Source organism: Rubellimicrobium roseum, assembly GCF_006152145.1.
Classification (GTDB): Bacteria; Pseudomonadota; Alphaproteobacteria; order Rhodobacterales; family Rhodobacteraceae; genus Rubellimicrobium; species Rubellimicrobium roseum.
Genome location: NZ_VDFV01000001.1, coordinates 446293 through 502882, shown reverse-complemented (window position 1 = coordinate 502882; position 56590 = coordinate 446293). Strand labels below are relative to the sequence as shown.

Below are 56590 nucleotides of genomic sequence, written 5' to 3'. Positions count from 1 at the left end.
GCCGGCATTCCCTTCGATCTCCTGACCGAAGCCGACCTCAGCGATCCCGCGAACCTCGCCAAGTACGATGCGCTGGTGTTCCCCGGCTTCAGCCACGTCAAGGCGAGCCAGGCCGACGCGATCGCGGCCAGCCTCGCGGCGGCGCAGAACGCCTACGGGCTGGGCCTGATCGTCGCCGGCAACTTCCTGACCAACAGCGAGACGGGAGCCGCGCTGGCCGGCGACTCCTATGCGCGCATGAAATCCCTCCTGGGAGTCACCCTCGAGGACTTCGGGCAGACGCAGGGCATCCGGCTGCTCGCGAACGGCGAGACCCATCCGATTCTGGACGGCTACGCGCAGGGGCAGGTCGTCGGCCAGTACACCAACGCCTCCTACCTCGACTTCAGGGATCTGACAGGGGCGGGCCGGACGCTGTTCGACCAGGTGCTTACCGACGCGACCGGCGGCCAGATCACGCGGGACGCCGTGATCGCCAACGAACTCAGGGGGCGCAACGTCCATTTCGCCACCGACGCCATCCTCGGCAACAACAACATCCTGGGCGAGGCCATCGACTGGGCAGCGGGCCGGACCACGCCCGACGTGTCGCTGGCGATGACGCGCGGATCGTCGATCTTCTATGCGCGCAACGACATGGACCAGTCGCAGGAAACCTTCGACGTCAGCGTCCTAGAGCCCGGCATCTACGACGCGATGCTGCCGATCATCGAGAAGTGGTACCAGGACTGGGGCTTCGTGGGGTCCTACTACATCAACGTCGGGGCCAACCCGCCGGACCAGACCACCGACTGGGCGGTGTCGAAGCCCTACTACGACCGCATCCTGGCGCTCGAGAGCGAGATCGGTTCCCATTCCTACACCCACCCGGAGGACACGAACCTTCTCCTGCCCGACACGCCCGAGATCCTGGCGCTGGTCCAGCGGGTGGATCCGCGCAACCCGGACGCCGTCGATCCCTGGACCCTGACGCCGGCCGAGCAGGACCTGCTCTTCAAGTCCTACCGCTTCCAGTTCGAGACCTCGAAGCTCATCATCGAGGCCAGGCTCGGCCTCGACGTGGTCGGCGCGGCGGTGCCCGGCGCGCCCGAGAGCATCGACACCACGCGCGAGATCATCAAGTACTACGACTACCTGTCGGGGGGCTATTCCGGCATCGGCGCCGGCTATCCGGGCGCCTTCGGCTTCGTGACGCCGGGCGAGACCAGCCAGGTCTACCTCGCCCCGAACATGAGCTTCGACTTCTCGCTGATCGGGTTCAAACGGATGACGCCCGAGCAGGCGACCGAATACTGGCTCAAGGAATACGAGAGCATCACCAAGAACGGAACGGCGCCGATCATCTCCTTTCCCTGGCACGACTATGGTCCGACGAACTGGGAAGACGGCAACCCGGACATCACCTACACGCTCGCGATGTTCGAGACCCTGATCGGCCGGGCGGCCGCGGACGGGGCCGAGTTCGTCACCGGGGCGGACCTGGCGGCCCGCATCCGGAGCTTCGCGTCGAGCACCCTCGTCACCTCGCGATCCGGCGACGTGGTCACCGCCACGGTCGGCAGCGCCAGTTCCGGGCACTTCGCGCTCGACATGGGAAAGGAAGGCAGGATCGCGAGCGTCGAAGGCTGGTACGCCTACGACGACGATTCCGTGTTCCTTCCCAGGTCGGGCGGCACGTTCAAGGTCAGCCTCGGCCCGACCCCCGCGGATGTCACCCACATCAACCACATCGGCCAGCGCAACGAACTGATCTCAGTAACGGGCGATGGAACCGCGCTCGGCTTCACCCTTGTCGGCCGCAGCGACGTCCACATCGACATGAAGGGCGAGACCGATCAGCGGGTGTCGGTCACGGGGGCCGACACGGCCCGCATCGCGACCGACGGCGACCTGATCGTCGGCTTCAACGCCGTCGGCACCAAGAACGTGGCCGTGAACGTCCTGGCGAGCACCGGCGTTCTCAACGGCACGGCGGGAAACGACATCCTGCTCGGCGGCTCGGGCAGCGACCAGATGAACGGCCTGGGAGGAAACGACCTCCTCGTCGGGAACGGCGGCAATGACGCGCTGGACGGGGGTGCGGGCGACGACCGCCTGGACGGCAACGCGGGTAGCGACCGTCTGACCGGCGCGGGCGGCGCCGACCGGCTGACGGGGGGCGCAGGCGTCGACGAGCTCATCGGCGGCCTCGGGGACGACGTCTACGTGCTGAGCGGTTCGGACTCGGCCGACGACACGATCACCGAGATCGCCGGCCAGGGCATCGACACCGTCGAGGTCGATGCGGACTACACGCTCGGCACTTACCTCGACAACCTGGTCCTTACCGGGGCGGCCAACCTCCGGGGGATCGGGAACGGATTCGCCAACCGGATCAGCGGCAACGACGGCGACAACGTGCTGGACGGCCTTGTAGGCGCCGACATCATGAATGGCGGCCTCGGGAACGACATCTACCACGTCGACAACATCGGCGACCGCGCCGACGAGGCCCTGAACGCGGGGGTGGACGAGATCCGCACCTCGCGGGCGGCCCTCAACATCAGCACCAACGGCATGATCAATGTCGAGAACCTGACCTACCTGGGCACGGCCGGCTTTTCAGGGACTGGAAACGCCCTGGACAACGCCCTCACGGGCGGGGCTGGCGCCGACACCTTGACGGGTGGGGCCGGCAACGACCTCTTGGCCGGCCAGGATGGGGCCGACTCGCTGGACGGCGGAACCGGCGACGACCGGATGGAGGGCGGCAGCGGTGACGACACCTATATCGTCGCCCAAGCCGGGGATCAGGTGGTCGAAGACGCGGCCGGCGGAACCGACACCGTGCGCAGCGCGATCAGCGTCGAGCTGGCCGCCAACGTGGAGAACCTGGTCCTGACCGGCGGGGCATCCCTGACCGGCACCGGCAATGCGCTCGACAACGCGATCACCGGCAATGGTGGCGCCAACACCCTGGACGGCGGCAGCGGCGCAGACGTTCTCGCCGGCCTTGGCGGCAACGACACCTACGTGGTGGATAATGCGGCCGACACCGTCGTCGAGGTGGCCGGGGCCGGAGTCGACACCGTGCGCACCTTGCTGGCGGCCTTCAGCCTCGCAGGTGTGGCGAATGTCGACCACCTGACCTTCATCGGCTCGGGCAACTTCACCGGAACGGGCAACGCCTTGATCAATACCCTGACCGGAGGCGGCGGCAACGACTTGCTGGATGGCGGTTTAGGGAGGGACCGGCTGATCGGGGGCGCCGGGGATGACACCTATGTCATCGAGATCGCCACCGAAGCGATCATCGAGGCCGTGGGCGCGGGACGCGACACCGTCGTCAGCTCGGCCAGCTACAGCCTCGCCGCCAACCTAGAGGACCTGATCCTCGTCGGGGCCGTGAACGGCACAGGCAACAGCTTGGTCAACGTCCTCACCGGCTCGGACCTGAGCAACACCATCCGCGGCAGCGGCGGGAACGACACCCTTTCCGGCGGCGGCGGCGACGATAATCTGGACGGCCAGACGGGCAACGACCGCGTCGCTGGCGAGGCGGGCAACGACATCCTCAATGCGGCCTCGGGGAACGACGTCTTCGTCTTCGCCGACGGGTTCGGCAATGACGTGGTGAACTCGTTCGACTTCAACCCGACCGGCGGCCAGGACCTCCTCGACCTCACTGCCTTCGACCTTTCGGCCGCGACCTTCGGCTCGCAGGTGCAGATCGCCGATCTTGGCGCGGACATCCTCGTCACCATCGGCGGCGACCCCGGCCAGACCATCCGGCTGGTCGGCGCCCAGCTCGCCGGCAACATCACCGCGCAGGACTTCCTCCTGTGACGCGGGGCTTCGGAAACCGAGGCAGGGAAAACGGGGCGCGGCCTAGCCCGTGGCCTGCGCCTCCCGGAACGAGACCAGGCGTCGCGCGTGCTCGTCCCACAGGACCAGCTTCACGCCCCGGAAGCTCTCCATCAGGGTGATGCGCCCGATGTCGCGAAGCTCCGGGTGGTCCTCCAGGACCTGCGGCAGGCGGTAGAACGGCACCCTGCTCGACAGGTGATGGACGTGGTGGATGCCGATGTTGCCGGTGAACCAGTGCAGCACCGCGGGCAGATCGTAGTGCGAGCTGCCGTGCAGGGCGGCGTGCTGGAAGTTCCAGTCCGGGGGCCTGGACCAGTGCGTCTCGTCGAACTGGTGCTGGACGTAGAAGAGCCAGACCCCGGCCGTCGCGGCCATCAGCGTGATCGGCACCTGCACCAGCAGGAAAGGAACCACGCCCATCCACCACATCAGGGCCGCCGTCGGCACGGCGAAGGCGAAGCTCGTGGCCAGCGTGGAGGCCCAGGGCTGCACGCCGGCCCGCATCAGGCCGATGGGCAGCCGATGCTGGCAGATGAAGAGATAGGCGGGCCCAAGCCCGAACATCACCAGCGGATGGCGGTACATGCGATAGCGGACCCGGCCTCCCCATGTAAGGGCGCGGTACTCGGCAACGGTCAGGGTGAGGATGTCCCCGATTCCGCGCTTGTCGAGATTGCCCGCCGAAGCGTGATGAATGGCATGGGTGCGTCGCCAGTAGTCGTAGGGCGTGAGCGTGAGGACCCCGAGCGCCCGCCCGATCCAGTCGTTCGCCCGACGTCCGGGGAACAGGGCGCCATGGCCGCAGTCGTGCTGGAGGACGAACAGGCGCACCAGGAACCCCGCCGCGGGCACCGTCAGCGCGAGGCCCCACCAGTGGCCGTTCAGGACGGCCAGGGCGGTCAGCGCCCATAGCGCGACGAAGGGCACCACCGTGACCACGATCTCGAAGATGCTGCGCCAGGCGCTCGCCCGGTGATAGCGGGCCAGCGTCTTGGGCCAGCTGTGGCTGTCGGCGGTCGGGCGGGACGATTCAGGGCTCATCGGCGGGTTCCAGGCGGGATCGGGGGAGCGAAGGCACGTCCCCGGTCGTCGCGGGGCCGCGCCATTGGGCCACATGGGGCCCGAAGCGGACAGGACCACTCCTGTGCGCCTCGAAAGGCGGACTTCGCGAAGACGAGGTCGGCTTGGAGCGAGGCCGGTTCCGGGGGGCCGCATGCCGAGCGGCCCCCTGGATGTTGTCTGCACGGAAGGTGCCGCGCGCGGCCGCTGTTCCTTGCGGAAAAAAGGCCGCTCGCCACGAGGGGAGCGGCCCGTTGCGGTCCGTGTCCGGACCGGCGTTCTGGCTTAGGCCAGTTGAAGGTTCGTCGCCGATTCACGGCCGTCGCGGCCGGATTCGATGTCGAAGGTGACCTTCTGGTCATCCCGCAGGCCCGTCAGGCCCGCCCGCTCGACGGCGGAGATGTGGACGAACACGTCCTTCTTGCCGCCATCGGGGGCGATGAAGCCGAAGCCCTTGGTGGCGTTGAACCATTTTACGGTGCCGGTGGCCATCGTGATGTCTCCTGTCAGATCGCTGCCCGCAGCGTGCGGCAGCCCGGCTCGGTCAGTGTCGCAACGAAGAAACTGAAGCCGGTGAGGGAGACAGCGGATCGAGGGATAGCAACGTTCGCAAGGGACACATGGGGGCGGAGCGGCTTGAATGCAAGCGGAATCGGGGATGACGGAATGTCGTGGCCCCTCGCTTCAGTGTCCTAGTAATTCCGTGGCCAGCGTGGGACTTGCGCGGATTTCCGGCAAAGGCCCTCGTTGGGGCGCCGCAGCGTCCACATGTCTGTGGGCGTCGCCGGGCCTCCTCTTTGCGGGCGCCACGATGGCGGGTCCTCGACGGATCATGCGACGAGATGCCACGCCGGGAGCAATCGCCCGAGCCGGAAGCGGCAAGGCCGACCAGCCTCGGCTGAGGCGGGGACGCACGGACGGCGAGCCCCATCGGCCGTGTCAACTTCAGGCCAAGGTCAGCCGGGCGGTTCGACCCGCACGCCGAGGTCGAGACGTCGCTTGACCTGATTACTCCTTCCAGCCTGGGAACGATCGGACCGGGAGTTCGGCCGCGAGCGAAAGGTCGCCAAGGCCCATTCATCCGCCAATGGTCGTGAGCGGACGGTTTCGGAAATGCCCTGCGCGGTGCCGATCAATCGGATGCGATCATAACCCTCCGGCCCGAACGGCCGGAGTCCGGGTTCCCGAAGGATCGCGCGCCAGGAGCATCTGGCATGGGCCTGTCAAACCCGACCAGTGGGCCGGCGCCCGCGGTGATCGCCTTCCGAGTCCTAAGATGGGGCAGACACTGAACCGGAGGCGCTGGGGTCTCCCTTGGAGGCCGATGCAGCGCCCGACGTATCACTGGGCAGCCCCTTGCCGGTCACCACCTCCTATCCTATCTCCATCCCAGTGGATGGTGAGGAGATGGCAAAGTGACGGACAATGTTCGCGAGCTGCGGCCGCGCCTGCCCGAAAGCGAGAAGATCACGATCAACCTGGGCTATGTCGACCTGGGCCAGATCGACCTGCTTGTGCGGGAGGGCTTCTACTCCAACCGCACCGACTTCATCCGCACGGCCATCCGCAACCAGCTTGACCGGCACACCGACGCCGTGCGCCAATCGGTGGCCCGTCACCAGCTCGACCTCGGCCTGCGGCATTACACCCGCGCCGACCTCGAGAAGGTCAGGGCCGCCGGCGAGACCCTGCACATCCAGGTGCTCGGCCTGGCCGTCATCGCGGCCGACGTGCCTCCCGAACTGGCGCAAGAAACCATCGCCTCCATCCATGTGCTGGGGGCCCTTTCCGCGCCGCCCGCGATCAAGGCGGCGCTGGCCGACCGCATCCGCTGAAGTCGGGGGCCCGGCAATCGGGTCCGTGACCTTTTCCCCCTTCACCGAAGGGAATGTCCCCGCTCGGCCCACGGCCCGAGCCCGAAGGAGCCTGCCTCATGCCCCGCCTGTCCCGGATCGACATGACCGAAGCCACCCGCCTGACCCGCGAGGGGCGCCTCCAAGAGGCCATGGCCCTCCTGCAGGGCGCCAGCCCGGCACTTGCCACGCCGCCCCGACATGGGAAGGGGCCGACGGCTCGGTCATCCGTGCCCCCGATCGACATGGAGCCGCCGTCGGCGGGGTCCGGCGGGGCCTGGACCGCGCCCTTCGCTTCGGCGTCCTCGCGCGATCCTGAATCCGCCCGCACCTCGGGTGACGTGCCGAACATCCTGCGCGGCCTCCGGGACCGGCTGGCGGGCCTGGGCGACCTCCGTGCCGGGGCGGAAGGGCCGTTCGGTTCCTTCGGAACCGCTCAGCCCCCCAGCCAGCCGGACGGCGCCCGCTTCGAGGAGCACGTCTACGCCAATGCGGCCGGCAGCCGGCCCTACAAGCTCTATGTTCCTTCCACCCTCGACGACAGCCCGAGGCCGCTGGTCGTCATGCTGCATGGCTGCACCCAGTCGCCCGACGATTTTGCCGCCGGGACGCGGATGAACGAGTTGGCCGAGGAGTTCGGCCTCCTTGTCGCCTATCCGGCGCAGACGCAGGCGGCGAATATGTCCCGGTGCTGGAACTGGTTCAATGCCGCCGACCAGCAGCGCGACCGGGGCGAACCCTCGCTGATCGCCGGTATCACCCGGACCATCATGGAGCGTCACCCCGTCGACCCCGCGCGCGTCTACGTCGCCGGCCTGTCCGCCGGGGGCGCCAAGGCGGCTATCATGGCCGCCACCTATCCCGACCTTTATGCCGCCGTGGGCGTCCACTCTGGCCTGGCTTGTGGTGCCGCCCGCGACATGGGCTCGGCCTTCGCGGCGATGAGGCAGGGCGGCGCGACCCCGGACCCGCTGGCCCGCCCGGATGGAGAGCGCGCGCCGACCATCGTGTTCCACGGCGACCGGGACAGGACCGTCCATCCGGTCAACGGCGATCAGGTCGCGGCCCAGGCCACGGCGGGGACGCGGCACCGGATCGAGGTCAGCCGCGGGCGCTCCTCCGGCGGGATGGATTTCACCCGCACCATCCACCACGACGAGGCCGGTCTCGGCAGGCTGGAGCAGTGGGTCCTGCACGGCGCCGGCCATGCCTGGTCGGGCGGCAGTCCGGCCGGCTCCTACACGGACCCGCGCGGCCCCGACGCAAGCCGCGAGATGCTGCGCTTCTTCCTGACGCACGAGTCGGCGCGGCCGTCCCGCCGCTGACCTTCAGGGTCCAGCGAAGGCCCCGCGCCTCGACCGGCCCTGTCGGGCATCTTGGACAGGCTCGCCGGACAAGAAGGCCGAGGCCACCTGCTCCCTGACGCCTCACGGAAGCCATCAGCTCCGTCCGATCGGGCTCGGCGCGCCGCGCGTGCGGGCGTCCCTGCTCCGTTCGGCGTCGCCGATTCGGTCGGCCCGCGCGGGTGGCGCAGGGCCTCACCCGAACGAGATCTGGGCCGCCAGGGTCCGCAGCCGGGCCACGACCTGCGGCACCGTCTCTCCTTCGTGCGGCGCGGGGCGGCCGATGAACGGGCATGTCAGGACGGCGAAGGCCTCGCCCCGGGCTGTCAGGACCGGCACGGAGATGTCCTGCACGCCCAGGAGCTGGCCGCTCTCCCCGATGCGGCAGCCCTGCGCGCGCGTGGCGGCCAGCCTGTCCTCCAGCGCCGCGACCTCCGTCCCGATCCCGGTGGCGCCCCAGAGCGCCAGCGTCTCGGCGCGGCGGGCGGGGTCCTGGAAGGCCAGCAGGGTCTGGCCCGACCCCGTCTCGATCAGGCCGAGCCGGGCCCCGACCCGGACCCGGAACTCCCAGACCTCGACGGGGCTGGCCTGGGCGATGACAAGCGCCGCGCCCTGGTCCGGGACGGCCAGATGACACGATTGCAGCGCCTCGCGCGCGAAGGCATCCATCAGCGGCTGCGCCTGCGCCACGAGCCGGCGCAGCGGCGGATGCCCCATGGCCAGCACGAAGAGCTTCATGGTCAGCGCATAGCGGTCGCCTCCGGCTGTCCGGGCGACGAAGTTCCGGGCCACCAGCCGCTCCAGCATCCGGTAGATCTCCGACGGGCTTCGCCCCATGGCCTTGACGATCTCGGCCCGCGTCAGCCCCTCGGACTGCCCGGCCAGCAGCTCGAGGATGTCGAGGCCCTTGTCCAGGGCAGGCGCCCGGTAGCGGTCCGGCGCGGCATCGGGGGATCTCTCCATGGTCATCCGAAGGCTCCGCTGCGTCCTGGAACGGGCGTGTCCGGCCAAGGGCCGACCTGCCCTGGGCCCGTCACGCCGCTTGACGGACTTTCACATATGGATAGGGTATTCAAAAATGAACAAGACGCCAAGGGAGGGGTGGGCTTGCGCCTGGAAGGGAAAAGGGTCCTTGTGACCGCGGCCGGACAGGGCATTGGCCGCGCCGGCGCGCTCGCCTGCGCCGCCGAGGGGGCCCATGTCATCGCGACGGACCGTGACCCGACCCTGCTGGACGGCCTGCCCGGCCTGGAGACGCGCGGGCTGGACGTGACCGACGTCCAAGCCATCCACGCGCTGTCCGAGGAGGTCGGCCCGCTCGACGGCCTATTCAACTGCGCGGGCGTGGTTCACACGGACACCGCCCTCACGGTCGAGGACGCCGACTGGGACTTCGCCTTCCAGCTCAACGTCACCGCCACCATGCGGATGATCCGGGCCTTCCTGCCCGGGATGCTCGCGCGGGCCGAGGCCGGGGGAACGGCCTCGATCGTCAACATGGCCTCCATGGCCTCCTCGGTGAAAGGCTTCGCCAACCGGGCGAGCTACGGCGCCAGCAAGGCCGCCGTGATCGGCCTGACCAAGGCCGTCGCCGCCGACTTCGTGACGCGGGGCCTGCGCTGCAACGCGCTCTGCCCCGGCACGGTGGACACGCCTTCGCTGCGGGGCCGCATCGCTGCCGCCGCCGATCCCGCGCAGGCCGAGCGGGACTTCGTCGCCCGCCAGCCCATGGGGCGGCTGGCGACGGTCGACGACATCGCGCCGATGGTGGTCTACCTCCTGTCGCCCGAAAGCCGCTTCGTGACCGGGCAGGCCGTCCTCGTCGACGGCGGGGTCACGATCTAGACTGTGTCCCGACGACACGGAGGGCTCGGACGCCCTTCGGCCTTTCCCGACCCACCCCTTCGGAGTTGCGGCATGACTGACCTGGTCCGGATGACGTCCATCGAGAAATCCTTTCCCGGCGTCCATGCCCTCCGGTCCGCCCGCTTCGACCTGCGGGCCGGCGAGGTCCACGCCCTGATGGGCGAGAACGGCGCAGGCAAGTCCACGCTCATGAAGATCCTCTCGGGCCTCTACCAGCCCGACGGCGGCACCATCGAGATCGACGGCCGGGCGCAGGCCATCCTCTCGCCCCGCGCGGCGCAGCAGCTCGGCATCGGCATCATCCATCAGGAGCTGAGCCTGATGAACGACCTCACGGTCGCGCAGAACATCTTCATCGGGCGCGAGCCGCGCAAGCGCTTCGGGCGGCTGGACGAGGCCGCGCTGAACCGCATGACAGCCGAGATCTTCGCCCGTATGAACCTGTCGCTCGATCCCGCCACGCTGGTGGGCGACCTGACCATCGCCCGGCAGCAGATGGTCGAGATCGCCAAGGCCCTGTCGTTCCGCTCGCGCGTGCTCATCATGGACGAGCCCACCGCCGCCTTGAACACCGCCGAGATCGAGGAACTCTTCCTCATCATCGGCCAGCTCCGGGCCGAGGGCGTGGGGGTCGTCTACATCAGCCACAAGATGGACGAGATCAAGCGCATCTCGGACCGGGTGACGGTGATGCGCGACGGCGCCTTCGTGGGCACCGTGGGGGCCGCCGAGACGCCCATCGGAACGATCATCGCCATGATGGTCGGACGCGAGCTGTCCAGCGAAGGGGTAAGCATCCCGGACCTGGATGGGGCCGAGGTCGCGCTGGAGGTCCGGGGCCTGCGCCGCGGGCGCGAGATCCGGGACGTCAGCTTCTCGGTCCGCAAGGGCGAGATCCTGGGCTTCGCCGGGCTGATGGGCGCCGGCCGCACCGAGGTCGCGCGGGCCGTCTTCGGCGCCGATCCCTTCGAGGCCGGCGAGATCCGGGTGCATGGCCGGCCGGTCCGCATCCGCAGCCCGGTCGACGCCGTCGCGGCGGGCATCGGCTACCTGTCCGAGGACCGCAAGCGCTTCGGCCTCGCCCTGGGCATGGACGTGCGCGCCAACGTCGGCATGGCGAGCCTCGACCGGTTCGCCGGCCGGACGGGCACGCTGGACGAGGCCGCCCTGGAACAGACAGCGCGGGGCTACATCCAGCAGCTCGGCATCCGCACGCCCTCGGACCGGCAGGAGGTGCGTCTCCTGTCGGGGGGCAACCAGCAGAAGGTTGTCATCGCCAAGTGGCTCCTGCGCGACTGCGACATCCTCATCTTCGACGAGCCCACCCGCGGCATCGACGTGGGCGCCAAGAGCGAGATCTACCGCCTCCTCAACAGCCTCGCCCAGCAGGGGCGGGCGGTGATCGTGATCTCCTCCGAACTGCCCGAGATCCTGCGCCTGAGCCACCGCATCGCCGTGATGTGCGAAGGCCGCCTGACCGGTATCCTGCCCGGAGGCGCCGGGACCACCCAGGAGGACATCATGCGCCTGGCCACCCAGCGCGACGCCGTCATGGCGCCCGCCCACGCCGGATAGGGAGACACGAATGAGCAGCCTCGACACCGCCTCGTCCGCATCGCCCGCCGCACGGGCCCTGCGCTCGCGCGCGCACCAGAAGCTCTGGGCCTTCGCGAGCCTCATCGTCCTCGTGGTCGGCTTCTCGCTGGCCTCGCCCAACTTCCTCCAGATGACCAACATCATCGCCATCCTGCAGGCGACCTCGGTGAACGGGGTCCTGGCCATCGCGGCGACGCTGGTCATCATCACCGGGGGGATCGACCTGTCGGTGGGGACGCTGATGACCTTCACCGCCGTGATCGCGGGTGTGGTCCTGACCTATGCGGGGCTGCCCTTGCCCTTCGGCGTCGTGGCGGCGCTGGCCACCGGCGCCTTCTGCGGCTTCTGCTCGGGCACCGCGATCGCCAAGCTCAAGATCCCGCCCTTCATCGCGACGCTGGGCATGATGCTGATCCTCAAGGGCCTGTCGCTGGTGATCTCGGGCACCAAGCCCATCTACTTCAACGACACGCCCAGCTTTCCCGTCATCGCCAACGGCTCGCTCATCGGCGCGCTGGTTCCGGGCCTGCCCATCCCCAACGGCGTGCTGATCCTCTTCGTGGTGGCCGCCGCCGCCAGCTACATCCTGGGCCGCACGGTGCTGGGGCGCTACTGCTTCGCCCTGGGCTCCAACGAGGAAAGCGTGCGCCTGTCGGGGGTCAACACCGATCGCTGGAAGATCGCGATCTACGCGCTTTCGGGCGGCATCGTGGGCATCGCGGGGCTCCTGATCGCCTCGCGCCTGAACTCGGCCCAGCCGGCGCTGGGGCAGGGCTACGAACTGGAGGCCATCGCGGCCGTCGTGATCGGCGGCACCTCGCTCGCGGGCGGGCGCGGGACCATCCTGGGCACCCTGATCGGCGCGCTGATCATGGCGGTGCTGACCAACGGCCTGCGCATCCTGTCGGTCGCGCAGGAATGGCAGACGGTCGTGACCGGGGCCATCATCATCCTGGCCGTCTATGCCGACATGGCGCGCAAGCGCCGTGCCTGAAGAAGAGGCCGCCAAGGCCCGCAGGACCCTGACCACGTGAACACCAGAGGAGGAATCATGTTCACCAGACGCACGACCCTGGGCGCGCTCGGCGCCCTAGCCCTGACCACCACCGGCTCGGTCGCCTTCGCACAGGACGCGATGTCCGTCGCGCTTATCTCCAAGGGCTTCCAGCACCAGTTCTGGCAGGCCGTGAAGGCCGGGGCCGACCAGGCCGCCCAGGAACTGGGCGTCGAGGTCACCTTCGAGGGCCCCGACAACGAGACCATGGTCGACCGCCAGATCGACATGCTCTCGGCGGCGCTGGCCCGCAATCCCGACGCCATCGGCTTCGCCGCGCTCGACAGCCAGGCGGCGATCCCGCTGCTGCGGCAGGCGCAGGATGCCAGCATCCCGATCATCGCCTTCGACTCGGGCGTGGACAGCGACATCCCCGTGTCGACCGCCGCGACCGACAACCTGGCCGCCGCCGCCCTGGCGGCCGACAAGATGGCCGAGCTGATCGGCGGCGAGGGCCAGGTCGCCGTCGTGGCGCACGACCAGACCAGCCGCACCGGCATCGACCGCGTGGACGGCTTCGTGAACCGGATGGCCGAGGCCCATCCGAACATCGAGATCGTCACCGTCCAGTACGGCGGCGGCGACCAGCTCCAGTCGACCGAGCTGACCAAGTCGATCCTCGCGGGCAACCCCGAGCTCGACGGCATCTTCGGCGCGAACGAAGGCTCGGCCATCGGGGTGGTCAACGGCGTCCGCGAGATGAACGCCCAGAACATCACCGTCATCGGCTTCGACTCGGGCACCCAGCAGAAAGAGGCGATCCGCAGCGGCCTGATGGCGGGCGCGATCACGCAGAACCCGGTCGGCATCGGCTACGAGACGGTCCGCGCGGCCGTGGCCGCCGCCAAGGGCGAGACGGTGGAGCCGGTCATCGATACCGGCTTCTACTGGTACGACGCGACCAACATGGAAGAGCCCGAGATCGCCGCGGTGCTCTACGACTGACGAGCCCGGCCGGGGCGCCCTGATGCGTCCCGGCCGCCCGCGCTCAGGCCGGCGGCCCGCCAAGCTGGTCGAGATACCGCCGGATCTGCACCGCCTCGGCGGCGGTCCGGGCCAGCGCGATCGCGCGGCCGTAGGCCTCGCGCGCCTCGGCTCCGCGCCCGAGCCGCTGGAGCAGGTGGCCCCGGACCCCATGAAAGTAGAAGTACCCGCCCAAAGCGGGGGCCAGCGGCTCGACGTGCGCCAGCGCGGGCCCAGGCCCCTCCACCCGCGACAGGGCGACCGCCCGGTTCAGCTCGACCACCGGCGACGGCACCAGATGCGCGAGCTTCTCGTAGAGCGCGGCCACCTGCGGCCAATCGGTCGCCTCGACGCTGGGCGCGCGGGCGTGGAGCGCGGCGATGGCCGCCTCGACCTGGAACCGCCCCGGCCGGCGCAGCCGCAACGCCCGCGCCACGAGCACCAGTCCCTCGCCGATCCGTTCGCGGTCCCACAGGCCACGGTCCTGCTCCTCCAGGAGCACGGGCCCGCCCTCCGCGTCGAACCGGGCCCCGGCGCGGGCGTGCTGGAGCAGCAGCAGCGCCAGCAGACCCATGACCTCGGGCTCCTCCGGGAACATCCGCAGAAGCAGCCGCGCCAGCCGGATCGCCTCGTCGCAGAGCGCCCCCTTGGCCACCGCCGCCTCCTGCGGGGCGGTGTAGCCTTCGTTGAACAGGAGATAGACCATGGCCAGAACCGCCCCCAGCCGTTCTTCGCGCGCGAGCGGCCCCGGCGCCTCGAAGGGCAGGCCCGCCTGCGTCACCGCCCGCTTGGCGCGGGTCAGGCGCTGCTCCATCGCCGCCTCGCTCACCAGGAAGGCGCGGGCGATCTGCGGCACGCCCAGCCCCGAAACCACGCGCAGCGCCAGCGCCACCTGCTGCGCCGGGGGCAGCTCGCGGTGGCAGCAGACGAAGAGAAGCCGCAGGAGGTCGTCGGCATAGTCGGCCTCCTCGCGCCGGGCCTGGATCTCGTCCTCGACCTCGGGGCCTTCGACCGCCAGCTCCTCGGGCAGACCAGTCTCGCGCGTCCGCCTGCGCAGGCCGTCGACCCCCGCGTTCCGGCCGACGGTCACCAGCCAGCCCGTCGGGTTGCGGGGGGGCCCCCGCTCGGGCCAATTCTTCAATGCCCGCAGGCAGGCGGTCTGGACGGCCTCCTCGGCCAGGTCCAGGTCGCGGAAATGGCCCAGGAGCACCCCCAGCGCCGCCGGCCGGGCGGTGGCCAGGACGGGGCCGATCCACTGCGGGTCGAGGGTCATCAGGGGGCCTCCGGGCAAAAGGGGGCGCCGGGCCGAACCCGGCGTCCAAGGGCGGGTCAGGCGTTCCGCGCCTCGAGTTCCTCGCGCAGCCGGTCCTCGCGCGCGCGCAGCTCGGGCGTCATGGCCTCGCCGAAATCCTCCATCTCGAAGAACGGGCGGATCTCGATGTCCGAGGGGCCCATCTGCGGGTTGGGGCAGCGCCTGGCCCATTCGACCGCCTCCTCCATCGAGGCGACGTTCCAGATCCAGAAGCCCGCCACCAGTTCCTTGGTCTCGGCGAAGGGGCCGTCGATCACCGTGCGGTTCGCCCCGTCGAAATGGATGCGGACTCCGCGCGAGCTGGGCTGCAGCCCGTCCCCCGAAACCATCACCCCGGCCTTCACCAGCTCCTCGTTGTAGTCCGTCATGGCCGCGATCAGCTCCTCCGAGGGCATCTCGCCCGCCTCGCTGTGCTTGTCGGCCTTCACCATCACCATCACGCGCATGTCGTCTCTCCTCTGCTGATGCCTTCCTGACGGACAGGGACCCGGAGATCCGACACCTGGGTCAAGATTTTTTTCGCCGGTCCCGGCGACGCAGGAGCCGGGCGGGTTGTCCCTGGCCACAGGCCCGCGCCGGACCAGGCGAACGGCCGCTCCCGCAGTTCCGGGGGTGCTGCGCGACATGAGGGACCACCGCGCGGTGGTGTCACGTTTCGTTAACCCGGCTCCCGCAGCATGAAGGGGAAAGGAGCCGACCCATGCCGCAGAACGCCCTCTCCGACCGTCCATCGCCCCAGCCCCGACCGCGCGCCGGCCGGCCCTCATCCGACCCGATCCGCCCTTCCGCCCCGCAACAGAAGCCCTATCTCGGTCTTGCGCGGACCCGGGGAGGACCTTGCGCTGTCCGGGCGCAGCGTTCAGACAGCCATGGTCGTCCGCGATGCGGCGTCCCGTTCCAGCGTAGCCGAGTGTGAGCCCCGCCCCATGACCGATCCGGTTCGCCCCTCCACCCCCCTTCTCGACCGCGTGCGCGAGCCCCGCGACCTCAAGCGGCTTACGGAGGCCCAACTGCACCAGCTCGCCCAGGAGCTCCGGGCCGAGACGATCTCGGCCGTTTCCGTGACGGGCGGGCATCTCGGCGCGGGGCTGGGGGTGGTGGAGCTCACCGTCGCGCTCCACGCGGTCTTCGACACGCCGCGCGACCGGCTCGTCTGGGACGTGGGCCACCAAGCCTATCCTCACAAGATCCTGACCGGACGGCGCGACCGCATCCGCACCCTGCGCCAGAAGGATGGCCTGTCGGGCTTCACCAAGCGGTCCGAAAGCCCCTACGACCCCTTCGGGGCGGCGCATTCCTCCACCTCCATCTCGGCCGCGCTGGGCTATGCCGTGGCGCGCGACCTCGGCGGCGACCCGCCCGACGGCTGCGGGATCGGCGACTGCATCGCGGTGATCGGCGACGGCTCGATCAGCGCCGGGCAGGCCTACGAGGCGCTCAACAACGCGGGCCACCTGGGCCGGCGGCTCTTCGTCATCCTCAACGACAACGAGATGTCGATCGCGCCCCCCGTGGGCGCCATGTCGGCCTACCTGTCGCGCCTCTATTCCGGGGCCCCGTTCCAGGACCTCAAGGCCGCCGCCAAGGCCGCCGCCGGCCTGCTGCCCCCGCCGCTGCGCGAAGGCGCGCGCCGCGCCAAGGACGCGCTGAAGCATCTCGCCGTCGGCCACGGCACGCTCTTCGACGAGCTGGGCTTCTCCTATGTGGGCCCCATCGACGGGCACGACATGGACAGCCTCCTCGCGGTGCTGCGCACGGTCAAGGCGCGCGCCACGGGGCCCGTGCTGATCCACGCGATCACGCAGAAGGGCAAGGGCTACGCCCCCGCCGAGGCCGCGCGCGACAGGGGCCACGCCACCAACCGCTTCGACGTGGTGACGGGCGCGCAGGCCAAGGCGCCCAGCAATGCGCCCTCCTACACCGGCGTCTTCGCCGACGCGCTGGTGCGGCTGGCCGAGACCGACCGCCGCATCGTCGCGGTCACGGCCGCCATGCCGGACGGCACGGGGCTGTCGAAGTTCATGGACCGCTTCAGCGACCGTTGCTTCGACGTCGGCATCGCCGAGCAGCACGCCGTGACCTTCGCCGCCGGTCTCGCGGCGGGGGGCCTCCGGCCCTTCTGCGCGATCTACTCGACGTTCCTCCAGCGCGGCTACGACCAGGTCGTGCACGACGTGGCCATCCAGCGGCTTCCCGTCCGCTTCGCCATCGACCGGGCCGGGCTCGTGGGCGCGGACGGGGCGACCCATGCCGGCGCCTTCGACGTGACGTTCCTCGCAAACCTCCCGGGCTTCGTCGTCATGGCCGCCGCCGACGAGGCGGAGCTCGCCCGCATGGTCGCGACCGCTGCCGCGCATGACGGCGGCCCCATCGCCTTCCGCTTCCCGCGCGGCGAGGGCGTAGGGGTGGAGATCGATTGGGCCGCGTCGCCGCTGCCCATCGGCCAGGGCCGGGTCGTGCGCGAAGGCGCGGGCGTCGCGCTCCTGTCCTTTGGCACGCGGCTCCACGAGGCCCTGCGCGCCGCCGAGGCGCTGGAGGCGCGCGGCATCCGTCCCACGGTGGCCGACGCCCGCTTCGCCAAGCCGCTTGACCGCGACCTGATCCTGCGGCTGGCGCGCGAGCACGAGGTGCTCGTCACCTTGGAGGAGGGCGCCATCGGCGGCTTCGGCAGCCATGTCGCGCAGCTCCTGGCCGAGGAGGGCATCTTCGACCGGGGCCTGAAGTTCCGCTCGATGACGCTGCCGGACAGCTTCATCGACCAGGCCAGCCCGCGCGAGATGTACGCCATGGCCGGCCTTGAGGCTCAGGACATCGAGGCCAAGGTGCTGGAGGCGCTAGGCCTGAAGGTCCTGGGCCGCACGGTCCGGGGCTGACGGCTCCGGCGCGCCGGGCTCAGCGGCAGAGCGTCAGCCGCTCGGCCCGGCGCAGGGTGTTGTGGATGTCCACCGCCGCGACCTCGGCCTGCGCCATGGCGACCGCGATCTGGTTGAGCCCCGTCACCGCGTCCCCCGCCGCGTAGACGCCCGGATGCGAGCTCCGCTGATGGGCGTCGGTCACGAAGCGGCGATCCTCGGTCAGCTCCACCCCCAGCATCCCCGCGAGGTCCGTGCGGGGCTCGACCCCGAGCCCGGTGTAGGCGGTGTGGAAGCGCAGCTCCCGCCCGTCCTCCAGATAGACTTGCACCTGCTCGCGCGCGCAGTCGAGCCGGCGCAGCGGCGTCTCGACCACCCGAATGCCCGCGTCGCGCAGCCGCGCCCGGTCGTCCGCAGGCAGGTCCAGCGCCGCGCCCATCGTCACCAGCGTCAGGTTGTCGGTGTAGCCGCGCAGGAACAGCGCCTCGCCGGCCGCGGCGGCGCCATGACCCAGGACCGCCACGCGCTTGCCCCGCACCTCATAGCCGTCGCAGATCGGGCATTGCCGGATCGCGCCGCGCTGCACATGGCCAATGGCGTCCTCGACGGGGGGCAGGTTATCGCGCACGCCCGTGGCGAGGAGGAGGAATGGCGCGACCAGCGGACCGCCCCCCGTCTCGACCCGCAGCCGCCCGTCCTCCTCGCGCCCCAACGCCGTGACCGTGCCGCGCTCCACCCCGCCGCCGAACTCCGCCAACTGCGCCCGCATCCGCTCCAGAAGCTCGATGCCGTTGATCCCGCCTGGAAAAGCGGGGTGGTTGTGCGATCGCGGGATCCACGAGGCCCGACTCTCGCCCCCGTCCACCAGTGCGAAGCGCCGCCCGAACCGCGCGAGGAAGATCGCGGCGGTGAGCCCCGCCGGCCCGCCGCCGACGATGACACAATCGAGAGGTGCTTCGGCCATGCGCAGTGGATCTCCGTTCCGTTTCGTCAATCGGGCGCTTCGGTGAACCATGCGCGTGCCGCAGGGTTCCCCGTTCCGATCCCCCCGGAACGGGCGGCCGCGCGCCGCGTTCGATGAGGGCCGCCACGACGAGGGACGACCCTTGCCCGACACGCTCTCCACCCCGGCCCCGCCGGACCTCGACCGGGCGAGCCTCGACGCCCTGGGCCTCGGGCTCTACCGCATCGACGGCGAGGGGCGCTGCACCTTCATAAACCGGGCCGGGCTCGACCTCCTGGGCTATCGCGAGGACGAGGTGCTCGGGCGGAACATGCACGACCTCATCCACCACAGCCACCCGGACGGCTGTCCCTATCCGCGCTCGGCCTGCCCGCTGGTCGCCGCCAACCGCGCCGGCCGGCCGGTGCGGCTGTCCAACGAGACGCTCTGGCGCCGGGACGGCGGCTTCTTCATGGCCGAATACTCGGCCTGGCCGCTGCCCGGGGAAGGAAGCGTCGTCACCTTTGCCGATCTCGCCCGTCAGGGAGGCGCACAGGACCGCCTGGCGCTGCAGGTCACGGTGAGCCGGATGCTCGCGGGGACGGCCGACCTCGAGGAGGTGCTGCCGCGCCTCCTGGCCGCCGTGGGCGGGGCCTTCGACGCCCGCGCCGCCGTCTTCTGGAGCCTGAGCCACCGCGAGCGGCGCCTGAACCCCGAGGCGCTCTGGGCCGCCCCCGGCCTCGACGCAGCCCCGCTGGCCGCGCAGCCGCTCGGGCGCGGGGCCGGCCTGCCGGGGCGGGCCTGGGAGGAGGACGAGATCCTCTGCGCCGCTCCCGAGGAGGACGGCCGGCGCGCCGCAGCCGAGGCGGCGGGACTCCGCTTCGCGCTCGCCATCCCGCTGCGATCAGGCCGACGCCTCCTCGGCGTGATCGAGGTCTTCCTTCCCGAACCGATCCCGGTCGACGACGACCTCTTGGACAGCGCCGCCGCCCTGGGCCAGCAGGTCGGCCAGTATCTCCGCCGCCGGCGCGCCGAGGAGGCGCTGCGCTCGCGCGAGGAGGAGTTCCGCGCCCTGGCCGAGAACCTGCCCCAGCTCACCTGGATGGCCGACCCCGACGGGGCGATCACCTGGTTCAACCGACGCTGGTACGATTACACCGGCACGACGCCCGAGCTGGTCCAAGGCTGGGGCTGGCGCGACCTCCTGCATGCCGACCACCGCGCCCGCGTTGAGGAGTCCCATCGCCAAGCCATCGCGACGGGCGAGGTCTGGGAGGACACCTTCCCCCTGCGCGGGGCGGATGGCCGCTTCCGATGGTTCCTGTCGCGCGCCGTCCCCATTCCCGACGACGAGGGGCGCCTCCTGCGCTGGTTCGGCACCAGCACCGACATCACCGAGCAGCGCCGGGCCGAGTTCCGCGCCCTCGCCGCCGAGCGGCGGCTGCGCTTCGCGCTCCAGGTCGCGCGGATCGGCTCCTGGTCCTGGGACTTCGAGACCGAGACGATGGAAGCCGACGAGGGCGTGCAGGCCATCTTCGGCCTGGCCGGAGGCGAGGACGGCGTGCCGGCGCGCGACTTCTTCGACCGCATCCATCCCGACGACCGCGCGCGGGTCGAGGCAGCCTTCGCCGCGGCCCGCGCGTCGCAGGGCGAGTTCGACCTGGAGTTCCGCGTCGTGACCGGCGCGGACGAGGTGCGCTGGGCCGTGGCGCGCGGCGGGGTGGAGCGTCGCCCCTTCGGCCGCAGCCTTTATGCGCTGGGCATCACCTGGGACCTGACCGAGCGCAAGCGCCACGAGGAGGACCTCGCCCGCGCCAAGGAGGCCGCCGAGGACGCGAACCGCGCCAAGAGCCAGTTCATCGCCAACATGAGCCACGAGCTGCGCACGCCGCTTTCGGCCATCATCGGCTATGCCGAGCTCCTGGACGAGGAGGCCGGCGACCTCGGGGCCGAGGCCGAGCCCATCCGCGAGGACCTGGCCCGGATCGAGTCGAGCGCCCGGCACCTGCTGACGCTCATCAACGGCGTGCTGGACCTGTCCAAGATCGAAGCCGGCAAGATGGAGGTGGACATCGAGACCTTCGACCCGGCCGCCGTCGCCCGAGAGGTCGGCGACACCGTCGAAAGCCTCATGGCCAGAAAGGCGAACCGCTTCACGGCTCGCGTCGCGCCCGACCTCGGCCTGATGCACTCGGACCCGGTGAAGCTCCGGCAGTGCCTCTTCAACCTCCTGTCCAACGCCGCCAAGTTCACCGAAGGCGGCGAGGTCACCCTGGACGCCCGGCGCGAAGGCGACCGGATCGTGTTTCGCGTGGCCGACACCGGCATCGGCATGACGCCCGAACAGCAGGCCCGCCTCTTCCAGCGCTTCGCGCAGGCCGACGTGTCCACCACTCGCCGCTTCGGCGGCACGGGGCTCGGGCTCGCGCTGACCCGCGCCTTCGCCGGGATGCTGGGGGGCACCGTCGCCGTCGAGAGCGCGGAAGGGCAGGGGACCACCTTCTCCCTGACCCTTCCCGCGGATGCGCGGGCTCCGGAGGCCGAGGCCGTGCCGGCCCCCGCCACCAGGACGGAGGACGCGCCCATCCTTGTCATCGACGACGACCCGCACATGCGCGATCTCCTGGGCCGGTTCCTGGGCCGCGACGGTCTCCCGGTCGCCGTGGCCGCCGATGGCGAAGCGGGGCTCTCGCTGGCCCGCGACCTCCGGCCCTCGGCCATCCTCCTCGACGTGATGATGCCGCGCATGGACGGCTGGGCGGTGCTGGCGGCGCTCAAGGCCGACCCCGTCACGGCCGAGATCCCCGTCATCATGATCTCCATGTTCCGCGAGACGGGACTCGCCTATTCGCTGGGCGCGGCCGACTACCTGACGAAGCCCATCGACTGGACGCGCCTCAAGGCCGCGCTGGACCGTCATCGCCGCCAGCCCGGGCCGGGCCTCGCGCTGATCGTGGAAGGCGAGCCCGCCACGCGCGAGGAGCTGCGCGACCTCCTGGCCGCCCAGGGCTGGAAAGTGGCCGAGGCCGCCGACGCCAACTCCGCCCGTGCCCATATGGCCGAGAGCGCGCCCGACCTCCTCCTCGTCAACATGGAGATGCCCGAGGTCGGAGGCTTCGCGCTCCTGCGGGCCCTGCGGCGGGACGAGGCGCTGCGAGGGGTGCCGGTGATCGCCCTGACGGAAGGTGGCCTGCCGCCCGAGGAACGCGCCCGCCTGCGCGACCAGGTCCGGCAGGTGATCCAGACGGGCGAGGACAGCGTGGACGAGCTCTGCGACGAGCTTCGCCGCATCGCAGCCGAGCGGACAGGCCGGCTGCCGGAACAGGCAATGGGGGACGAGACGAATGGCGAAGCTGCTCCTGGTTGAGGACACGCCCGAGATCTGGGACTTCCTGTCCCGAAGGCTCCAGCGGCGCGGGCACGAGGTGGCGCTCGCGCACGATGGCGAAGCCGGGCTCGCCCGCGCGCGCGGGGACCGGCCCGAGGTGATCCTTCTCGACATGAACCTGCCGGTCATGGACGGCTGGACCGTGGCCCGCACGCTCAAGGACGACCCGCAGACGGCCGCGATCCCGATCATCGCGCTGACCGCCCATGCGCTTGCGGGGGACCGCGACAAGGCCATCGCGGCGGGCTGCGACGACTACCATCCCAAGCCCGTCGACTTCTCGCGCCTTCTCGGCCAGATCGACGCCGCGCTGGGGACCGCGCCATGAGGGTGGGCGAGATCATGGCCCGCCATGTCGAGTTCGTGGCCCCCGACGCCCCCGTGACCGAGGCGGCCGAGCTCATGGGCGAACTCGACGTGGGCGCGCTGCCGGTGGGCTCCCCCGAGGACCTCGACGGCGTCGTGACCGACCGCGACATCCTCTACCGCGTGGTGGCGCGCGGGCTCCATCCGGGTCAGGTCGCGGTGCGCGACGTGGCCACCCGCCCCGTGATCGGCTGCGGCGAGGACGACAGCCTGCAGACCGCCATGGACCTCATGGCCGCCCACACGATCCGCCGCCTCGCCGTGCGCGACGCGGGCGGGCGCGTGGTGGGCTGGATCACCCTGGCCGACCTCGCGCGCCGCCTTCTCGTGGACAGCGTCCCGGTGCAGGAGGCGTTGCGCGGCCTGACTGAGGCGCCCGCTCAGGCCCGATAGCGCCGCTCCAGGCTGGCCGCCAGCTCGGGCGAAAGCCCGAGCCGCGCCGCAAGGAAGTCGAGGAAGGCCCTGTTCGCCCGGCCCCGCCGGTTGATCGCCAGGAGCGCCGCCGCATAGGCGTGCGAGCCCAGCCCCGCCTCCGCCGCCCGCAGCAGCAGCGGCCCGAGCGGCGGCTCCTCTCCCTCCAGCAGCGCCCCCAGCCGTCGCGCCTCGGGCTCGCCTGCCCCCGCCAAGGCGAGCGCCTGCGGAAGCTGCCGCGCCTCGCGCGCGTCCACCGCCCCGTCCGCCCGTGCGGCGGCGGCCATCAGCCCCAGGAGCAGCTCCGTCTCCTCCTCCGCCAGCGCCCGGAAGTTCAGCGTGTGCGGCACCAGCGTCTGCCGGCGGTTGGCGAGCCAGCCGTCCAGGACCTTGGTCGTCACCGCAAGGCGCAGGTCCGTCCCGGCGTCCCAGGCGGGCCGCGCGGGCCGGGCCCCGGTCGCCTCCTGCGCCCCTGACTCCAGCGCCGCGGCCTGTCCGTCCCGGTCGCGCACGCGCCCCCGTAGCCAGTCGATCACGCCCATGCCCCCGCCCCTCCGGTCCCGCGCCGCCCGAGGGAACCGGCCCGCCCCCCGGGCGGTTCCGGGGGCCCGGACCCGACCCAGGACAGTGGACCCCGTGACCCTCGATCAAGCGCTCGCCTTCGGCCTGATGGCCGTGACCATCGGCCTGTTCATCTGGGGGCGTCTGCCCTACGACCTCGTGGCGGTGCTGGCCCTGGTCGCGGGCGTCCTCCTCGGCATCATCCCCGCTGACGAGGCATTCTCGGGCTTCGGCGACGACGTGGTCATCATCGTGGCCACCGCGCTTCTCGTCTCGGCCGCCGTGGCGCGTTCGGGCGCGGTCGAGACGGCGATGCGCCCGCTCCTGCGCCGCATGAGGGGGCCGCAGGCCCAGGTCCCGGTCATGGCCGGGGCGGTCACGCTCCTCAGCATGGTCACCAAGAACGTGGGCGCGCTTGCCATGCTGATGCCGGTGGCGACGCAGGTCTCGCGCCGGACAGGCACGCCCCTGTCCTTCCTTCTCATGCCCATGGCCTTTGGCTCGCTCATCGGTGGCATCGTGACGATGGTGGGCACCTCGCCCAACATCCTCGTCTCCAAGGTGCGCGAGGACATCACGGGCGAGCCCTTCGGGATGTTCGACTACACGCCCGTGGGCCTCGTCATCGCCGCGACCGGCCTCGTCTTCCTGTCCTTCGCCTATCGCGTCCTGCCCGATACGCGCCGCACGGGCGGCGGCGGCATGGACGCCGCCTTCACGCTCGAGGACTACGCCACCGAGGCGCGCGTGCCCGAGGGCTCGCCCTTCGTCGGCCGCACGGTGGCCGAGCTCGAGGCGCTGGGCGAGGGCGGCGTTAAGGTCACCACCGTGATCCGCGAGCGCTTCCGCCGCCACGTCCCCCGCCCCGACTGGGAGATCCGGGCCGAGGACGTGCTCCTGCTCACCGGCGAGCCCGAGGACCTCGAACGCGTCACCGCCCGCGCCCGCCTGCGCCTCGCCGGCGAGGAGGTGGCCGAGGACGAAGGGGCCGAGGACAGCGTCGTGGCCGAGGGGGTCGTGACGGCCGACTCGCCGCTCGTGGGCCAGACTCCGGCCGAGGCGCGGCTCCGCCGTCATCACGGCCTCGGCCTTCTGGCCGTGAGCCGCCGAAACCAGCGCCTCACCCGCCGCCTGCGCCGGCTGCGGCTGGAGGTGGGCGACGTCCTGATCCTCAAGGCGTCCCGCGACCGGCTGGCCGAGTCGTTGGGCGAACTGCGCATCCTGCCGCTGTCCGAGCGCGACGTGGCCCTGGGCCGGCGCAAGCGGAGTTGGCTGCCCATCGGCATCCTCGCCGCCGCCATGGTCCTCGTGGCCCTGCACCTCGTGCCCGTGGCCGTCGCCTTCGCAGGGGCGGCGGCGCTCGTGCTGCTTCTGCGCATCATGACGATGGAGGAGGCCTACGAGTCGATCGAGTGGTCGGTGATCGTGCTCCTGGCCGCCCTGATCCCGGTCAGCGGCGCGATCGAGGCCACGGGGGGCACCGACCTCCTCGCGGCGGGGCTCGAACGGGTCGCGGGGGCGGTGCCGCCGCTCGTCGCCTTGGGCCTGATGATCGTGCTGGCCATGGCGGTCACCCCCTTCCTCAACAACGCGGCGACCGTGCTGGTGATGGCCCCCATCGCCGCAAGCCTTGCCCAGCGGCTGGGCCTCAACCCCGACCCGTTCCTGATGGCGGTGGCGGTGGGGGCGGCCTGCGACTTCCTCACCCCCATCGGCCACCAGTGCAACACGCTGGTCATGGGCCCGGGCGGCTACCGCTTCGGCGATTACTGGAAACTCGGCCTGCCGCTCTCGATCCTGGTCGTGGTCGTGGGCACCCCCCTCATCGCCGCCATCTGGGGCCTGGGCACGCCCTAGTCCCTAGGCGCCCCCTTCAGCGCCGGATGGATCGCGAGGGACTTCGGAGGGATCTGCCCATGGCGCGCGACGTTGGCCGCGAGGGGCTCGACCCGCCGCCTAGGCCGGACCGTGGCGGCGGTCATCTCGTCGACGCCGACGAACCGCCCGGCCCCGTGCGCGCCCAGCACGGCAGCCTCCTTCGAGGGCGCATCGCGGCTTGCGGGAAGCCCCGCGATGTCGGCACGGACCCGCAGTCAAAGGTCCGGCGCCGCCGCGCCCCCACCAACGGTAATCTTGGAACTTTTGTAGCGCGCGCGCCCAAAAGCATCGAGGATCGCGCGTCTCGAAGCCGAAATCCTCATCACCGCGCGAACGACGTGCGGCAACCCCTGGACGAGTGTAAGCCCCACGATGGCCCCGCGCGAGAGGGGATCGGTGTAGGGCGTGCGGTTGCGCTGGAAGTAGTCTTTCACGATCAACTCTTCGTCCCCCAGAGGCAGGGCGGCGGCTCGGCGGTTGAGGTCCTCAAAGTCGAACAGACCCCCGTGAGCCGCCCCAGCCAGTTGACGATGGATGCCGTGGAGGTCTGTCCTCTTTCCACGATCCAGCGGCCCGGATTGACGATGTTGTCGCGGGTCTCCAGATGCCCGGCGCGTGCAGCGGCGCCTCGGTCACGCCGAACTCCCGCAGGGCACCGCCTGTCTAGCGCTCTGACAGGTCAAAGATCCGCGCACGCAGGCTCTCGGTGCCGCTGTCGGCAGCCCAGACATTCGGCCAAGCTCGTCCTCCTCCAAAGGGCCTGCGGTCCCAGCCCGAGCCGGCCCTTCGCCCTTTCGCCGATGCCGCCCCCTAGTCCGTCAGGCGCGTCGCGCGACGGGCCCTGCTACCGCCTTCATCCAGGAGACAACCGCTTCCCTCGCCTATGCGGCAGTCGATCAGCCTAAGGGTTAAGCTGTTAAAAAATCCTTACAATTTATCATGCGCCTCCTGCATGGCGGCCTTGTCCAAGCGGACATTGTGCAGGTGCAGCATATGGCTATCTGTCGTCCCGAGAGCGCTAACACGGCGCTACATCCCGGCCCGCCCCATGCGGGTCCGTCAATGATCAGGAGCCCATCATGGCCGCCACCACCTACGACCGCACCTATGCCGCCGCCCGTCCCAGCCTCCGTGCCTCCCTCGGGCAGCGAGTCGCCCAGTACCGCGCCTACCGCCAGACGCTGAGCGAACTGGGCCAGCTCACCGACCGGGAGCTTGCCGACCTCGGCCTGCACCGCTCCCAGATCACCGAGATCGCGACCGAGGCCGCCTACGGCGCCTGACGCCTTGACGGCCCGCGACGCCACTCCTACCCCCGCCGGGCCGGGCCCCTTGGGGCCTGCCGCAGGGGAGGGGATGGCATGGAACGCCTGATGGGCCGCTCGGCTCTCATCACCGGGGGCGCGCGCGGCATTGGCGCCGCCATCGCCCGTGCCTACGCCCGCGAAGGCGCGACCGTTGCCATCGCCGACCTCGACGTAGCCGCCTGCGAGCGCACAGCCGCCGCCATCGGCTCTGCGGCCTGGCCCCTGCGCCTCGACGTGGCCACCCAGAACAGCATCGACGCCGCGGTCGCGGCCGTGCTGGAGCGCACGGGGCGGCTCGACATCCTTGTGAACAACGCCGGCGTCTACGACATGGAGCCCGTGCCCGACATGACGCGCGGCAGCTTCGACCGGCTCTTCGCGGTCAATGTCGCGGGCACGCTCTTCACCCTTCAGGCTGCCGCCCGTGCGATGATCGCGCAAGGGCAGGGGGGCCGGATCATCAATCTCGCCTCCCAGGCCGGGCGGCGCGGCGAGTCCCTCTCGCCCGTCTACTGCGCCACCAAGGCCGCCGTCATCAGCCTCACCCAGTCGGCGGGGCTCGACCTGATCCGCCACCGGATCAACGTCAACGCCATCGCCCCCGGCGTGATCGAGAGCGACATGTGGGACCATGTGGACGCGCTCTTCGTCCGGCACGAGGGGCTCGCCCCCGGCGAGAAGAAGCGGCAGGTCGGCATGGCCGTCCCTGCGGGCCGTATGGGCGTGCCCGACGACCTCGCCGGAATGGCCGTCTTCCTCGCCTCGGACGAGGCCGCCTACATCGTTGCGCAGACCTTCAACGTCGATGGCGGCAACTGGATGAGCTGACCTACAGCGCGTCCAGAAGCTCGCGCGTGGGCCAGGCGTCGGCCGGAAGGCCCAGCCGCGCCTGCTCGGCCTGCACGGCGGCGCGGGTCTTGGCCCCGAGGATGCCGTCGGCCTCGCCCACGTCATGGCCCCGTGCCGTCAGCTTCTCCTGAAGCCGGACGACTTCCTCGCCCGACAGCGCCGGGTCGGGCTCGCCCGCGTCGTAGACGGGCGCTCCCATGATGCGGGTGGCGAAGTAGCCCGCCGTGAGGACGTAGGTCAGGCTCTGGTTCCACTCCGTCAGCAGCCCGAAGTTCGGGTAGGCCAGGAACGCGGGCCCCTTGCGCCCCACCGGCAGCACCAGCGCGGCTGGAAGTCCCCCGGCCAGCTCGCCCTCCCGCGCGGCGACCCCCAGCGCGGCCCAGTCCGAGGCCGGCCGGGGCTTGTCGAGCCCGGTCTGGCCCCAATCGAGCCCCTCCGGCACCGTGACCTCCTGCAGCCAGGGCTCGCCCGCGCGCCACCCAAGCCCCGACAGCATCCGGGCGCCCGACAGGAGCGCGTCCTCGCTCGACTCCTTGAGGTCCACGACCCCGTCGCCGTCGCCATCCGCGCCGAACTCCAGGATGTCGCGGGGCAGCATCTGAACCTGCCCGATCTCGCCGGCCCAGGCGCCTGTCACGTCCGTGTCCCAGCGCCCCTCGGCGTAAAGCCGCATCGCCCCCAGCGCCTCAGGGCGGAAAAGCTCGGGCCTCCGGCAGTCATGCGCCAGCGTCACCAGCGCGTCGGTCGTGTCGTAGTCGCCCTGCACCGCGCCGAAGTCCGTCTCGAAGGCCCAGAACGCCAGCAGGATGCCGCGAGGCACGCCCAGCTCGGCCTCGATCCGGTCGAACGTGGCGTCGTGCCGCTCCGACAGGGCTGCCGCCCGCTCCACCCGGTCCTGCGAGATCAGCCGGCGCGAGAAGGCGATGAAGTCCGCCTGGAAGTGCCCCTGGTCGCGGTCCTGCGCCAGCACCTCCGCGCTCTGGCGCGCGCCGGCCAGGAACCCGTCCGCGGCCTCCGGGGCCACGCCCTGCGCCACCGCCTCGGCTTTCAGCCCCTCGAGGAACGCCCCCCAGTCGCCGCCGCAGTCCTGCGCGGTCGCGGGCAGGCCCGCCACGAGAAGAGGAAGTACGAGCCGCATGGGCGTCCTTTCAGATGATGATCTGCTGGCCCAGCTCGATGACCCGGTTGGTGGGGAGCCGGTAGAAGTCCGTCGCGTTGGCCGCCGACTTGGACATGGCGATGTAGAGCGATTCCTGCCACCCCGGCAGGCCCTGGGTCTTCGAGGTGCGGAAGGTCCGGCGGTTGAGGAAGAACGAGGTCGACATGATGTCGAACTTCTCCCCCTGCTTTCGCGCCAGCGCCAGCGCCCGGGGGACGTTCGTCTCCTCCATGTAGCCGAAGGTCATGTCGACGCGGGTGAAACGGTCCGACAGCTTGATGATCTTGATGCGGTCCCCGTCGGGCACGAAGGGCTTGGTGGCGGCCTGCACGTAGACGATGATGTTGCGTTCGTGCAGGACGTGGTTGTGCTTGATGTTGTGCATGAGCGCCGCGGGCGCGATGTCGGGGTCCGAGGTCAGGAACACGGCCGTCCCCGGCACCTCCTGGAGCCGGCTCGACTTAGCCAGCATCTCGATCAGCGCCTCGATGGCGGTGGCGCCGCGCCGGGCGCTGGTCTGGACGTGGCGGGTGCCGCGCACCCAGGTCCACATCACCGTCACCATGGCCGCGGCGAAGAGGATGGGCACCCAGCCCCCGTCCGGGATCTTGAGGATGTTGGCGCCCAGGAAGATCCCCTCGATCACCAAGACCGGCACGACGACCAGCGCCACGAGACCCATGTTCCAGCGCCACGCGCGCAGCAGCACCAGCGAGGCCAGGATCGTGGTGATGACCATGTCGCCGCTCACCGCGATGCCGTAGGCCGCGGCGAGGTTCGACGACGAGCCGAAGACCAGCACCAGGACGATCACCCCCACCGCCAGGATGGCGTTCACCTTGGGCAGGTAGATCTGGCCCTCCTGGCTTTCGGAGGTGTGCAGGATCTCCAGCCGGGGTAGCAGGCCCATGCGAACCGCCTGCTTCATCATCGAGAAGGCGCCCGAGATCACCGCCTGGCTGGCGATGACCGTGGCCATGGTGGCCAGGATCACCAGGGGCAGCAGCGCCCATTCGGGGGCCTGCAGGAAGAACGGGTTCTCGGCCATCGCGGGGTTGGAGAGCACCAGCGCCCCCTGGCCCAGGTAGCTCAGCGTGAGCGCGGGCCACACGAGCACCACCCAGGCCAGCCGGATGGGCCGGCGCCCGAAATGCCCCAAGTCGGCGTAGAGCGCCTCGGCCCCCGTCACGGCCAGGAAGACCGAGCCCAGCACGATCAGCGAGGCGAAGCCGTTGTTCACCAGGAATCCCGCCGCATAGGCCGGGTTGAGCGACCGCAGGATCGAGATGTCGTCCCCGATATGCATCAGCCCCAGCACGGCCATGGTCAGGAACCAGATCGCCGTGATGGGCCCGAACAGCGCCGAGACCGCCCCGGTGCCCCAGCGCTGGACGAAGAACAGCCCCGCGATGATCGCGAGCGTGATGGGGATCACGAAGGTCTGGAAGCGCGGCGTGATAAGGTTCAGGCCCTCCACCGCCGACAGGACCGAGATCGCGGGCGTGATCATCGCGTCCCCGAAGAACAGCGAGATCCCCACCATCCCCAACGCCAGAAGCCAGACGGGCCGCTTCTCCAGCGCCTGCTGGACGAGGGCGACCAGGGACAGCGTTCCCCCTTCGCCCCGGTTGTCGGCGCGCAGGATCAGCACGACGTACTTGAAGGTGACGATCAGGATCAGCGCCCAGATCAGGAGCGAAATCACGCCGTAGACGTCGGCGCGCGACAGCCCGTCGCGCGAGGCCGCATGGAGCGACTCGCGCATGGCGTAGATGGGCGAGGTGCCGATGTCGCCGTAGACCACGCCGATCGAGCCTAGGGTCAGCTTCCACAGGCTGCCGGTGCCGTGCTGGCCGGGGGTGGGCAGGGCCGCATGGGTCTGCGCCGCCGAGGCGGATTCGCCCATCGTCTGGCCGTCGCCCTGATGCACCAGGGCATCCCCCGTCGGTCCGTCGCTGTCGCTCATCGCCATCGTGGGGCCTGCCAATCGTGCATGCCTCATTATAGCGAGGCGCGGCCCTCTGCAATGCGGCGATGGTCGGGCCGGTTCCGCCCGCGTCAGGGCCGCAGGAGCCGCCGGAACAGCGTCTCCAGGTAGTCCCCCGCCTCGGCGAAGGGGTCGTGGCCGTCGCCCAGAACGGCGCGCACCTGGGTGTCGAAGTCGGCGTAGTGCTGCGTGAGCGCCCAGATCGAGAAGACCAGGTGCCGCGCCGGCACGCGCGCGAGCCGCCCGTCCTCCATCCAGCGCTCCAGCACGGCGGCCTTCTCGTCCACCAGCCGCTTCAGTTCTCCCCCCAGGAGGTCCGACAGGTGCGGCGCCCCCCGTAGCACCTCGTTGGCAAAGAGCCGGCTTTCGCGGGGGAAGTCGCGCGACAGGTCCAGCTTGCGCCGCACGTAGAGCAGCACCTCCTCCACTGGATCGCCCTCGGGGTCGAGCGCGCGCAAGGGCGCGAGCCAGGCGTCCAGCAGGTTTTCCAGCAGCGCGAGGTGCACGGCCTCCTTGGAGGGGAAGTAGTAGAGGAGGTTGGGCTTGGATAGCCGCGCCTCCTTGGCGATGCGGTCCAGCGTCGCCCCCGAGAACCCCGCCGCCGAGAAGACCGCGAGCCCTGCTTCTAGGATAGCGGCGCGGTTGCGCTCCTGGATGCGCGTGCGCCCGCCCTGCGGTCGGGTGGGACCCTCGGATTCGCTGCTCATGCTCATGACGTCCTCACGGTGGTCAGGCCCGTGGCAGCCCCCGGCCGCCTTGCCCGTTTCTTCGGCAGATGACCGTTCCGCCCGCGAAATCCTTGACTGGGGTCCGCCCTTTGCTAGCGTGGCTTTGACCGCCTGGTCAAATCAAGACCGGCCGCGGGGCACCCCCCGAAGGCCGCACGGACAGGGAGATGGCGCGATGCCCACGAACGGGGCCAACCTGAGGATCTCGGGCGAGCGGCTGTGGGACAGCCTGATGGAGATGGCCAAGGTCGGCCCGGGGATCGCAGGCGGCAATAACCGCCAGACGCTGACCGATGCCGACGCCGAGGGCCGCCGCCTCTTCCAGCGCTGGTGTGAGGCCGCGGGCTGCACGATGGGCCTCGACACGATGGGCAACATGTTCGCCCGCCGCGAAGGCGAGGACCCGGGCCTCGATCCCGTCTACATGGGCAGCCACCTCGACACCCAGCCCACGGGCGGCAAGTACGACGGCGTGCTGGGCGTGCTGGGGGGCCTGGAGGTCCTGCGCACGCTCAACGACGCCGGTATCCGCACCCGCCGCCCCATCGTGCTCGCTAACTGGACCAACGAGGAGGGCACCCGCTTCGCCCCCGCCATGCTGGCCTCCGGGGTCTTCGCGGGCCTGCACACGCAGGATTATGCCTACGACCGCACGGATGCTGAGGGGAAGCGCTTCGGCGACGAACTCGCCCGCATCGGCTTCGTGGGCGACGAGCCCGTGGGCGCGCGCAGGATCCATTCCATGTTCGAGCTTCACATCGAGCAGGGCCCCATCCTGGAGGCCGAGGGCCAGGAGATCGGCGTCGTCACCCACGGCCAGGGCCTGTGGTGGCTGGAGGTCCGCCTGACGGGGCGCGAGGCGCACACCGGCTCCACGCCCATGACCATGCGCGTCAACGCGGGCCTCGGCATGGCGCGGATCATCGAGATGGTCCACCGCACCGCCATGGACCACCAGCCCGACGCCGTGGGCGCGGTGGGCCACATGAACGTCTGGCCCAACTCGCGCAACGTCATTCCCGGCCGCGCGGTCTTCACCATCGACATCCGCTCGCCGCACCAAGCCAAGCTCGACGCGATGCGCGCCCGCATCGAGGAGGAGGCGCCCCGGATCGCCGCCGATCTGGGCCTGGGCATCGAGATCGAGTCCGTCGGCCATTTCGACCCCGTGACCTTCGACCCGGCCCTCGCCCAAAGCGTGCGCGACGCCGCCGACCGCCTGGGCTACTCGCGGCGCGACATCGTTTCGGGCGCGGGGCACGACGCCTGCTGGATCGCCCGCGTGGCGCCCACGGTCATGATCTTCTGCCCCTGCAAGGACGGCCTGTCGCACAACGAGGCCGAGGAGATCACTCCCGACTGGGCGCAGAAGGGCACGGACGTGCTGCTCCATGCGGTGCTCGACGCCGCCGAGGTCGTGGCGTGAGGCCGGAAAAACCCGCCCCGGACGCCTCCCGCTCGCCGGACCGGCGCGCTAGGCTCCGCCGCGAACAGCCTCGCGGAGCGCCGATGACACGTCTGACCCTTCTCCTCCTGCCCCTTCTCGCCGCCTGCGCGGCCCCCACGCCCGAAGGGCAGGGGACCGACGCGGGCCTTGCCGGCCTCTTCCGGCCCGCCCCCGAGGAGCCCCCCGCGCCCGAGCCGCTGCCGCCCGAGGTCCTCGCCGCGCTGCCCGCCGGCGTGCCGCCCTCGGTCGTGCTGCGCAACGGCGACGGCTGCTACCTCGTCTCGGTCGAGGTCACGGACCCGCCCTCGGGCTATCCGCTGACGGACGCGAACGGCACCCGGATCTGCGACGGCGGCGTGCCCGCGGCGTCGGTGCCGCAGACCGTCGACCTCGGCGGCGCGATCGGAGCCGGGCCGCTGGTGCCGGGCGTCGACACCGCGCCGCCGCTGGTGCCGGGCCCGGTTGCGCCGCCCGCGCCGCTCGCGCCACTGAACCCGACCTGACCGGCCGGGCGACCCCAGAACGAAGAACAGGGAGATCAGGACATCATGGCCAGCACAGTGATCAAGGGCGGCACCGTCGTCACCCATGACCTTTCCTACCCGGCCGACGTCCTGATCGAAGGGGGCCGGATCGCCGACATCGGCCCCGACCTCCGGGGCGACGAGGTGCTCGACGCCACCGGCTGCCTTGTCATGCCGGGCGGCATCGACCCCCACACCCATCTGGAGATGCCCTTCATGGGCACCTACTCCTCGGACGACTTCGAGAGCGGCACCCGCGCCGCGCTCGCGGGCGGCACGACGATGGTGGTGGACTTCGTGCTGCCGGGACAGGGGCAGGGCCTGCTCGATGGCCTCCAGATGTGGCACAACAAGTCGGGCCGGGCCAACTGCGACTACTCCTACCACATGGCCGTGACCTGGTGGGGCGAGCAGGTCTGGAACGACATCCCCAAGGTGCTCGACCAGGGCATCACCACCTTCAAGCACTTCATGGCCTACAAGGGCGCCCTGATGGTGAACGACGACGAGCTCTTCGCGTCGTTCCGCCGCCTGGGCGAGCTTGGCGGCATCGCCCTCGTCCACGCCGAAAACGGCGACGTCGTGGCGGAACTCCAGCGCAAGCTGCTGGAAGAGGGCAATCGCGGCCCCGAGGCCCACGCCTACTCGCGCCCCCCGCAGGTCGAGGGCGAGGCCACCAACCGCGCCATCATGATCGCAGACATGGCGGGCGTGCCGCTCTATGTCGTCCACGTCAGCAGCGAGGACGCCCACGAGGCCATCCGCCGCGCCCGCGCGGGAGGCAAGCGCGTCTGGGGCGAGCCCTTGATCCAGCACCTCACGCTCGACGACAGCGAATACCGCCATCCCGACTGGGACCACGCCGCCCGCCGGGTCATGTCGCCGCCCTTCCGCGACAGGAAGCACCAGGACTCGCTCTGGGCGGGCCTCCAGTCCGGCTCGCTCTCGGTCGTCGCCACCGACCACTGCGCCTTCACGACCGAACAGAAGCGCTTCGGCCTGAACGACTTCACCAAGATCCCGAACGGCACGGGGGGCCTGGAGGACCGGATGCCGATGCTCTGGACCCACGGCGTCGCCACCGGGCGGCTGACGCCCAACGAGTTCGTGGCCGTGACCTCCACCAACATTGCCAAGATCCTGGGCTGCTACCCCCGCAAGGGCGCGGTGATGGTGGGCGCCGACGCCGACCTCGTGGTCTGGGACCCGGAGAAGACCAAGACGATCACGGCCCAAGCCCAGCAGAGCGCCATCGACTACAACGTCTTCGAGGGCCACGAGGTGAAGGGCCTCCCCCGCTTCACGCTCACCCGCGGCTTTGTCGCGATCCACGACGGCGAGGTCCGCACCCGCGAGGGCCACGGCCAGTTCGTCGCCCGCGACCGCGCCCAGCCGGTCGCCAAGGCGCTGAGCACCTGGAAGGAGTTGACCGCGCCTCGTCCCGTGACGCGCACGGGCGTTCCGGCGAGCGGGGTGTGATGCGTTCAGGGCACGAGGGCGTCGAGTTCTGGCAGCAGCACCACGCTCTCCTGCTCGTGCGGGTCGGTGCGGGCGACCACGGCCGTCACCGGCTCGGGGCCGGGGTTCACCGCGAGGTGCGGCATGTCGGCGGGGATGTAGAGCATCTCGCCCGGGCCGGTCTCGATCCGGTGCTGCAGCCGCTCGCCCCAATACGTCACCGCGCGGCCCGACAGGACGTAGATCGCCGTCTCATGGGTCGCGTGCTTGTGGGCCTGGGCCCGGCCGCCGGGCGGGACGGTCAGCAGGTGCATGCACACCCCCCGCGCGCCCACCGTTTCGCGCGCGATCCCCTCGAAGGTCACGAACCCCTGTTTTCCCGCGTAGGCCGTCGCGCCGGGCGCGATCTTCTGGCATGAGGTCATGAACATGTCTCCCGATGGATCGACCCAGATGGCGGCCGCCAGCCTCTCACAGACCTCCGCGCCCGTCATCGCGGCGCGCGACCTCAACCTCGTGTTCCAGACCGCCGACGGGCCGGTGCAGGCGCTCAAGGACGTGTCGCTCTCGGTCGCCAAGGGCGACTTCGTCAGCTTCATCGGCCCCTCGGGCTGCGGCAAGACCACGCTCCTGCGCTGCGTGGCGGCGCTGGAGACGCCCACCTCGGGCACGCTCACCGTCAACGGCCTGACCCCGGACGAGGCGCGGCGCGCCCGCGCCTACGGCTACGTCTTCCAGGCGGCGGGCCTCTATCCCTGGCGCACCATCGCCGGCAACATCCGCCTGCCGCTGGAGATCATGGGCTTCCCGCGCGCCGAGCAGGACGCCCGCGTGGACCGGGTGCTCAAGCTCGTGGACCTTGCGGGGTTCGGGCGCAAATACCCTTGGCAGTTGTCGGGGGGCATGCAGCAGCGCGCCTCCATCGCCCGCGCGCTGGCCTTCGACGCCGACATCCTCCTGATGGACGAGCCCTTCGGGGCGCTGGACGAGATCGTGCGCGACCGCCTGAACGAGGAGGTGCTGAACCTCTGGGCGCGGACGGGCAAGACCACGCTCTTCGTCACCCACTCGATTCCCGAGGCGGTGTACCTGTCCACCAAGATCGTGGTCATGTCCCCGCGCCCTGGGCGCATCACCGACGTGATCGACTCGCCCCTCCCGCGCGAACGCCCGCTCGACATCCGCGAGTCCCCCGAGTTCCTGGCCATCGCCCACCGCGTGCGCGAAGGCCTGCGCGCGGGCCACGTGGAGCTGTGATGCGGCGCGCGGTCCTTCCTGTCCTCTGGGTGGTGATGGCGCTCCTCGCGCTCTGGTACGTGGCCGCCATCCCCATGAACATCCGCGAGGTCGTGACCGAGGCCGAGCGCGGCGGCGCCGAGGTCTGGGGCGGCACCGCCGCCGAGCGGCAGGACCGTTCCGCCTGGGCGCTGGCGTTGCGCAACCCCTCGGTGGCGCTGAACGGCTGGGCGCAGGAGCGCCCGCGCCTGCCCGCGCCGCACCAGGTCGCGCAGGAGCTTTACGCCAGCACCATCGGCGAGGAGGTCTTCGGGCGCCGGGGCTTCTTTCAGACGGGCGAGCTGTCCAACCGGTCGCTGGTCTATCACGCGGGCGTCACGCTGGGCGCGACGGTCGTGGGCTTCCTGATCGGGGCCGCGGCCGGGGTGCTCCTCGCCATCGGCATCGTCCACAACCGCGCGATGGACATGAGCGTGATGCCCTGGGCCGTCATCAGCCAGACCATCCCCATCGTGGCCCTCGCCCCCATGATCATCGTGGTCATGAACTCGGTGGGCGTGCAGGGCCTGCTGCCCAAGGCCGTCATCTCGGCCTACCTGTCCTTCTTTCCGGTGGTGGTCGGCATGGTGAAGGGCCTGCGCGCGCCCGACCGGATGCAGCTCGACCAGATGCACACCTGGTCCGCCACCCAGGCCGAGACGCTGTGGAAGCTGCGTCTGCCGGCCTCGGTCCCTTATCTCTTCGCCTCGCTCAAGATCGCCATCGCGGCAGCGCTCGTGGGCACCATCGTGGGCGAGCTGCCCGTCCAGCGCGGAGGCCTGGGCGCCCGGATGCTGGCGGGCAGCTACTACGGCCAGACCACCCAGATCTGGGCCGCGCTGCTGATGGCGGCGGTGCTGGCCGCCTTCCTCGTCTGGCTCATGGGCTGGCTCGAGCGGCGCACGCTGCGCGCCATGGGGGTGCCCGCATGATGCTCGTGATCCTCGCGATCCTCGTCTGGATCGGGGCCTGGGCGCTCAATGGCTGGCTCACGCGGGGGGGGCGCCATCGCAGCCCCGTCGTGCGCACGGCCGTGCCGCTGATCTTCGGCGCCACCGTGCTGTTGGTCTGGGAACTGCTGGTGCGCGGGCTGGAGGTTCCCCCGGCGATCCTTCCGGCCCCCAGCCGCATCGGCGCGACCTTCGCGGGCAACCTGCCGATCCTGTGGGGCGACTTCGTGCAGACGATCCTCAAGGGCGCGCTCTCGGGCCTCGCCATCGGGGTCGCCGCCGCGCTGGTCGTGGCGGTGCTGGTGGACCGCTACGACGTGCTGCGGCGCGGGCTCCTTCCGGTGGGCAGCTTCATGGCCGCGCTGCCCATCGTGGGCGTCGCGCCCATCATGGTGATGTGGTTCGGCTTCGGCTGGCAGTCCAAGGCCGCCGTCGTGGTCCTGATGGTCTTCTTCCCCATGCTGGTGAACACCGTGGCGGGCCTGCAGGACACGACGCAGATGCAGCGCGACCTCATGCGGACCTACGGGGCGGGCTACTGGCCCACCCTGTTCAAGCTGCGCCTGCCCGCCGCCATGCCCTTCGTCTTCAACGGCCTCAAGGTCGCCTTCACCCTCGCCATGATCGGCGCCATCGTGGCCGAGTTCTTCGGCTCGCCCACGCAGGGGATCGGCTTCCGCATCTCGACCTCGAACGGGGCGCTGCAGCTCGACATGGTCTGGGCGGCGATCCTGGTGGGGGCCCTTGCGGGCAGCGCCGTCTACGGCATCATCTCGCTCATCGAACGGGGGGTGACCTTCTGGCACCCGTCGCAACGCACATAACAACCAACAGGGGAACGAACACATGAGGAAACTGCTTCTGGCTTCGGCGCTGGGCACGCTGGCCGTTCCGGCCTTCGCCCAGGACGCGGTCACGCTCCAGCTCAAGTGGGTGACGCAGGCCCAGTTCGCGGGCTACTACGCGGCCCAGGAGCAAGGCTTCTACGACGAGGAGAACCTCGACGTCACCATCCTGCCCGGCGGCCCGGACGTGGCGCCCACGCAGGTGATCGCGGGCGGCGGCGCCGACGTGATCGTGGAATGGATGCCCGCGGCGCTCGCCGCGCGCGAGGCGGGGGTGCCCCTCGTCAACATCGCCCAGCCCTTCGACGCCTCGGGCATGCAGCTCACCTGCTGGGCCGACACCGGCATCGAAAGCCCCGAGGACTTCCCGAACCACACGCTGGGCGTCTGGTTCTCGGGCAACGAATATCCCTTCCTGTCCTGGATGTCCCAGCTCGGCGTCGCCACCGACGGCAAGGACGAGGACGGGGTCGAGGTCCTGAAGCAGGGCTTCAACGTCGATCCGCTGATCCAGCGCCAGGCCGACTGCATCAGCACCATGACCTACAACGAATACGGCCAGGTGCTCGACGCGGGCGTGACGCCCGAGGAGTTGGTGAACTTCAAGTACGAGGACCAGGGCGTCGCCACCCTGGAGGACGGCCTCTACGTGCTGGAGGAGAACCTTCAGGACCCGGCCTTCGTCGACAGGATGGCCCGCTTCGTGCGCGCCTCCATGAGGGGCTGGGAATGGGCCAAGGAAAACCCCGAGGAGGCCGCCCAGATCGTCCTCGACAACGACGAGACCGGCGCCCAGACCATCGAGCACCAGACCCGCATGATGGGCGAGATCGCCAAGCTCATCACCGACGCCGACCCCGCGCTCGACCCCGCCGCCTACGAGCGGACGGTGGCGACCCTGATGGCCGGCGGCTCGGCCCCCGTCATCAGCGCGACGCCCGAGGGCGCCTGGACCGCCGCCGTGACGGACGCCGCCAAGGCGCAGTGAGCGCCTGACCCTTCCAGCGGGCGCGGGGGCCTCCCTCCGCGCCCGTTCCCGTTCCGGGGCCCTTGCCCATCAACTTGGCCCAAATACGCCCTTCCTCCGCCGGAGCCCGCACCCCCATGACCGTTCTTCTCGGCGTCGACACCGGCGGCACCTACACCGATGCCGCTCTGCTGGACGAGGGCGAGACGCGCGTGCTCGCCCGGGCCAAGGCGCTGACCTCGCGCCCCGACCTGTCGATCGGCGTGGGCGCCGCCATCGACGCGGTTCTGGCGCAGGCGGGCGTCGCGCCATCGCAGGTGGCGCTCGTCTCCCTGTCCACCACGCTCGCCACCAACGCGCTGGTGGAAGGGCAGGGGGGCCGCGCCGCCCTCCTCGCCATCGGCTTCGACGAGGGCGACCTCGGGCGCGACGGCCTGCCCGAGGCGCTGCGCGGCGATCCCCTGATCCGCCTTCGGGGCGGCCACGACCACGGCGGCAACGAGGTCGCTCCTCTGGACATGGCCGGACTCGAAACGGCCCTGCGCGCCTTGCCCGAGGGGCTCACCGGCCTCGCCGTCGCCGCCCGTTTCGCCACCCGCAACCCCGCGCACGAGATCGCCGCCCGCGACCTCGCCCGCCGCGTCACGGGCCTGCCCGTCACCTGCTCCCACGAGCTGTCCTCGGCGCTGGGCGGCCCGCGCCGGGCGCTGACGGCGCTGCTGAACGCCCGCCTGATCGGCCTCATCGACCGGCTCGTGGCCGCCTGCGAGGGGCACCTGCGGGCCGTGGGCATCCGCGCGCCGCTGATGGTGGTGCGCGGCGATGGCGCTCTCATGGCGGCGGCGGTCGCGCACGAGAAGCCCATCGAGACGATCCTCTCGGGCCCCGCCGCCTCGGCCGCCGGCGCCGCCTGGCTCGCGCGGGAGCCGCTGGCCCTGGTGTCCGACATCGGCGGCACGACGACCGACATCTGCCTCCTGCGCGACGGCCGCCCCATGATCGACCCCGAGGGCGCCCGCGTCGGGCCCTGGCGCACCATGGTCGAGGCCGTCGCCATGCGGACCTGGGGCCTGGGGGGCGATTCGGAGGTGCATCTCCTCCCCGGCCTCACGGGCGACCTCAACCTCGGCCCCCGCCGCGTCGTCCCCGTATCGCTGCTCGCCCGCGATCACGGGGCGATGGTCCATCGCGCCCTCGACGCGGCGCTCGCGCAGGACCGCGTGCCCGAGGACGCCGGACGCTTCGTCCTGCCGCTCTGGGCGGGCGCGCTGCCCCCGGGGCTCGACGCGCGCGAATCGGCGGTGGCCGCGCGCCTCGCCGCGGGACCGCTGCCCTACGCGCAGGCGGTCCTGTCCCGCCCCGAGGGCACGGCCCTCAACCGCCTCGTCGCGCGCGGGCAGGCCATGATCTCGGCCGTCACCCCCACCGACGCCGCCCATGTCCTCCACCTCCAGGCCGATTTCGACGGGGAGGCCGCGCAGAAGGCCCTCGCGCTCTTCGCGCGCCGCCCGACCGGCGCGGGCGACCGGCTCGCCCCCGACGCGCCCGCGCTCGCCCGCCGCATCCTCGACCGCGTGACCGAGCAGACGGCGCTGGCGCTCCTCGAAGCGGCCTTCGCCGAGGACAGCCGCCCCTGGGCCGAGCCCGAAAAGCTCGCCCGCCACGCGCTCGCCCAGGCCGGGCTCGACGGCCATGCGGGCCTTGTCCGCACCAGCCTCGCCCTGAACCTCCCCGTCGTGGCGCTGGGTGCCTCGGCGCGCACCCATTACCCGGCCGTGGGCCTGCGCCTTGGCACCCGCGTCGCCATCCCCGACCACGCCGAGGTCGCCAACGCCGTGGGCGCCGTGGTGGGCCGCGTGGCCGGCAGCGTCGAGGCCACCGTGACGAGCCCCGCCCCCGGCGCCTTCGTGGCCCATCTGCCCTCCGGCCCCCAGCGCTTCGCCGACCCCGACGAGGCCCTGGCCGCCCTGACGCAGGCGCTCGACGCCGAGGCCACGACCCGCGCCCGCGCCGCCGGGGCGGACGAGGTCGAGCTGCGCCACGCCCTCGACCGCCGCGAGGCCGAGATCGAAGGGCAGCGCGTCTTCGTCGAGGCCCGCCTGCGGGTCACCGCCCAGGGCCGCGCCCGGCTCGCCCGTGCCTGATCCCGGCCGGCGGGAACCGCCCCGCCCGGCCGGTCGCTATCCCCCGGCTCATCAACCAAAGGACAACAGATGCGCGTTCTCGTGACCGGCGGCGCCGGCTACATCGGCAGCCACACCCTGGTCGAGCTCCTGGGTCAGGGCCATGAGGCGCTGGTCGTGGACAGCTTCGCCAACAGCTCGCCCAAGGCGCTCGACCGCGTGCGCGAGCTGACCAACGGCTGGTTCGAGACCGAGGAAGCCGACATCCGCGACACCGCGCGCCTCACCGCCGCCGCCGCCCGCTTCCGCCCCGACGCGGTGATCCACTTCGCCGGCCTCAAGTCGGTGGGCGAAAGCGCCAGGCGCCCGACCGACTACTACGACGTGAACCTCGCGGGCACCGTGGCGCTCCTGCGCGCGATGGAGGCCGCGGGCTGCGGGCGGATCATCTTCTCCTCCTCCGCCACCGTCTACGGCGAGCCCGACTACCTGCCCTTCGACGAATCGCACCCGATCCGGCCCACCAACACCTACGGCCAGACCAAGGCCATGGCCGAACGGCTCCTGACCGACTGGGCGGGGGCCGAGGAGGGCCGCGCGGCGATCCTGCTGCGCTACTTCAACCCCGTGGGCGCGCACGCCTCGGGCCGCATGGGCGAGGACCCGCGCGGCGTGCCGGAGAACCTCATGCCCTTCCTCGCGCAGGTGGCGACGGGGCGGCGCGACGCCCTGCGGATCTGGGGCGACGACTATCCCACGCCCGACGGCACCGGCATCCGCGACTACATCCACGTGACCGACCTCGCCCGGGCCCATGTGGCGGCGCTCGACCGGCTCCTCACGCTGGACGGGGCGCGGCCCTACAACATCGGCACGGGGCAGGGGATCTCGGTCAAGGAGATGCTCGCGGCCTTCAACCGGGCCGTGGGGCGCGACCTGCCCTTCGAGGTCCATCCCCGCCGCCCCGGCGACATCGCCGAGATGCGGGCCGACGCGTCCCGCGCCAACCACGAGCTGGACTGGACCGCACGCTACGGCGTGGACGACATGGTGCAGAGCCTCTGGGCCTGGCAGTCCGCCAACCCGCAGGGCTACGGCGAGGGCTGAGGCGCCCTCACTCGGCGGGGTGGGTGACGGCGGGGACCGGCACCGCGACCCCGGCCGAGGCGGCGGCCGGCTCGATCCGGGCCACGACCGGCGCCAGCGGGAAGTCGTTGCGGCCTTTGGTCCGCCAGAACGGCTTGCCGGCGGTCTGGCACACGAGCGCGATGTCGAACCACAGCGTGCGGCGGCGCTGGTAGATGAGGTCGAGCCGCGCCTTGCGAGGGATGCAGCGGCGGCGATAGACCGCCTCGGTCTCGCGGTGGGTGCGGCACCGGCCCAGCAGCCATTCCTCGTGCTGGTGGAAGCGCAGCGTGGCCAGGCCCGTGATGCCGGGCCGGCTCTGGAGCACGGGCCCGTAGATCTCGGGATAGGCCTCGACATAGGAGCGCATCGGCGGGCGCGGCCCCACGAGGCTCATGTCGCCCTTCAAGACGTTGATGAGCTGCGGCAGTTCGTCGGCGCGCGTGCGGCGCAGGATGCGGTGGAGCGGCGAGATCGAGGCCGCCTTGTCGCCCCCCGTGACCCCGCCCACGGCGTCGGCGCCCACCCGCATCGTGCGGAACTTGATCTGCATGAAGGACCGCGTGGGAGAACACATGCGTTCCCCCAGGTAGAAGACCGGCCGCCCCTCGGCCAAAAGCAGCACGAGCATCGTCCCGACCAGCACGGGCCAGAGCAGCAGCAGGAGCGTCAGCGCCACCGACACGTCGAACATCCGCTTGCTGAACGGCATCGGCGCCGGCTTGCCTTCGGGTGAGATCGGCATGGCGGCCGGCCCCTGCGCCCTGCGTCGCCGCGGCAGGCGCCTGGTCGCAGCCGGGCTGGTGCCCTGGCCGGGCCGGACGGTGGGGTCGAGGTTCGTCATGGGGCCCATCTAGAATCCTCACGCGAATGGGATCAACCCCGTGGCGGCGCGCGACCCTGGCGCCGGCGCGGGCCGGCTGAACTCCGCCCGTCGGGAAACGGACTTCCAAAAGGCTTAGCGGCATTGGCTTCCGGGCGAAACGTGGGGGTGTCACCGAGATCGCGGACGTGGCGGCTCCGCCACAGGCCGCCCGGCCTCCGCGCCGCGCTGCCCGGATGTCGGGAACCGGCAGCCCTCTGGCGCGCTCCGCGCCTCTCCGTCAGGATGCGCCCGAAGGGCCCGCTCCGGGACCCGCGCTTCAGGAGGTGCCCCGTGCAGTTCGACTACGACCCCGGCAACGTCTTCGCGCGCATCCTGAGGGGCGAGATCCCGGCCAGGACGGTCTTCGAGAACGAGACCGCGCTCGCCTTCCACGACGTGCGCCCGCAGGCCCCGGTCCACATCCTGGTGATTCCCAAGGGCCCCTACATGAGCCTCGACCACTTCGCCGCCGAGGCCACGGCCGTCGAGCAGGCGGGCTTCATGGCGGCCGTGGCCGAGGTCTGCCGGATGCCCGAGCTGGAGCCCGGCTTCCGCTGCATCGCCAACGCCCGCGAGATCGGAGGGCAGGAGGTGCCGCATTTCCACGTCCACATCCTGGGCGGCGCGCCGCTCGGGCCGATGCTGTCGCGCTGAGGCGGCCCGTGCCCACCTTCGCCTATCGCATCCTGGCGCCGCGCCCCGACTTCGCCGCGACGCTCCAGCCGCCCGAGATGGAGCTGATGGGCCGCCACTTCGCCCATCTCCAGCGGCTCCAGGCCGAGGGCGTGGTCCGCTACGCCGGACGCGCCGCGAACGGCGACTACGGGCTCTGCGTCTTCGAGGCGCCCGACGAGGCCGCCGCCCGCGCCATCGCGCAGGCGGACCCCGCGGTGGCCGGCGGGCTGGTGTCCGTCGAGGTGCATCCCTTCGTGGTCGTGCTCGACGGCCCGGCTAGATAGGGCCCTGTCCTTCCCCCCGCCCCCGCGCTCGTATAGGAACGGGCCGACCCAGCCACGGAGCCGCCCATGAGCACGCAGATCATGATCCGCCGCATCGACCACCCGGCGCCTGACGGCCTGCCGCCGCCCGAGGTGAAGGTCGTCACCTCCTGGCACGTGTCCTGCGACGGGGGCGAGGGCGCGCTGGGCCATCCCCGCGTCTGGTACACGATCGGGCGCGAGCAGGGCTACGTCGACTGCGGCTACTGCGACGCCCGCTTCATCCACCAGGAGGCCCTCCAGCGGGCCGAGGAGACCGCGCGCCACCCCCACGAGGCGACTCCGGGGCTGGCGGACCACGCCCAGCCCGCCGACCTGCGCGGCGATGTCCTGGGCAAGCAGCCGGGCGACGGCACCGACGGGCCCCTGCGGGGCAACGACGGCGACGCGGGCCAGACCCACAGCGAATGAAGGGGGGCGGGGCGTCCATGGCGTTCGGCAAGGGGTGCCACCTGCACCTGATCGACGGCTCGGCCTTCATCTTCCGGGCCTATCACGCGCTCCCGCCGCTCACGCGGAAGTCGGACGGGCTGCCCGTGGGCGCGGTCGCGGGCTTCTGCAACATGCTGCTCCGCTACATCGAGAACAACACCGGCGCGGACGCCGCGACCCACGTCGCGGTGATCTTCGACTTCTCGTCGAAATCCTTCCGCAACGATCTCTACGGCGAGTACAAGGCCCACCGCCCGCCGCCGCCCGAGGACCTGGCCCCCCAGTTCCCCCTCACGCGCGAGGCGACGCGCGCCTTCGGCATCTCCTGCCACGAGATCGAGGGCTTTGAGGCTGACGACATCATCGCCACCGCCGCCTGCAAGGCGCGGGACGCGGGCGGGCGCGTGACCATCGTCAGCTCCGACAAGGACCTGATGCAACTCGTGGGCGACGGGGTCGAGATGCTCGACCCCATGAAGAACAAGCGCATCGACCGCGAGGGCGTGTTCGAGAAGTTCGGCGTCTACCCCGAACGCGTCGTGGACGTGCAGGCGCTGATGGGCGACGCGGTGGACAACGTCCCCGGCGCCCCCGGCATCGGCGCCAAGACCGCCGCGCAACTGATCCAGGAATATGGCGACCTCGACACGCTCCTCGCCCGCGCGCCCGAGATCAAGCAGGCCAAGCGCCGCCAGACGCTGATCGACTTCGCCGACCAGGTGCGCCTGTCGCGGGACCTCGTGACGCTCCACTGCGACATGCCGCTCGACTTCGACCTCGATTCGCTGGAGGTCCGCGACCCCGATCCGGCCACGATCCTCGACTTCCTGGGCCGGATGGAGTTCCGCTCGCTGTCCAAGAAGGTTGCCCAGCGGCTCGGCGTGGACGCCCCCGCCGTTCCCGAGGACGCGGGCCAGATGCGGCGCGAGGCCCCCGCCGCGCCCGAGGCCACGGACCTGCCCCCCATCGACCGCGCCGCCTACGAGACCGTCCGCACGCGCGAGCAACTGGACCAGTGGATCGCCCGCATCCACGAGGCGGGCCGCGTCGCCGTGGACACGGAGACGACCTCGCTCAACGAGATGGTGGCGGAACTGGCGGGCATCTCCCTCGCCACCGCGCCCAACGTCGCCTGCTACATTCCCGTGGGTCACAAGTCCTCGCCCACCGCCGACCTCTTCGGGGGCGACGCCCTCGCCGAGGGCCAGCTTCCGCTGCAGGAGGTGCTGGACGCGCTGAAGCCGGTGCTGGAGGCCGACGACATCCTCAAGATCGGCCAGAACATCAAGTACGACTGGAAGGTCCTCGCCCGCCACGGGATCGAGATCCGCCCCCATGACGACACGATGCTCCTGAGCTACGCGCTCCACGGCGGCCTGCACAACCACGGCATGGACGAGCTGTCGGAGCGCTACCTCGGCCACCTCCCCATCCCGATCAAGGAACTGATCGGCACAGGCAAGAGCCAAGTCACCTTCGACCGCGTGACGATCGAAAAGGCGACCCCCTACGCCGCCGAGGACGCCGACGTGACGCTGCGCCTCTGGCTCGCGCTGCGGCCCCGCCTGCATCAGGTGCAGGTCACGACCGTCTACGAGACGCTGGAGCGCCCCCTCGTTCCCGTCCTGGCCCACATGGAGATGGCGGGGGTCAAGGTGGACCGCGACACGCTCTCGCGCATGTCCGGCGCCTTCGCGCAGAAGATGGCCCAACTGGAGGCCGAGGTGCAGGAGATGGCGGGCCGCCCCTTCAACCTCGGGAGCCCCAAGCAGCTCGGCGAACTCCTCTTCGACGAGCTGAAGCTGCCTGGCGGGGTCAAGGGCAAGACCGGCGCCTATGGCACCGACGTCAACGTGCTGGAGGACCTGTCCACCGTGCACCCGCTGCCCGGCAAGGTGCTGGACTGGCGGCAGGTCTCCAAGCTGAAAAGCACCTACACCGACGCGCTCCAGACCGCGATCAACCCCGACACGGGCCGCGTCCACACCTCCTACTCCATCGCGGGCGCCAACACCGGCCGCCTCGCCTCGACCGACCCCAACCTCCAGAACATCCCCGTGAGGACCGAGGAAGGCCGCCGCATTCGCGAGGCCTTCGTCGCGGAGCAAGGCAAGATCCTCGTCTCGCTCGACTATTCGCAGATCGAGCTGCGGCTCCTCGCCCACATGGCCGACCTGCCCGAGATGAAGGCCGCCTTCCGCGACGGCCAGGACATCCACGCCATCACCGCGTCCGAGATGTTCGGCGTGCCGCTGGACCAGATGACCTCCGAGCTGCGCCGCCGGGCCAAGGCCATCAACTTCGGCATCATCTACGGAATCTCGGGCTTCGGCCTCGCGCGCAACCTCCGCATCCCCAAGGACCAGGCGCAGCAGTTCATCGACGCCTACTTCGTCAAGTTCCCGGGCATCAAGGCCTACATGGACGCCGTGGTGAAGGGCGCCAAGGAGGCGGGCCACGTCCAGACCCTCTTCGGCCGCAAGATCCACACGCCCGAGATCAACGCCAAGGGCCCCGGCGCCGCCTTCGCCCGCCGCGCCGCGATCAACGCGCCGATCCAGGGCACGGCCGCCGACATCATCCGCCGCGCCATGATCCGCATGGAACCCGCCATCGAGGGGCTCCCGGCCAAGATGCTCCTCCAGGTCCACGACGAACTCCTGTTCGAGGTGGAGAAGGGGGCCGAGGAGGACCTGATCCAGCGCGCCCGCGCGGTGATGGTGAACGCCCCCGACCCGGCGGTGAAGCTCTCGGTGCCGCTGGAGGTCGAGGCGGGCACCGGCCAGACCTGGGCGCAGGCGCACTAGCCCCGGCCGGGTCCGTCCTCAGTCCGCGTGGGCGTCGAAGAAGGCGATGGTGGCCGCCACCATTTCGTCCAAGGTCTCCGTGCCGCTCAGGGCGTTGAAGGCGTGGTCCATGTCGCGCACCCACAGCTCCTCGGACCCTTCGTGCGCAGCGATCAGCAGGTCGGCGGAATCGGGGGTCACCACCGTATCGGCGCTGCCCTGCGCCACGAAGACCGGCCCGGCATAGGAGGCGATCTCGGCCTGGGGGTCCACCTGCGAGAGTTGCTCGAAATAGCCTTGCTTGAGCGCCGTCTCCCCGCCCCAGGGCAGGGGCACCGTCAGGGGCGTGTCGCCGGTCGCCAGCCCAGCCTGGACGAACTCCTCGCCCAGCAGCGCGGTGAAGGTGGCCATCGGGTCCGCCACCGCCGCCCAGAGCGCCACCGCATCCGGCGCGTCGCTGCGCCCCGCCACCGCCGAGGCGACCAGCCCGCCCTGGCTCCAGCCAATGATGAAGATGTCGTCGCCAGCCACCCGCGGCTCGGCCCGCAGGAACTCCAGCGCCGCGAGGCCGTCGGCGATCTGGCCCTCGAAGGTCGTGTCCGCGAAGTCGCCGTCGCTCTCGCCCGAGCCGATGAAGTCGACGCGCAGGCTGGCATAGCCCGCTTCGGCCAGAAGCCGCGCGGTGCGCGACAGGATGCCTTCATCGGTGCCGGGGATGGGCAACTCGTCGCGGGTGCCGGTGAAGCCGTGGAACAGCAGGACGGCCGGGGCCGGATCGCCCGGGGGCAGGGCCAGCGTGGCGACCATGGACTGTCCCTGCGAAGGGATCGTCAGGTCCTCCTCGGTGGCGACCTGGGCAAGGGCTGGCGCTCCGGCCAGCAGGACAGGCAGCACGAGCGGGATCACGGAACGCAGCATGGACGGGCCCTCCTCCGATTGGCGCAGGCCCCGATTAGGCTCGCCGGACGGGCGTCCTGTCAACGACGCGCCCCGGGACTCGGCCCGGGGCGCGCGCACGCGTTCATTGGTCGGAGCGGCCCGCCTCAGAACATCGACCGGTCCGGAATCCGCCCGTCCGGCGTGTACTGGTCCACCGCATGGGGCAGCTCGCGCGACAGCCGCGCGACGATCTCCTGCCGCGACAGGCCGGTCTGCTCCTGGAGGTCCTCCAGCACGTCCGGGCCCAGCGCGGCCTCAAGGTCGTGGGGCTCAAGCTGCTGGTTCTGGCCCCGGCCGACCCAGGAATCCATCGCATCGCCGCGTCCCTGACGGCGGAAGTGCTGGTCCATCTCGGACAGCCCGCCGCCCAGGAGGCCGCCCAGGCCCCCCGCCGCGGCCCCGCCGCCGGCGCCGCCCAGCAGGCCGCCCAGAAGGCCGCCGAGGCCCCCCGCGCCGCCGCCCATGCCGCCCATCATGCCGCCGGACTGGGCGTGCGAGTGACCGCCGAAGCCGCCGTCCTGGCGCATCTGGCCGCCCCCGAGGCCGCCGCCGCCCATGCCGCCCATGCCGCCCCCGCCGCGCTGCTGGTTCAGCATCTCGGCGATCTTGTCCCGGTTCTGGTAGCCGGCGACGGCCAGAAGCCCCAGAAGGGCGGTCATCGAGGGAAATCCGCTGCGAGCCATGTCAAAACTCCTGTTGGTGAGGTGTGTCGTGTTGAGGTTGGGGCGCGGGCTCCCGCGCCCAAGGGGTCGTCACGCGCGGCGGCGCGACAGCGCGCCCCAGACCAGCAGGACGATGATCGCGCCCACGACCGAGCCGATCAGGCCCGCGCCGTCGTTGGGCCCGTACCAGCCCAGCGCCTGACCGATGAAGGTCGCCACAAAGGCGCCCACGACCCCCAGAAGCATCGTCACGATGATGCCGCCGCCCTGCCGCCCTGGCAGGAGCAGCTTGGCGATCGCGCCGGCGATCAGTCCGATGATGAGGGTCCCGATGAAGCTCATGCCCGTCTCCCGCTGTTGATGTCGGCCCGACGGCCGCGCAAACGCTCGCCTCCGGCGCCGCCCCGGGGGCGACGACGGATGCCTTCTCAATGTGGAACGGACTTCTGAGTTCCCCGGCCCGGCGCGCCCGGACGGCTGGAACCCGCCCAGGAAGGGGACGTTGCGCCCCCGACAGGATCGCAGAAAGGAACGACCCATGCCGCGTCCCCGCCTCGGCCTCCTCGCCGCCCTGATTCTCCTTCCCGCCGCCGCGCTGGCGCAGGAGGACGACCGCGACCCCACCGACGAGGAGCGCGCGCGCATCGAGGCCGCCCTCCAGGCCGAGGGCTTCACGGCCTGGGACGACATCGAACTCGACGACGGGCTGTGGGAGGTCGAGGACGCGGTGGCCGCCGACGGCCAGGACTACGACCTCCGCCTCGACGACTCGCTCGCCATCGTCGCGCGCGACCCCGACGACTGACCGCGCACGAAAAAGGGCGCGGACCCCCTGGTCCGCGCCCCCATGAACGTACCGATGCCCTCGGGCTCAGTTGACGGCCTTGGCCTCGACGAGGTTGGCGTCCTGCGGAACGGCCTTCGCGATCTCGATGCGGCGGGGCTTCAGGGCCTCCGGCACTTCCTTCACGAGGTCGATGTGCAGCATGCCGTCCACATGGCTCGCGCCCGTCACGCGGACGTGGTCGGCCAGATGGAAGCGGCGCTCGAAGGCGCGGGTCGCGATGCCGCGGTGCAGGAACTTGCGCTCGGCCGCGTCGTCCGCCTTGCGGGCGGTCACGATCAGGGCGTTCTCGCGGACCTCGGCGGACAGCTCGTCCGAGGAGAAGCCGGCCACGGCGATCGAGATGCGCCAGCCGCCGTCGGCGAGCTTCTCGATGTTGTAGGGCGGGTAGTTGGTCGTGGACACATCCTGGGTCAGCAGGCGGTCCATCAGGTCGGCGATCTGGTCGAAGCCGACGGTGGCCCGATAGAGCGGGGCAAGATCAAAGCTGCGCATGGTCATCCTCGAAAGCGATAACGGTGGAGCCATCCCCTTCGGGGGACTGGCCTTTCTGCCCGGGGCCCATGCGGTGGCGCCCCGGTGACCGTTATCTGGGAAGCCCGCGCGCGGCCTTCAAGAGCCTCCTGCGCTGACGAAGCGCGCCCCGATCACCGCCCGCTCGCCCACCCCCACGGTGCGGGCCGAGGTGCTGGCCGACAGCTCCGCCGCGCCGAAGGCCGCGCGCAGTTCCGCCAGCGGCTCGGTCAGCGAGGTGCCCAGGGCGACCCGCTGTCCGTCCAGTTCCCCCTTGGCGGAGACGACCGACACGATGCGCGCGATCGATCCGTCCATGCGGAAGATCGGCGCGCCCGAGGCGCCGTGGTCCACGTCGCAGGTCAGGACGAAGACGCCGCGCTCCTGCCCCAGAACGCCGCAGGCGTCCTCGCGCGACGGCGCCTCGGCCCGGCCCAGCGCGTAGGAGACGACGCTCACCTCTTCGCCCGGCCCCGCCTCGGGCGCGGTCTCGAAGGGGATAACGCCCGCCTCGCCGATGGGCTGGGCCAGGCGCACGAGCGCGAGGTCGTTGCGGCTTTCCGCGGCACCCGCCTGCGGGTCGAAGCGGTAGGCGGGGTGGGGCATGGCCTGGGTGGCGATCCGTGTCGCAGCCGACTCGCCGTGGCGGAAGCCCGCGCGGAACTCGATGCGCGAGGGGTCCACCCGCTGGCGCGTCGCCTTGTCATACAGGCAATGCGCCGCCGTCAGCACGAGGTCGGGCGCGATCAGCGAGCCGGTGCAGAAGCCCTTGCCCCCGATGTCGAGCCGCCCCACGGCCTCCCAGGGGGCCGCCTCCGAGGCGTTCGAGAGGCTGTGAAGCCTCGTCTCCTGGGCCGCCGCCGGCACTGCCAGCGCGAGCGCCAGCAGTGCCCCTGCCCAACGCATGCGTTTCTCTCCGCTGTCCCTTGCGAAGAGCCTTACGCAGCATTCTGGGCCAAACTAGGGCCGGTTCCCTCCACTGTCACATTTCTGTCGAGTGTTGCGGGACGGGGACCCCCATAGGCCCAATCCAGCAGCTCGACCGTATGCAAAACGGGCACATTGGTTTTCCCGCCGATCTGCATGAGGCAGCCGATGTTGCCGGCGGCGATCACGTCGGGCTTCACGGCCTCCAGCGTGGCGGCCTTGCGCTGTCCCAATTCCCCTGCGATTGCAGGCTGCAGGATGTTGTAGGTCCCCGCCGACCCGCAGCAGAGATGCAAATCGCGCGGCTGCGCCACCGTGAAGCCCGCGCGCTTCAACAGCCCGATGGGCTCCACCTTCACCCGCTGCCCGTGCTGGAGCGAGCAGGCCGAATGATAGGCCACGCGGAGTCCCTGGTCGGGCAGCTCCGGCAGGTCGAGCCGCGCCAGCACCTCGGTCACGTCGCGCGCGAGCGCCGCCATCGCCTGCGCGGCCTCCGCGTCTGGCGTCTCGGCCAGCAGGTGCCCCCAGTCCTTGACCGTGGTCCCGCAGCCCGAGGCGGTGACGAAGATGGCGTCCAGCGGCTCCCGCGCGTGCTCGGCCGCAAAGGCGCGGACGTTGGCGCGGGCCTTGGCCTTCGCGTCGTCCTCCTGCCCCATGTGGTGCGTCAGCGCCCCGCAGCAGCCCTGGCCGCGCGGGATGACGATCTCGGCCCCCATCCGCTGCATCAGCCGGATCGCCGCCTCGTTGATCCCCGGATTGAGCGCCCGCTGCGCGCAGCCCGTGAGCAACCCCACGCGCAGCCGCTTCTCGCCCCGCGCCGGATGGGTCTGCGGGTCCTCGGCCCGGCTGACCGGGGGGATCTGCCGTGGCGCCATCCGCACCATCGCCCGCAGCCGCGCGTCGGGAAGGAGGCCCGCGAAGGGGCGCACGACCTTGGCCCCCAGAAGCGCCAGCCGGAACCGGGTGGGGGAGGGGAGCACGAAGGCCAGCACCCGCCGCAGCAGCCGGTCCGACAGGGGCCGCCGGTAGCGCGCCTCGATATAGGCCCGCGCGTGGTCCACGAGATGCCGGTAATGCACGCCCGAGGGGCAGGTCGTCATGCAGGCGAGGCAGGACAGGCAGCGGTCGATGTGCTTGACCGTCGCCGGATCGGGGTCGCGCCCCGATTCCAGCATCTCCTTCATGAGGTAGATGCGGCCGCGGGGGCTATCCAGTTCGTCCCCCAGCACCTGATAGGTGGGGCAGGTGGCCGTGCAGAACCCGCAATGGACGCAGGTCCGCAGGATCTTGTTGGCCTCGGCGGTCCCCGGGTCGGCCAGCTGCTCGGGCGTGAAGAAGGTCTGCATCGGGTCACCTGAAGGGGCGGCGTCAGGCCGCCCGCGCCTCGCTGAGGCCGGGGTTGAACAGGCCGCGCGGGTCGAACCGCTCGCGCAGCCGCCGCGACAGCATCGTCACGGCGGGCGCCTCGGGCGGAAGCGTCCCCAGCGCCGCGCGCGTTGCCGGGGCCGCCCGCACCAGCACGGCGCGCGGCCCAAAGGACCCGAGCCGCCCGCGCAGGTCGGTCCCCTCCGGGACCAGCACCCAAGCGCGCCCGCCGCCCCAGTCGAGCCGTTGCGCCCCGCCCGCAAGAGCCAAGGCCTGCGGCATCTCCGAGGGCCGCACCGACAGCCGCCACACGTCGCCGGGCCGCGTCGCGAAGTCCGTCACGTCGCGGATCGCCGCCCAGGGGCCGGGACCCTCCTCGACCTCGGCCGTCCCCCAGGCCTTCAGCAGCTTCGCCAGCCGCTCGGCCCGCACCGCCACCGCCTGCGCGAAGCCCTCCAGCCGCAGCCGCGTCACGCCCGACGCCGCGTCCTGCGCCGCCCCTGTCACCTCGAAAGGCGAGCCCAGCGCGGCCGACATGCAGGCCACCGCCTTCGCGGGGTCATGCCCCCCGAAGGCCAGCGTCAGCGTCGCCTCGGGCGCGGGCAGCACCTTCAGCGCCACCTCGGTGACGACGCCCAGCGTCCCGTGGCTCCCGGCCAGCAGCCGCGCAAGGTCGAGCCCGGTGACGTTCTTCATCACCCGCCCGCCGTTCGACACGACCATGCCCGTGCCGTCCACGAAGCGCATCCCGAGCAGGAAATCCCGCGCCGCTCCCGCCTGCACCCGTCGCGGGCCCGAGGCGTTGGTGGCGATCACGCCGCCCAGCGTCGGCTCGCCGGCCGTCCCCAGCAGCGCCCGCAGGTCCATGGGCTCGAAGGCGAGCCGCTGCCCCCCCTCGGCCAGCACCCGCTCGACCTCCGCGACGGGCGTCCCCGCCTTGGCCACCAGCGTCAGCGACCCGGGCTCGTAGAGGTCGATCCCCGCGATCCCCGCCACCGTCAGCGGCTCGCCCTCCGCCCTCGGCCCCCGCGTGAACCCGCCGCCCACGGCCAGCGGCCCGCGCGCGGCGCGGATCATGTCTGCCAGCTCGGCCTCGCTTGTGGGCCTCAGCATCCCTGGCCTTTCTCTGGCTTCCAGTATCCTCGGGGGGTGAGGCCGTCAGGCCGAGGGGGGCAAACAGCCCCCCTTGCAACGCCGGTGCTCACGCCGCCGCCCTCCGCCCGGCGCTGACGTGCAGCGGGAAGACCTTGGCCGGGTTCAGCAGCCAGCCCGGGTCGAAGGCGTCCTTCACTCGCATCTGCGCCTCCAGGTCCTCCGGGCGGAACTGGTCCGTCATCAGGTCGCGCTTCTCCACGCCCACGCCATGCTCGCCGGTCAGGCAGCCGCCCATCTCGACGCAAAGCCGCAGGATGTCGAAGCCCAGCGCCTCGGCCTTGTGCAGCCCGTCCGCCGAGTTGGCGTCGAACAGGATCAGCGGGTGCATGTTGCCATCGCCCGCGTGGAAGACGTTCGCCACCCGCAGCCCGTAGGAGTCCGCCAGCTCTCCGATCCGCCCCAGCACCGGCCCCAGTTGCGACACCGGAATCGTCCCATCCAGGCAGATGTAGTCGCCCATCTGCCCCATGGCGCCGAAGGCCGACTTGCGCCCCAGCCAGATCCGCGCGGCCTCGGACGAATCCCTCGCCTCGCGGATCTCCATCGGCTGGAACCCCCGCGCGATCTCGGCGATGCGGCGAAGCTGGTCCGCGATCTCCGCCTCGGAGCCCTCGACCTCGACGATCAGCAGCGCCTCGCAGTCGGGATAGCCCGCCTTGGCGAAGGCCTCGCAGGCCTCGATGCAGGGGCGGTCCATGAACTCGATGGCCACGGGCACGAGCCCCGCCCGGATCACGGCCGCCACGCATTCCCCGGCCGTCTCGTTGCGGTCGAAGGCGATCAGCACCGGCCGCGCCCCCTCGGGCCGGGGCAGGATGCGCAGCCAGGCCTCGGTCACGACGCCCAGTTGCCCTTCGGATCCGCAGACGGCGGCCAGCAGATCGAGCCCCAGCGCCTCGCCCTCGGGACCCCCAAGCTGCACCACGGTCCCGTCCATCAGCACCATGGTCACGCCCAGAAGGTTGTTGGTCGTGACCCCGTATTTCAGGCAATGCGCGCCCCCGGAGTTCATCGCGATATTCCCCGCGATGGCGCAGGCCAGTTGCGACGACGGGTCGGGCGCGTAGAAGAAGCCCTCGGCCTCCACCTCGGCGCTCACCGACAGGTTGGTGCGCCCCGTCTCCACCCGGATGAAGCGGTCCTCGTAGGAAACCTCCAGCACCCGCGTCAGCCGCGCCACCCCCAGCACCACCGCGTCCGCCGTGGGCAGCGACCCGCCCGCGAGCGAGGTCCCCGCGCCGCGCGGCACCACCGGCACGCCCTCGGCGTGGCAGACCCGCAGCACCGCCGCGACCTCCTCGGTGGAGCGCGGCAGCACCACGCAGAGCGGCGGGCAGCGGTAGGCGGTCAGGGCATCGCATTCATAGGCGCGCGTCTCGGCGGGGTCGTCGATCACGCCCTCGGGCAGCACCGCGCGCAGCCGCGCCACGATGGCCTCCTTGCGGGCCAGGATCGCGGCGTTCGGAACCGGCATCTCCATCTGGGGCCTCCCCTCCAAGGCTTTCCGTGCATAGGACGCGCGCCCCCTCGCTGGCAAGTGACGCGGACGTGACCTAGGCTCGCGCCATGCTCGACGCCCTTCTCCCGCCCGCGCTCCGCGCCGCGCTCGGTCCCGCCGACGCCGTCGCCCTGGCCCTCCTCGTCCTCGCCTGGGCGGGCATCGGCTGGGCGACCGAGAACCCGCCCCGCTCGCGCCCCACGGTCACGGTCCTGATGGGCGAGGTGCGGCGCGAATGGATGCGCCAGTTCGTGGGCCGCGAGAACCGCATCTTCGACGCCCAGATCATCGCGAGCCTCCGGCAGGGCACGGCCTTCTTCGCCTCGACCTCCATCCTCGCGGTGGGCGGCGTGCTGGCGCTGATCGGCAACGTCGCCCCGCTCACCGGCCTCGCGGCCGAGATCGGGCAGGAGACCGACGCCCTTCTCTGGCAGGTCCGGCTGCTGCCCGCGGCCGTCCTGCTCACCCACGCCTTCCTCAAGTTCGTCTGGGCCAACCGGCTCTTCGGCTACGCCTCGGTGACCATGGCGGCGGTGCCCGACGACGCGAGCCATCCCCGCGCCATGCCGCGGGCCATGCGCGCGGCCGAGCTCATCATCCGCGCGGCGCTCAACTTCAACCGGGGCCTGCGCTCGATGTACTTCTCGCTGGCCTCCCTCGCCTGGCTCATCGGGCCGCTGCCGCTGGCGCTGGCCTCGGTGCTGGTCGCGGGCTTCCTCGCGGTGCGCGAATTCGCCTCGGTCCCCCGCGACATCCTCGACCACCACTGAGGGGGGCTAGCGCCGCCCCTCGCGCAGCCAGGCCCCCAGGACCAGCAGGGCCGACAGCAGCAGGAAGGCCCAGGACGGCAGCAGCGGCGTCACGGTGATGTCCGCCGTGGCATAGGCCTCGCGCGGGGTGATCCCGATCCAGCCGCGCCCCACGGCGGGCCGCCCCTCGCGCACGTCGCGCAGGGCGGGCAGGCCTTCCTCGATCCGCACGACGCCGCCGTTGGTGGGCTCGACCACCGGCGCCAGGACCTCGGCCGTGGCGATGGTCTGCTCGAACTCGCGCGGCGCGGCGGGCCCCAGCGCGATGACCGTCTCCTCCACCCCATCCGTCAGGCGGTACAGCCCGATCTCCGGCGCCTCCCACAGGATCTCCCACCGCCCGGGCGAGACCTCCTCCAGCTCCACCACCGTCTCCGTCCCATCGGGCGCGGTGATGGTGACGGGCGGGACCTCCTCGCCCAGCGTCCGGCGGATGATGCGCATGGTCTGCCCCGCGGGCTCGACCCAGAGCGCCTCCTCCTCCAGCTCCGGCTCCTTCATCAGCCAATGGGCGAGCCGGCGCAGCAGCTCGAGCTGCGGCCCGCCGCCCTCGAAGCCCCGGTCCCAGAGCCACGAATGATCGGTCGCGAGCAGCGCCGCGCGCCCCTCGCCCACGCGCTGCAGCAGCAGCAGCGGCCGCCCCTCGGGCCCCTCCATCACGCCCGTCGCCTCGGGCGAGGGCGTCACGTCGATCAGCCGGAACCAGCGGCCCCAGCCGGGCGTGCCGTCCTCGGCCGTGGGCTGGGGCGCCAGATCCTCCAG

Annotated in this window: 51 protein-coding genes and 1 pseudogene (2 of these 52 running past the window's edge); 29 read left to right on the top strand and 23 right to left on the bottom strand. The window is 71.3% G+C overall.

Features of this window, described 5'->3' with window-relative positions; genetic code table 11:
• Positions 1–3825, top strand: the 3' portion of a protein-coding gene (locus FHG71_RS02275; RefSeq protein ID WP_176559242.1) for a hypothetical protein. Its footprint begins 645 nt before the window's first position; the window shows 3825 of its 4470 coding nt (coding positions 646–4470); the start codon falls outside the window, past its left edge; its stop codon occupies positions 3823–3825.
• A 42-nt stretch (positions 3826–3867) separates the two neighbouring features.
• On the opposite strand, the gene FHG71_RS02270 is transcribed toward FHG71_RS02275, so the two are convergent.
• Positions 3868–4887, bottom strand: coding sequence for a fatty acid desaturase (locus FHG71_RS02270; protein WP_139079963.1), 1020 nt, complete (start codon positions 4885–4887; stop codon positions 3868–3870).
• Between the two features lie 303 nt (positions 4888–5190).
• On the bottom strand, positions 5191–5397 hold the full coding sequence (locus FHG71_RS02265) for a cold-shock protein (protein WP_139079962.1): 207 nt from the start codon (positions 5395–5397) through the stop codon (positions 5191–5193).
• A gap of 923 nt (positions 5398–6320) precedes the next feature.
• Between FHG71_RS02265 and FHG71_RS02260 the strand changes: the two genes are divergently transcribed.
• Entirely contained in the window at positions 6321–6740 is a 420-nt protein-coding gene (locus FHG71_RS02260; RefSeq protein WP_139079961.1) for a CopG family transcriptional regulator, read from the top strand.
• A gap of 98 nt (positions 6741–6838) precedes the next feature.
• Positions 6839–8083, top strand: a complete 1245-nt coding sequence (locus FHG71_RS02255; protein WP_139079960.1) for an extracellular catalytic domain type 1 short-chain-length polyhydroxyalkanoate depolymerase — start codon at positions 6839–6841, stop codon at positions 8081–8083.
• 213 nt (positions 8084–8296) lie between these two features.
• On the opposite strand, the gene FHG71_RS02250 is transcribed toward FHG71_RS02255, so the two are convergent.
• Positions 8297–9070, bottom strand: a complete 774-nt coding sequence (locus tag FHG71_RS02250) for an IclR family transcriptional regulator (RefSeq protein ID WP_218014007.1) — start codon at positions 9068–9070, stop codon at positions 8297–8299.
• A 90-nt stretch (positions 9071–9160) separates the two neighbouring features.
• Here FHG71_RS02250 and FHG71_RS02245 point away from each other — a divergent pair, with 90 nt between their 5' ends.
• The 4 genes from FHG71_RS02245 (at position 9161) to FHG71_RS02230 (ending at position 13562) form a co-directional block, all read left to right on the top strand.
• Positions 9161–9946 (top strand): SDR family oxidoreductase, encoded by a 786-nt coding sequence (locus FHG71_RS02245; RefSeq protein WP_218014006.1) that lies wholly within the window; start codon positions 9161–9163, stop codon positions 9944–9946.
• A gap of 72 nt (positions 9947–10018) precedes the next feature.
• Positions 10019–11542 (top strand): sugar ABC transporter ATP-binding protein, encoded by a 1524-nt coding sequence (locus FHG71_RS02240; protein ID WP_139079958.1) that lies wholly within the window; start codon positions 10019–10021, stop codon positions 11540–11542.
• Between the two features lie 10 nt (positions 11543–11552).
• On the top strand, positions 11553–12557 hold the full coding sequence (locus FHG71_RS02235) for an ABC transporter permease (protein ID WP_139079957.1): 1005 nt from the start codon (positions 11553–11555) through the stop codon (positions 12555–12557).
• Between the two features lie 57 nt (positions 12558–12614).
• Positions 12615–13562, top strand: a complete 948-nt coding sequence (locus FHG71_RS02230; RefSeq protein ID WP_139079956.1) for an ABC transporter substrate-binding protein — start codon at positions 12615–12617, stop codon at positions 13560–13562.
• A 43-nt stretch (positions 13563–13605) separates the two neighbouring features.
• Here FHG71_RS02230 and FHG71_RS02225 read toward each other — a convergent pair whose 3' ends face one another.
• Both FHG71_RS02225 and FHG71_RS02220 read right to left on the bottom strand, forming a co-directional pair.
• A complete protein-coding gene (locus FHG71_RS02225) occupies positions 13606–14853 on the bottom strand; it encodes an RNA polymerase sigma factor (protein WP_139079955.1) in 1248 nt (415 codons plus the stop codon).
• 56 nt (positions 14854–14909) lie between these two features.
• Positions 14910–15338, bottom strand: a complete 429-nt coding sequence (locus tag FHG71_RS02220; RefSeq protein WP_139079954.1) for a YciI family protein — start codon at positions 15336–15338, stop codon at positions 14910–14912.
• A 480-nt stretch (positions 15339–15818) separates the two neighbouring features.
• On the opposite strand from FHG71_RS02220, the gene dxs reads away from it, so the two are divergent.
• Entirely contained in the window at positions 15819–17765 is a 1947-nt protein-coding gene (gene dxs / locus FHG71_RS02215; RefSeq protein ID WP_139079953.1) for a 1-deoxy-D-xylulose-5-phosphate synthase, read from the top strand.
• 19 nt (positions 17766–17784) lie between these two features.
• On the opposite strand, the gene FHG71_RS02210 is transcribed toward dxs, so the two are convergent.
• Positions 17785–18708, bottom strand: coding sequence for an NAD(P)/FAD-dependent oxidoreductase (locus tag FHG71_RS02210; protein ID WP_139079952.1), 924 nt, complete (start codon positions 18706–18708; stop codon positions 17785–17787).
• Positions 18709–18850: 142 nt separating this feature from the next.
• Here FHG71_RS02210 and FHG71_RS02205 point away from each other — a divergent pair, with 142 nt between their 5' ends.
• Genes FHG71_RS02205 through FHG71_RS02195 form a run of 3 tightly spaced genes read left to right on the top strand, consistent with a single transcriptional unit; the run spans position 18851 to position 22834 of the window.
• Positions 18851–22054: a response regulator gene (locus FHG71_RS02205; protein ID WP_176559241.1), complete on the top strand. Its 3204-nt coding sequence runs from the start codon at positions 18851–18853 to the stop codon at positions 22052–22054.
• On the top strand, positions 22032–22403 hold the full coding sequence (locus tag FHG71_RS02200; protein ID WP_139079950.1) for a response regulator: 372 nt from the start codon (positions 22032–22034) through the stop codon (positions 22401–22403). The genes FHG71_RS02205 and FHG71_RS02200 overlap by 23 nt, the downstream gene beginning before the upstream one ends.
• Positions 22400–22834: a CBS domain-containing protein gene (locus FHG71_RS02195; RefSeq protein WP_139079949.1), complete on the top strand. Its 435-nt coding sequence runs from the start codon at positions 22400–22402 to the stop codon at positions 22832–22834. The genes FHG71_RS02200 and FHG71_RS02195 overlap by 4 nt, the downstream gene beginning before the upstream one ends.
• Here FHG71_RS02195 and FHG71_RS02190 read toward each other — a convergent pair.
• The gene (locus FHG71_RS02190; protein ID WP_139079948.1) at positions 22822–23394 is read right to left on the bottom strand and encodes a DUF533 domain-containing protein; all 573 of its coding nucleotides are present in this window, start codon (positions 23392–23394) and stop codon (positions 22822–22824) included. The genes FHG71_RS02195 and FHG71_RS02190 overlap by 13 nt on opposite strands.
• Before the next feature lie 94 nt (positions 23395–23488).
• Here FHG71_RS02190 and FHG71_RS02185 point away from each other — a divergent pair, with 94 nt between their 5' ends.
• Positions 23489–25270 (top strand): SLC13 family permease, encoded by a 1782-nt coding sequence (locus FHG71_RS02185; protein WP_139079947.1) that lies wholly within the window; start codon positions 23489–23491, stop codon positions 25268–25270.
• On the opposite strand, the gene FHG71_RS23915 is transcribed toward FHG71_RS02185, so the two are convergent.
• Together FHG71_RS23915 and FHG71_RS24165 are read right to left on the bottom strand one after the other, a co-directional pair.
• Positions 25267–25440 carry a hypothetical protein gene (locus tag FHG71_RS23915; RefSeq protein ID WP_218014005.1) on the bottom strand — a complete coding sequence of 58 codons (174 nt, stop codon included), beginning with the start codon at positions 25438–25440 and terminating at the stop codon, positions 25267–25269. The genes FHG71_RS02185 and FHG71_RS23915 overlap by 4 nt on opposite strands.
• A 66-nt stretch (positions 25441–25506) precedes the next feature.
• Positions 25507–25746: an FGGY-family carbohydrate kinase gene (locus tag FHG71_RS24165; protein WP_484335636.1), complete on the bottom strand. Its 240-nt coding sequence runs from the start codon at positions 25744–25746 to the stop codon at positions 25507–25509.
• A gap of 624 nt (positions 25747–26370) precedes the next feature.
• Between FHG71_RS24165 and FHG71_RS02175 the strand changes: the two genes are divergently transcribed.
• Both FHG71_RS02175 and FHG71_RS02170 read left to right on the top strand, forming a co-directional pair.
• Positions 26371–26574: a DUF1127 domain-containing protein gene (locus FHG71_RS02175; protein WP_139079946.1), complete on the top strand. Its 204-nt coding sequence runs from the start codon at positions 26371–26373 to the stop codon at positions 26572–26574.
• A gap of 78 nt (positions 26575–26652) precedes the next feature.
• Complete coding sequence (locus FHG71_RS02170; protein ID WP_139079945.1) at positions 26653–27426, top strand: L-iditol 2-dehydrogenase; 774 nt, start codon at positions 26653–26655, stop codon at positions 27424–27426.
• 1 nt (position 27427) lies between these two features.
• On the opposite strand, the gene FHG71_RS02165 is transcribed toward FHG71_RS02170, so the two are convergent.
• The 3 genes from FHG71_RS02165 to FHG71_RS02155 form a co-directional block, all read right to left on the bottom strand.
• Positions 27428–28585, bottom strand: coding sequence for a lytic murein transglycosylase (locus FHG71_RS02165; protein WP_139079944.1), 1158 nt, complete (start codon positions 28583–28585; stop codon positions 27428–27430).
• A gap of 10 nt (positions 28586–28595) precedes the next feature.
• A complete protein-coding gene (locus FHG71_RS02160) occupies positions 28596–30572 on the bottom strand; it encodes a potassium transporter Kup (RefSeq protein ID WP_246045302.1) in 1977 nt (658 codons plus the stop codon).
• Positions 30573–30664: 92 nt separating this feature from the next.
• Complete coding sequence (locus FHG71_RS02155; protein WP_139079943.1) at positions 30665–31300, bottom strand: TetR family transcriptional regulator C-terminal domain-containing protein; 636 nt, start codon at positions 31298–31300, stop codon at positions 30665–30667.
• Between the two features lie 196 nt (positions 31301–31496).
• Between FHG71_RS02155 and FHG71_RS02150 the strand changes: the two genes are divergently transcribed.
• The 3 genes from FHG71_RS02150 to hydA all read left to right on the top strand — a co-directional run bounded on the left by FHG71_RS02150 (position 31497) and on the right by hydA (position 34771).
• The gene (locus FHG71_RS02150) at positions 31497–32747 is read left to right on the top strand and encodes a Zn-dependent hydrolase (protein ID WP_139079942.1); all 1251 of its coding nucleotides are present in this window, start codon (positions 31497–31499) and stop codon (positions 32745–32747) included.
• 83 nt (positions 32748–32830) lie between these two features.
• On the top strand, positions 32831–33271 hold the full coding sequence (locus tag FHG71_RS23340) for a hypothetical protein (RefSeq protein WP_176559240.1): 441 nt from the start codon (positions 32831–32833) through the stop codon (positions 33269–33271).
• A gap of 45 nt (positions 33272–33316) precedes the next feature.
• Positions 33317–34771 carry a dihydropyrimidinase gene (hydA, locus tag FHG71_RS02140; protein ID WP_139079941.1) on the top strand — a complete coding sequence of 485 codons (1455 nt, stop codon included), beginning with the start codon at positions 33317–33319 and terminating at the stop codon, positions 34769–34771.
• Positions 34772–34776: 5 nt separating this feature from the next.
• Here the strand turns inward: hydA and FHG71_RS02135 are convergent, their stop codons facing one another.
• Complete coding sequence (locus tag FHG71_RS02135; protein ID WP_139079940.1) at positions 34777–35175, bottom strand: cupin domain-containing protein; 399 nt, start codon at positions 35173–35175, stop codon at positions 34777–34779.
• On the opposite strand from FHG71_RS02135, the gene FHG71_RS02130 reads away from it, so the two are divergent.
• The 6 genes from FHG71_RS02130 (at position 35174) to galE (ending at position 42017) form a co-directional block, all read left to right on the top strand.
• Complete coding sequence (locus FHG71_RS02130; RefSeq protein ID WP_176559239.1) at positions 35174–36007, top strand: ABC transporter ATP-binding protein; 834 nt, start codon at positions 35174–35176, stop codon at positions 36005–36007. The two genes, FHG71_RS02135 and FHG71_RS02130, sit on opposite strands and share 2 nt — an antisense overlap.
• Positions 36007–36957, top strand: a complete 951-nt coding sequence (locus tag FHG71_RS02125; protein WP_139079939.1) for an ABC transporter permease — start codon at positions 36007–36009, stop codon at positions 36955–36957. The genes FHG71_RS02130 and FHG71_RS02125 overlap by 1 nt, the downstream gene beginning before the upstream one ends.
• Complete coding sequence (locus FHG71_RS02120; RefSeq protein WP_139079938.1) at positions 36954–37799, top strand: ABC transporter permease; 846 nt, start codon at positions 36954–36956, stop codon at positions 37797–37799. Before FHG71_RS02125 ends, FHG71_RS02120 begins: the two co-directional genes overlap by 4 nt.
• Positions 37800–37821: 22 nt before the next feature.
• On the top strand, positions 37822–38808 hold the full coding sequence (locus FHG71_RS02115; RefSeq protein WP_139079937.1) for an ABC transporter substrate-binding protein: 987 nt from the start codon (positions 37822–37824) through the stop codon (positions 38806–38808).
• 116 nt (positions 38809–38924) lie between these two features.
• A complete protein-coding gene (locus tag FHG71_RS02110; RefSeq protein WP_139079936.1) occupies positions 38925–40931 on the top strand; it encodes a hydantoinase/oxoprolinase family protein in 2007 nt (668 codons plus the stop codon).
• A gap of 69 nt (positions 40932–41000) precedes the next feature.
• On the top strand, positions 41001–42017 hold the full coding sequence (gene galE, locus FHG71_RS02105; protein WP_139079935.1) for a UDP-glucose 4-epimerase GalE: 1017 nt from the start codon (positions 41001–41003) through the stop codon (positions 42015–42017).
• A 7-nt stretch (positions 42018–42024) separates the two neighbouring features.
• On the opposite strand, the gene FHG71_RS02100 is transcribed toward galE, so the two are convergent.
• Entirely contained in the window at positions 42025–42879 is an 855-nt protein-coding gene (locus FHG71_RS02100; protein WP_425467314.1) for a sugar transferase, read from the bottom strand.
• A gap of 312 nt (positions 42880–43191) precedes the next feature.
• On the opposite strand from FHG71_RS02100, the gene FHG71_RS02095 reads away from it, so the two are divergent.
• The 4 genes and pseudogenes from FHG71_RS02095 to polA all read left to right on the top strand — a co-directional run bounded on the left by FHG71_RS02095 (position 43192) and on the right by polA (position 47137).
• A complete protein-coding gene (locus FHG71_RS02095) occupies positions 43192–43554 on the top strand; it encodes an HIT domain-containing protein (protein WP_139079934.1) in 363 nt (120 codons plus the stop codon).
• 8 nt (positions 43555–43562) lie between these two features.
• Positions 43563–43859 (top strand): YciI family protein, encoded by a 297-nt coding sequence (locus FHG71_RS02090; RefSeq protein ID WP_139079933.1) that lies wholly within the window; start codon positions 43563–43565, stop codon positions 43857–43859.
• An 81-nt stretch (positions 43860–43940) separates the two neighbouring features.
• Positions 43941–44129 (top strand): annotated as a pseudogene (locus FHG71_RS24160) (zinc-finger domain-containing protein); the annotation flags it as partial.
• 197 nt (positions 44130–44326) lie between these two features.
• The gene (gene polA, locus FHG71_RS02080) at positions 44327–47137 is read left to right on the top strand and encodes a DNA polymerase I (RefSeq protein WP_139079932.1); all 2811 of its coding nucleotides are present in this window, start codon (positions 44327–44329) and stop codon (positions 47135–47137) included.
• 18 nt (positions 47138–47155) lie between these two features.
• Here the strand turns inward: polA and FHG71_RS02075 are convergent, their stop codons facing one another.
• The 3 genes from FHG71_RS02075 to FHG71_RS02065 form a co-directional block, all read right to left on the bottom strand.
• Positions 47156–48034 (bottom strand): alpha/beta hydrolase family protein, encoded by an 879-nt coding sequence (locus tag FHG71_RS02075; protein ID WP_139079931.1) that lies wholly within the window; start codon positions 48032–48034, stop codon positions 47156–47158.
• Positions 48035–48159: 125 nt separating this feature from the next.
• Positions 48160–48738: a YidB family protein gene (locus FHG71_RS02070; protein ID WP_139079930.1), complete on the bottom strand. Its 579-nt coding sequence runs from the start codon at positions 48736–48738 to the stop codon at positions 48160–48162.
• Positions 48739–48807: 69 nt separating this feature from the next.
• Entirely contained in the window at positions 48808–49059 is a 252-nt protein-coding gene (locus FHG71_RS02065; RefSeq protein WP_139079929.1) for a GlsB/YeaQ/YmgE family stress response membrane protein, read from the bottom strand.
• A 196-nt stretch (positions 49060–49255) separates the two neighbouring features.
• Here FHG71_RS02065 and FHG71_RS02060 point away from each other — a divergent pair, with 196 nt between their 5' ends.
• The gene (locus FHG71_RS02060) at positions 49256–49522 is read left to right on the top strand and encodes a PepSY domain-containing protein (protein WP_139079928.1); all 267 of its coding nucleotides are present in this window, start codon (positions 49256–49258) and stop codon (positions 49520–49522) included.
• A gap of 66 nt (positions 49523–49588) precedes the next feature.
• Here FHG71_RS02060 and FHG71_RS02055 read toward each other — a convergent pair whose 3' ends face one another.
• The 5 genes from FHG71_RS02055 to FHG71_RS02035 all read right to left on the bottom strand — a co-directional run bounded on the left by FHG71_RS02055 (position 49589) and on the right by FHG71_RS02035 (position 55001).
• On the bottom strand, positions 49589–50056 hold the full coding sequence (locus FHG71_RS02055) for an Hsp20 family protein (protein WP_139079927.1): 468 nt from the start codon (positions 50054–50056) through the stop codon (positions 49589–49591).
• Between the two features lie 117 nt (positions 50057–50173).
• Positions 50174–50980, bottom strand: a complete 807-nt coding sequence (locus tag FHG71_RS02050; protein WP_139079926.1) for a trypsin-like serine peptidase — start codon at positions 50978–50980, stop codon at positions 50174–50176.
• Positions 50981–51012: 32 nt separating this feature from the next.
• Entirely contained in the window at positions 51013–52347 is a 1335-nt protein-coding gene (glcF, locus tag FHG71_RS02045; protein WP_139079925.1) for a glycolate oxidase subunit GlcF, read from the bottom strand.
• A gap of 22 nt (positions 52348–52369) precedes the next feature.
• Positions 52370–53476 carry an FAD-binding protein gene (locus tag FHG71_RS02040; RefSeq protein WP_139080025.1) on the bottom strand — a complete coding sequence of 369 codons (1107 nt, stop codon included), beginning with the start codon at positions 53474–53476 and terminating at the stop codon, positions 52370–52372.
• 91 nt (positions 53477–53567) lie between these two features.
• Positions 53568–55001 (bottom strand): FAD-linked oxidase C-terminal domain-containing protein, encoded by a 1434-nt coding sequence (locus tag FHG71_RS02035; protein ID WP_139079924.1) that lies wholly within the window; start codon positions 54999–55001, stop codon positions 53568–53570.
• Between the two features lie 86 nt (positions 55002–55087).
• Between FHG71_RS02035 and FHG71_RS02030 the strand changes: the two genes are divergently transcribed.
• Positions 55088–55789, top strand: a complete 702-nt coding sequence (locus tag FHG71_RS02030; RefSeq protein WP_139079923.1) for a DUF599 domain-containing protein — start codon at positions 55088–55090, stop codon at positions 55787–55789.
• A 6-nt stretch (positions 55790–55795) separates the two neighbouring features.
• On the opposite strand, the gene FHG71_RS02025 is transcribed toward FHG71_RS02030, so the two are convergent.
• A protein-coding gene (locus FHG71_RS02025; protein WP_139079922.1) for a hypothetical protein crosses the window boundary here: on the bottom strand, positions 55796–56590 show its final stretch. Its footprint extends 1281 nt past the window's final position; only the last 795 of its 2076 coding nucleotides appear in the window; its start codon lies off the right edge, out of view — the gene reads right to left on this strand; it ends in the stop codon at positions 55796–55798.

Coding starts and splice junctions, on each gene's coding strand:
- FHG71_RS02035 (WP_139079924.1), bottom strand. CDS start 55,001: ATGGAGATGCCGGTTCCGAACGCCGCGATCCTGGCCCGCAAGGAGGCC.
- dxs (WP_139079953.1), top strand. CDS start 15,819: ATGACCGATCCGGTTCGCCCCTCCACCCCCCTTCTCGACCGCGTGCGC.
- hydA (WP_139079941.1), top strand. CDS start 33,317: ATGGCCAGCACAGTGATCAAGGGCGGCACCGTCGTCACCCATGACCTT.
- FHG71_RS02125 (WP_139079939.1), top strand. CDS start 36,007: ATGCGGCGCGCGGTCCTTCCTGTCCTCTGGGTGGTGATGGCGCTCCTC.
- FHG71_RS02115 (WP_139079937.1), top strand. CDS start 37,822: ATGAGGAAACTGCTTCTGGCTTCGGCGCTGGGCACGCTGGCCGTTCCG.
- FHG71_RS02050 (WP_139079926.1), bottom strand. CDS start 50,980: ATGCGTTGGGCAGGGGCACTGCTGGCGCTCGCGCTGGCAGTGCCGGCG.
- FHG71_RS02210 (WP_139079952.1), bottom strand. CDS start 18,708: ATGGCCGAAGCACCTCTCGATTGTGTCATCGTCGGCGGCGGGCCGGCG.
- FHG71_RS23340 (WP_176559240.1), top strand. CDS start 32,831: ATGACACGTCTGACCCTTCTCCTCCTGCCCCTTCTCGCCGCCTGCGCG.
- FHG71_RS02070 (WP_139079930.1), bottom strand. CDS start 48,738: ATGGCTCGCAGCGGATTTCCCTCGATGACCGCCCTTCTGGGGCTTCTG.
- FHG71_RS02160 (WP_246045302.1), bottom strand. CDS start 30,572: ATGAGCGACAGCGACGGACCGACGGGGGATGCCCTGGTGCATCAGGGC.
- FHG71_RS02120 (WP_139079938.1), top strand. CDS start 36,954: ATGATGCTCGTGATCCTCGCGATCCTCGTCTGGATCGGGGCCTGGGCG.
- FHG71_RS02165 (WP_139079944.1), bottom strand. CDS start 28,585: ATGCGGCTCGTACTTCCTCTTCTCGTGGCGGGCCTGCCCGCGACCGCG.
- FHG71_RS02175 (WP_139079946.1), top strand. CDS start 26,371: ATGGCCGCCACCACCTACGACCGCACCTATGCCGCCGCCCGTCCCAGC.
- FHG71_RS02170 (WP_139079945.1), top strand. CDS start 26,653: ATGGAACGCCTGATGGGCCGCTCGGCTCTCATCACCGGGGGCGCGCGC.
- FHG71_RS02245 (WP_218014006.1), top strand. CDS start 9,161: ATGGATAGGGTATTCAAAAATGAACAAGACGCCAAGGGAGGGGTGGGC.
- FHG71_RS02255 (WP_139079960.1), top strand. CDS start 6,839: ATGCCCCGCCTGTCCCGGATCGACATGACCGAAGCCACCCGCCTGACC.
- FHG71_RS02220 (WP_139079954.1), bottom strand. CDS start 15,338: ATGCGCGTGATGGTGATGGTGAAGGCCGACAAGCACAGCGAGGCGGGC.
- FHG71_RS02250 (WP_218014007.1), bottom strand. CDS start 9,070: ATGACCATGGAGAGATCCCCCGATGCCGCGCCGGACCGCTACCGGGCG.
- FHG71_RS02155 (WP_139079943.1), bottom strand. CDS start 31,300: ATGAGCAGCGAATCCGAGGGTCCCACCCGACCGCAGGGCGGGCGCACG.
- FHG71_RS02110 (WP_139079936.1), top strand. CDS start 38,925: ATGACCGTTCTTCTCGGCGTCGACACCGGCGGCACCTACACCGATGCC.
- FHG71_RS02100 (WP_425467314.1), bottom strand. CDS start 42,879: ATGACGAACCTCGACCCCACCGTCCGGCCCGGCCAGGGCACCAGCCCG.
- FHG71_RS02150 (WP_139079942.1), top strand. CDS start 31,497: ATGCCCACGAACGGGGCCAACCTGAGGATCTCGGGCGAGCGGCTGTGG.
- FHG71_RS02135 (WP_139079940.1), bottom strand. CDS start 35,175: ATGACCTCATGCCAGAAGATCGCGCCCGGCGCGACGGCCTACGCGGGA.
- FHG71_RS02195 (WP_139079949.1), top strand. CDS start 22,400: ATGAGGGTGGGCGAGATCATGGCCCGCCATGTCGAGTTCGTGGCCCCC.
- FHG71_RS02030 (WP_139079923.1), top strand. CDS start 55,088: ATGCTCGACGCCCTTCTCCCGCCCGCGCTCCGCGCCGCGCTCGGTCCC.
- galE (WP_139079935.1), top strand. CDS start 41,001: ATGCGCGTTCTCGTGACCGGCGGCGCCGGCTACATCGGCAGCCACACC.
- FHG71_RS02240 (WP_139079958.1), top strand. CDS start 10,019: ATGACTGACCTGGTCCGGATGACGTCCATCGAGAAATCCTTTCCCGGC.
- glcF (WP_139079925.1), bottom strand. CDS start 52,347: ATGCAGACCTTCTTCACGCCCGAGCAGCTGGCCGACCCGGGGACCGCC.
- FHG71_RS02265 (WP_139079962.1), bottom strand. CDS start 5,397: ATGGCCACCGGCACCGTAAAATGGTTCAACGCCACCAAGGGCTTCGGC.
- FHG71_RS02055 (WP_139079927.1), bottom strand. CDS start 50,056: ATGCGCAGCTTTGATCTTGCCCCGCTCTATCGGGCCACCGTCGGCTTC.
- polA (WP_139079932.1), top strand. CDS start 44,327: ATGGCGTTCGGCAAGGGGTGCCACCTGCACCTGATCGACGGCTCGGCC.
- FHG71_RS02270 (WP_139079963.1), bottom strand. CDS start 4,887: ATGAGCCCTGAATCGTCCCGCCCGACCGCCGACAGCCACAGCTGGCCC.
- FHG71_RS02075 (WP_139079931.1), bottom strand. CDS start 48,034: ATGCTGCGTTCCGTGATCCCGCTCGTGCTGCCTGTCCTGCTGGCCGGA.
- FHG71_RS02200 (WP_139079950.1), top strand. CDS start 22,032: ATGGCGAAGCTGCTCCTGGTTGAGGACACGCCCGAGATCTGGGACTTC.
- FHG71_RS02130 (WP_176559239.1), top strand. CDS start 35,174: ATGAACATGTCTCCCGATGGATCGACCCAGATGGCGGCCGCCAGCCTC.
- FHG71_RS02190 (WP_139079948.1), bottom strand. CDS start 23,394: ATGGGCGTGATCGACTGGCTACGGGGGCGCGTGCGCGACCGGGACGGA.
- FHG71_RS02065 (WP_139079929.1), bottom strand. CDS start 49,059: ATGAGCTTCATCGGGACCCTCATCATCGGACTGATCGCCGGCGCGATC.
- FHG71_RS02230 (WP_139079956.1), top strand. CDS start 12,615: ATGTTCACCAGACGCACGACCCTGGGCGCGCTCGGCGCCCTAGCCCTG.
- FHG71_RS02235 (WP_139079957.1), top strand. CDS start 11,553: ATGAGCAGCCTCGACACCGCCTCGTCCGCATCGCCCGCCGCACGGGCC.
- FHG71_RS02060 (WP_139079928.1), top strand. CDS start 49,256: ATGCCGCGTCCCCGCCTCGGCCTCCTCGCCGCCCTGATTCTCCTTCCC.
- FHG71_RS02225 (WP_139079955.1), bottom strand. CDS start 14,853: ATGACCCTCGACCCGCAGTGGATCGGCCCCGTCCTGGCCACCGCCCGG.